This is a genomic window from Nodosilinea sp. AN01ver1, assembly GCF_050565655.1.
In the GTDB taxonomy this organism is placed as follows: Bacteria; Cyanobacteriota; Cyanobacteriia; order Phormidesmidales; family Phormidesmidaceae; genus Nodosilinea.
In genome coordinates this window covers 1-55,440 of record NZ_JBNXVS010000019.1, presented here as the reverse complement: position 1 = coordinate 55,440, position 55,440 = coordinate 1, and the positions used below count along the sequence as shown (strand labels likewise).

Annotated in this window: 54 protein-coding genes (1 of these 54 only partly in view); 30 read left to right on the top strand and 24 right to left on the bottom strand. The window is 58.6% G+C overall.

Annotated features, from left to right (window positions below):
- The 3 genes from ACQ4N7_RS15720 to ACQ4N7_RS15710 form a co-directional block, all read right to left on the bottom strand.
- Window positions 1-682, bottom strand: partial view of a hypothetical protein gene (locus ACQ4N7_RS15720; RefSeq protein WP_430712450.1) — the 5' portion only. It extends 353 nt beyond the left edge of the window; only the first 682 of its 1,035 coding nucleotides appear in the window; its start codon is at window positions 680-682; its stop codon lies beyond the left edge, outside the window.
- A gap of 406 nt (window positions 683-1,088) precedes the next feature.
- Window positions 1,089-1,667 (bottom strand): CAP domain-containing protein, encoded by a 579-nt coding sequence (locus ACQ4N7_RS15715; protein ID WP_430712449.1) that lies wholly within the window; start codon window positions 1,665-1,667, stop codon window positions 1,089-1,091.
- Between the two features lie 114 nt (window positions 1,668-1,781).
- The gene (locus ACQ4N7_RS15710) at window positions 1,782-2,303 is read right to left on the bottom strand and encodes a DUF4168 domain-containing protein (RefSeq protein ID WP_430712448.1); all 522 of its coding nucleotides are present in this window, start codon (window positions 2,301-2,303) and stop codon (window positions 1,782-1,784) included.
- Window positions 2,304-2,982: 679 nt separating this feature from the next.
- Here ACQ4N7_RS15710 and ACQ4N7_RS15705 point away from each other — a divergent pair.
- From ACQ4N7_RS15705 to ACQ4N7_RS15695, 3 genes are all read left to right on the top strand, one after another.
- The gene (locus ACQ4N7_RS15705; RefSeq protein ID WP_106873072.1) at window positions 2,983-3,168 is read left to right on the top strand and encodes an NAD(P)H dehydrogenase subunit NdhS; all 186 of its coding nucleotides are present in this window, start codon (window positions 2,983-2,985) and stop codon (window positions 3,166-3,168) included.
- Window position 3,169: 1 nt separating this feature from the next.
- Window positions 3,170-3,826, top strand: coding sequence for an HAS-barrel domain-containing protein (locus ACQ4N7_RS15700; RefSeq protein ID WP_430712447.1), 657 nt, complete (start codon window positions 3,170-3,172; stop codon window positions 3,824-3,826).
- Window positions 3,827-3,922: 96 nt separating this feature from the next.
- Window positions 3,923-5,128 (top strand): NAD(P)/FAD-dependent oxidoreductase, encoded by a 1,206-nt coding sequence (locus ACQ4N7_RS15695; protein WP_430712446.1) that lies wholly within the window; start codon window positions 3,923-3,925, stop codon window positions 5,126-5,128.
- Window positions 5,129-5,215: 87 nt separating this feature from the next.
- On the opposite strand, the gene murB is transcribed toward ACQ4N7_RS15695, so the two are convergent.
- Entirely contained in the window at window positions 5,216-6,127 is a 912-nt protein-coding gene (gene murB / locus ACQ4N7_RS15690; protein WP_430712445.1) for a UDP-N-acetylmuramate dehydrogenase, read from the bottom strand.
- 84 nt (window positions 6,128-6,211) lie between these two features.
- Entirely contained in the window at window positions 6,212-7,756 is a 1,545-nt protein-coding gene (gene murC / locus ACQ4N7_RS15685) for a UDP-N-acetylmuramate--L-alanine ligase (protein ID WP_430712444.1), read from the bottom strand.
- Window positions 7,757-8,283: 527 nt separating this feature from the next.
- On the opposite strand from murC, the gene ACQ4N7_RS15680 reads away from it, so the two are divergent.
- Entirely contained in the window at window positions 8,284-9,297 is a 1,014-nt protein-coding gene (locus tag ACQ4N7_RS15680) for a type I glyceraldehyde-3-phosphate dehydrogenase (RefSeq protein WP_430712443.1), read from the top strand.
- A 137-nt stretch (window positions 9,298-9,434) separates the two neighbouring features.
- Here ACQ4N7_RS15680 and ACQ4N7_RS15675 read toward each other — a convergent pair whose 3' ends face one another.
- Window positions 9,435-10,391 carry a tetratricopeptide repeat protein gene (locus tag ACQ4N7_RS15675; RefSeq protein ID WP_430712442.1) on the bottom strand — a complete coding sequence of 319 codons (957 nt, stop codon included), beginning with the start codon at window positions 10,389-10,391 and terminating at the stop codon, window positions 9,435-9,437.
- Window positions 10,392-10,808: 417 nt separating this feature from the next.
- Here ACQ4N7_RS15675 and ACQ4N7_RS15670 point away from each other — a divergent pair, with 417 nt between their 5' ends.
- Complete coding sequence (locus tag ACQ4N7_RS15670; protein WP_430712441.1) at window positions 10,809-12,428, top strand: B12-binding domain-containing radical SAM protein; 1,620 nt, start codon at window positions 10,809-10,811, stop codon at window positions 12,426-12,428.
- 109 nt (window positions 12,429-12,537) lie between these two features.
- Here the strand turns inward: ACQ4N7_RS15670 and ACQ4N7_RS15665 are convergent, their stop codons facing one another.
- From ACQ4N7_RS15665 to ACQ4N7_RS15655, 3 genes are all read right to left on the bottom strand, one after another.
- Complete coding sequence (locus tag ACQ4N7_RS15665; RefSeq protein WP_430712440.1) at window positions 12,538-12,894, bottom strand: hypothetical protein; 357 nt, start codon at window positions 12,892-12,894, stop codon at window positions 12,538-12,540.
- A gap of 277 nt (window positions 12,895-13,171) precedes the next feature.
- Window positions 13,172-13,627: a pentapeptide repeat-containing protein gene (locus ACQ4N7_RS15660; protein ID WP_430712495.1), complete on the bottom strand. Its 456-nt coding sequence runs from the start codon at window positions 13,625-13,627 to the stop codon at window positions 13,172-13,174.
- A gap of 206 nt (window positions 13,628-13,833) precedes the next feature.
- Complete coding sequence (locus tag ACQ4N7_RS15655; protein ID WP_430712439.1) at window positions 13,834-14,289, bottom strand: acyl-CoA thioesterase; 456 nt, start codon at window positions 14,287-14,289, stop codon at window positions 13,834-13,836.
- Window positions 14,290-14,471: 182 nt separating this feature from the next.
- Between ACQ4N7_RS15655 and ACQ4N7_RS15650 the strand changes: the two genes are divergently transcribed.
- The 3 genes from ACQ4N7_RS15650 to lnt all read left to right on the top strand — a co-directional run bounded on the left by ACQ4N7_RS15650 (window position 14,472) and on the right by lnt (window position 18,453).
- A complete protein-coding gene (locus ACQ4N7_RS15650; RefSeq protein ID WP_430712438.1) occupies window positions 14,472-15,326 on the top strand; it encodes a universal stress protein in 855 nt (284 codons plus the stop codon).
- Between the two features lie 357 nt (window positions 15,327-15,683).
- The gene (locus ACQ4N7_RS15645) at window positions 15,684-16,400 is read left to right on the top strand and encodes a heme oxygenase (biliverdin-producing) (RefSeq protein WP_430712437.1); all 717 of its coding nucleotides are present in this window, start codon (window positions 15,684-15,686) and stop codon (window positions 16,398-16,400) included.
- 418 nt (window positions 16,401-16,818) lie between these two features.
- Window positions 16,819-18,453, top strand: coding sequence for an apolipoprotein N-acyltransferase (gene lnt, locus ACQ4N7_RS15640; RefSeq protein WP_430712436.1), 1,635 nt, complete (start codon window positions 16,819-16,821; stop codon window positions 18,451-18,453).
- Between the two features lie 5 nt (window positions 18,454-18,458).
- On the opposite strand, the gene yddG is transcribed toward lnt, so the two are convergent.
- Window positions 18,459-19,358, bottom strand: a complete 900-nt coding sequence (gene yddG / locus ACQ4N7_RS15635) for an aromatic amino acid exporter YddG (protein ID WP_430712435.1) — start codon at window positions 19,356-19,358, stop codon at window positions 18,459-18,461.
- A gap of 71 nt (window positions 19,359-19,429) precedes the next feature.
- Between yddG and ACQ4N7_RS15630 the strand changes: the two genes are divergently transcribed.
- Together ACQ4N7_RS15630 and ACQ4N7_RS15625 are read left to right on the top strand one after the other, a co-directional pair.
- Complete coding sequence (locus ACQ4N7_RS15630) at window positions 19,430-20,119, top strand: ABC transporter ATP-binding protein (RefSeq protein WP_430712434.1); 690 nt, start codon at window positions 19,430-19,432, stop codon at window positions 20,117-20,119.
- Window positions 20,119-20,922 (top strand): ABC transporter permease, encoded by an 804-nt coding sequence (locus ACQ4N7_RS15625; protein WP_430712433.1) that lies wholly within the window; start codon window positions 20,119-20,121, stop codon window positions 20,920-20,922. The genes ACQ4N7_RS15630 and ACQ4N7_RS15625 overlap by 1 nt, the downstream gene beginning before the upstream one ends.
- Before the next feature lie 130 nt (window positions 20,923-21,052).
- Here ACQ4N7_RS15625 and ACQ4N7_RS15620 read toward each other — a convergent pair whose 3' ends face one another.
- Entirely contained in the window at window positions 21,053-22,270 is a 1,218-nt protein-coding gene (locus ACQ4N7_RS15620; protein WP_430712432.1) for an S-layer homology domain-containing protein, read from the bottom strand.
- A gap of 596 nt (window positions 22,271-22,866) precedes the next feature.
- Between ACQ4N7_RS15620 and ACQ4N7_RS15615 the strand changes: the two genes are divergently transcribed.
- From ACQ4N7_RS15615 to ACQ4N7_RS15590, 6 genes are all read left to right on the top strand, one after another.
- Window positions 22,867-23,127, top strand: a complete 261-nt coding sequence (locus tag ACQ4N7_RS15615; protein WP_430712431.1) for a hypothetical protein — start codon at window positions 22,867-22,869, stop codon at window positions 23,125-23,127.
- Between the two features lie 135 nt (window positions 23,128-23,262).
- Entirely contained in the window at window positions 23,263-23,853 is a 591-nt protein-coding gene (locus ACQ4N7_RS15610; protein WP_430712430.1) for a thioredoxin family protein, read from the top strand.
- A 5-nt stretch (window positions 23,854-23,858) separates the two neighbouring features.
- Window positions 23,859-24,548 (top strand): cytochrome c biogenesis CcdA family protein, encoded by a 690-nt coding sequence (locus ACQ4N7_RS15605; protein ID WP_430712429.1) that lies wholly within the window; start codon window positions 23,859-23,861, stop codon window positions 24,546-24,548.
- 127 nt (window positions 24,549-24,675) lie between these two features.
- On the top strand, window positions 24,676-25,275 hold the full coding sequence (locus tag ACQ4N7_RS15600; protein ID WP_430712428.1) for a cytochrome b/b6 domain-containing protein: 600 nt from the start codon (window positions 24,676-24,678) through the stop codon (window positions 25,273-25,275).
- A 22-nt stretch (window positions 25,276-25,297) separates the two neighbouring features.
- A complete protein-coding gene (locus ACQ4N7_RS15595) occupies window positions 25,298-26,011 on the top strand; it encodes a molybdopterin-dependent oxidoreductase (RefSeq protein ID WP_430712427.1) in 714 nt (237 codons plus the stop codon).
- Window positions 26,012-26,690: 679 nt separating this feature from the next.
- Window positions 26,691-27,707, top strand: coding sequence for a zinc-binding alcohol dehydrogenase family protein (locus tag ACQ4N7_RS15590; RefSeq protein WP_430712426.1), 1,017 nt, complete (start codon window positions 26,691-26,693; stop codon window positions 27,705-27,707).
- 41 nt (window positions 27,708-27,748) lie between these two features.
- On the opposite strand, the gene ACQ4N7_RS15585 is transcribed toward ACQ4N7_RS15590, so the two are convergent.
- The gene (locus ACQ4N7_RS15585) at window positions 27,749-28,183 is read right to left on the bottom strand and encodes a hypothetical protein (protein ID WP_430712425.1); all 435 of its coding nucleotides are present in this window, start codon (window positions 28,181-28,183) and stop codon (window positions 27,749-27,751) included.
- Between the two features lie 138 nt (window positions 28,184-28,321).
- Between ACQ4N7_RS15585 and ACQ4N7_RS15580 the strand changes: the two genes are divergently transcribed.
- Both ACQ4N7_RS15580 and ACQ4N7_RS15575 read left to right on the top strand, forming a co-directional pair.
- A complete protein-coding gene (locus tag ACQ4N7_RS15580; protein WP_430712424.1) occupies window positions 28,322-28,576 on the top strand; it encodes a YlcI/YnfO family protein in 255 nt (84 codons plus the stop codon).
- The gene (locus tag ACQ4N7_RS15575; RefSeq protein ID WP_430712423.1) at window positions 28,569-28,994 is read left to right on the top strand and encodes a type II toxin-antitoxin system VapC family toxin; all 426 of its coding nucleotides are present in this window, start codon (window positions 28,569-28,571) and stop codon (window positions 28,992-28,994) included. Before ACQ4N7_RS15580 ends, ACQ4N7_RS15575 begins: the two co-directional genes overlap by 8 nt.
- 121 nt (window positions 28,995-29,115) lie before the next feature.
- Here ACQ4N7_RS15575 and ACQ4N7_RS15570 read toward each other — a convergent pair whose 3' ends face one another.
- Window positions 29,116-31,299 carry an NACHT domain-containing protein gene (locus tag ACQ4N7_RS15570; protein ID WP_430712422.1) on the bottom strand — a complete coding sequence of 728 codons (2,184 nt, stop codon included), beginning with the start codon at window positions 31,297-31,299 and terminating at the stop codon, window positions 29,116-29,118.
- A gap of 80 nt (window positions 31,300-31,379) precedes the next feature.
- Here ACQ4N7_RS15570 and ACQ4N7_RS15565 point away from each other — a divergent pair, with 80 nt between their 5' ends.
- From ACQ4N7_RS15565 to ACQ4N7_RS15535, 7 genes are all read left to right on the top strand, one after another.
- Window positions 31,380-31,640 carry a hypothetical protein gene (locus ACQ4N7_RS15565; RefSeq protein WP_430712421.1) on the top strand — a complete coding sequence of 87 codons (261 nt, stop codon included), beginning with the start codon at window positions 31,380-31,382 and terminating at the stop codon, window positions 31,638-31,640.
- The gene (locus ACQ4N7_RS15560) at window positions 31,637-31,882 is read left to right on the top strand and encodes a DUF2283 domain-containing protein (protein ID WP_430712420.1); all 246 of its coding nucleotides are present in this window, start codon (window positions 31,637-31,639) and stop codon (window positions 31,880-31,882) included. The genes ACQ4N7_RS15565 and ACQ4N7_RS15560 overlap by 4 nt, the downstream gene beginning before the upstream one ends.
- 80 nt (window positions 31,883-31,962) lie before the next feature.
- On the top strand, window positions 31,963-33,171 hold the full coding sequence (locus ACQ4N7_RS15555; protein WP_430712419.1) for a 4-hydroxy-3-methylbut-2-enyl diphosphate reductase: 1,209 nt from the start codon (window positions 31,963-31,965) through the stop codon (window positions 33,169-33,171).
- A gap of 117 nt (window positions 33,172-33,288) precedes the next feature.
- On the top strand, window positions 33,289-33,489 hold the full coding sequence (locus ACQ4N7_RS15550; RefSeq protein ID WP_430712418.1) for a DUF2281 domain-containing protein: 201 nt from the start codon (window positions 33,289-33,291) through the stop codon (window positions 33,487-33,489).
- Window positions 33,476-33,871, top strand: a complete 396-nt coding sequence (locus tag ACQ4N7_RS15545) for a type II toxin-antitoxin system death-on-curing family toxin (RefSeq protein WP_430712417.1) — start codon at window positions 33,476-33,478, stop codon at window positions 33,869-33,871. The genes ACQ4N7_RS15550 and ACQ4N7_RS15545 overlap by 14 nt, the downstream gene beginning before the upstream one ends.
- A gap of 144 nt (window positions 33,872-34,015) precedes the next feature.
- Window positions 34,016-34,624, top strand: a complete 609-nt coding sequence (locus ACQ4N7_RS15540; RefSeq protein WP_430712416.1) for a hypothetical protein — start codon at window positions 34,016-34,018, stop codon at window positions 34,622-34,624.
- Window positions 34,625-34,781: 157 nt separating this feature from the next.
- Complete coding sequence (locus ACQ4N7_RS15535; RefSeq protein WP_430712415.1) at window positions 34,782-36,086, top strand: ATP-dependent DNA helicase; 1,305 nt, start codon at window positions 34,782-34,784, stop codon at window positions 36,084-36,086.
- A 93-nt stretch (window positions 36,087-36,179) separates the two neighbouring features.
- Here ACQ4N7_RS15535 and ACQ4N7_RS15530 read toward each other — a convergent pair whose 3' ends face one another.
- Window positions 36,180-36,767, bottom strand: coding sequence for a DUF192 domain-containing protein (locus tag ACQ4N7_RS15530; protein WP_430712414.1), 588 nt, complete (start codon window positions 36,765-36,767; stop codon window positions 36,180-36,182).
- Window positions 36,768-36,927: 160 nt separating this feature from the next.
- Window positions 36,928-37,623: a response regulator transcription factor NblR gene (gene nblR / locus ACQ4N7_RS15525; RefSeq protein ID WP_430712413.1), complete on the bottom strand. Its 696-nt coding sequence runs from the start codon at window positions 37,621-37,623 to the stop codon at window positions 36,928-36,930.
- A 415-nt stretch (window positions 37,624-38,038) separates the two neighbouring features.
- Here nblR and ctpC point away from each other — a divergent pair, with 415 nt between their 5' ends.
- Entirely contained in the window at window positions 38,039-39,337 is a 1,299-nt protein-coding gene (gene ctpC / locus ACQ4N7_RS15520) for a carboxyl-terminal processing protease CtpC (RefSeq protein WP_430712412.1), read from the top strand.
- A gap of 48 nt (window positions 39,338-39,385) precedes the next feature.
- On the opposite strand, the gene ACQ4N7_RS15515 is transcribed toward ctpC, so the two are convergent.
- A complete protein-coding gene (locus tag ACQ4N7_RS15515) occupies window positions 39,386-39,625 on the bottom strand; it encodes a lipopolysaccharide assembly protein LapA domain-containing protein (RefSeq protein WP_430712411.1) in 240 nt (79 codons plus the stop codon).
- 90 nt (window positions 39,626-39,715) lie between these two features.
- Between ACQ4N7_RS15515 and rplI the strand changes: the two genes are divergently transcribed.
- The 3 genes from rplI (at window position 39,716) to ACQ4N7_RS15500 (ending at window position 44,089) form a co-directional block, all read left to right on the top strand.
- Window positions 39,716-40,174, top strand: coding sequence for a 50S ribosomal protein L9 (gene rplI, locus ACQ4N7_RS15510; protein WP_430712410.1), 459 nt, complete (start codon window positions 39,716-39,718; stop codon window positions 40,172-40,174).
- A 276-nt stretch (window positions 40,175-40,450) separates the two neighbouring features.
- Window positions 40,451-42,394, top strand: coding sequence for a DNA primase (dnaG, locus tag ACQ4N7_RS15505; RefSeq protein WP_430712409.1), 1,944 nt, complete (start codon window positions 40,451-40,453; stop codon window positions 42,392-42,394).
- Window positions 42,395-42,865: 471 nt separating this feature from the next.
- Complete coding sequence (locus tag ACQ4N7_RS15500) at window positions 42,866-44,089, top strand: FAD-dependent oxidoreductase (protein WP_430712408.1); 1,224 nt, start codon at window positions 42,866-42,868, stop codon at window positions 44,087-44,089.
- Window positions 44,090-44,099: 10 nt separating this feature from the next.
- On the opposite strand, the gene ACQ4N7_RS15495 is transcribed toward ACQ4N7_RS15500, so the two are convergent.
- The 8 genes from ACQ4N7_RS15495 to ACQ4N7_RS15460 form a co-directional block, all read right to left on the bottom strand.
- Window positions 44,100-45,530, bottom strand: a complete 1,431-nt coding sequence (locus ACQ4N7_RS15495; RefSeq protein WP_430712407.1) for an Nramp family divalent metal transporter — start codon at window positions 45,528-45,530, stop codon at window positions 44,100-44,102.
- 136 nt (window positions 45,531-45,666) lie between these two features.
- Window positions 45,667-46,431: a hypothetical protein gene (locus ACQ4N7_RS15490; protein WP_430712406.1), complete on the bottom strand. Its 765-nt coding sequence runs from the start codon at window positions 46,429-46,431 to the stop codon at window positions 45,667-45,669.
- A gap of 453 nt (window positions 46,432-46,884) precedes the next feature.
- Window positions 46,885-48,243 (bottom strand): DUF2254 domain-containing protein, encoded by a 1,359-nt coding sequence (locus ACQ4N7_RS15485; RefSeq protein ID WP_430712405.1) that lies wholly within the window; start codon window positions 48,241-48,243, stop codon window positions 46,885-46,887.
- Window positions 48,244-48,264: 21 nt separating this feature from the next.
- Entirely contained in the window at window positions 48,265-49,251 is a 987-nt protein-coding gene (locus ACQ4N7_RS15480) for a mechanosensitive ion channel family protein (RefSeq protein WP_430712404.1), read from the bottom strand.
- Window positions 49,252-49,320: 69 nt separating this feature from the next.
- Window positions 49,321-50,604 carry a DUF389 domain-containing protein gene (locus tag ACQ4N7_RS15475; protein ID WP_430712403.1) on the bottom strand — a complete coding sequence of 428 codons (1,284 nt, stop codon included), beginning with the start codon at window positions 50,602-50,604 and terminating at the stop codon, window positions 49,321-49,323.
- A gap of 113 nt (window positions 50,605-50,717) precedes the next feature.
- Window positions 50,718-51,959 carry a cation:proton antiporter gene (locus ACQ4N7_RS15470; protein ID WP_430712402.1) on the bottom strand — a complete coding sequence of 414 codons (1,242 nt, stop codon included), beginning with the start codon at window positions 51,957-51,959 and terminating at the stop codon, window positions 50,718-50,720.
- 358 nt (window positions 51,960-52,317) lie between these two features.
- Window positions 52,318-52,842 (bottom strand): HPP family protein, encoded by a 525-nt coding sequence (locus ACQ4N7_RS15465; protein WP_430712401.1) that lies wholly within the window; start codon window positions 52,840-52,842, stop codon window positions 52,318-52,320.
- 45 nt (window positions 52,843-52,887) lie between these two features.
- Window positions 52,888-53,874: a GntR family transcriptional regulator gene (locus tag ACQ4N7_RS15460; protein WP_430712400.1), complete on the bottom strand. Its 987-nt coding sequence runs from the start codon at window positions 53,872-53,874 to the stop codon at window positions 52,888-52,890.
- A 352-nt stretch (window positions 53,875-54,226) separates the two neighbouring features.
- Here ACQ4N7_RS15460 and ACQ4N7_RS15455 point away from each other — a divergent pair, with 352 nt between their 5' ends.
- Window positions 54,227-54,979: a dienelactone hydrolase family protein gene (locus tag ACQ4N7_RS15455; RefSeq protein WP_430712494.1), complete on the top strand. Its 753-nt coding sequence runs from the start codon at window positions 54,227-54,229 to the stop codon at window positions 54,977-54,979.
- Window positions 54,980-55,440: the final 461 nt, after the last annotated feature.

Here is a 55,440-nt window from a genome sequence, read left to right as displayed (position 1 = left end):
AGAGGTAGCGGGCTTCTGCGGTGACCTGTTTAAGGGTGTCAAGGTCAGGGTTGAGCTCGACCTCGGTTTTGAGGGTGCTCTGGTGGACCGGGGGCAGCTTCTCCATCTCCTTGACCAACGGCGCGATGTAGCGGGTGGGGATGGTGTTGTTGGCGGCTTTTTCCCGCAGGGTTTCGGGAATCAAGTCTGAAGTCATGGCGGCCCACTCGTTGGCTACCTGGCGCACTTCGCGGCGGGTGATGTGGTCGCCCTTGCGAGCCGAGTCGCTAACGAGCTGCTGCACCTCGGGAGCCGATTTAGCGGTTTCGACGAAGGCGCGCTTGCTGAACTGGTTTACCTCTTTGGGGGTGAGCATGCCGGCGTCGAGCAGCTGGTCGGCGCTCTCAGCTAATTCAATCAGGTTGTAGGCGTGGCTTTTGGTGATTTCGCGGTCTTTGAGCCAGTTGAGAAAGCCGGTGCCGCGCCCGTCGCCGCCGCGCTTTTCGCGATCGCGCACCGTCCTGAGAATTCTTCCCCGCCAGATATCGGTTTGCAGATCGAAGCGATCGCACACCTGCCAGGCGGCCTCCATCTGCTGGTTAAACTCGTAGTCTGAGAGGTTTTCGTCGTTGGGGTCGGGCAGGGCGAGGGGCAGCTCTCCCGCCTGCATTGCTGACTCAATTGCCTCAGAAGAATAGGGCATTGCCGCCGTCATACCGTTGATACCACACGCACAGGTTGCCTATTCTCCCACGTCTGCCCCCGCTAAGGGTGCGATCGCCCGCCAGCGAATTTTGCCCGCCAGCGAATATTGCCAGAGAGATCATAGCCTCCAGAGCCCTGGTCTTGCCAACATTCACCGGATGACGACAGGTTCACCGTAGGTGCATTGCACTGCAATGCGCCCCACCAAAGGATTTCGTCTGCCTAGCAGGTGGGTCTGATTATCTATAGGCTGCATTTCGACTCCGCTCAATGCTCGCTCTACGGCTGGACAGAGGGCTGAGCGAAGTTGTTGGCGAAGGGCCGCTGAAGGGAGAAAACCCGGAAACTTAAGCCGGGTTTAATGGGGCCAGCCTACATAAAGATCGATATATTCAAACAGCCTTCTACAGCGGGCGCATAAATAACTGAGTGAAGTAATACGTGCCGCCCCGCTGCCAGACGCCCACCCCCGTTTCGGTAAAGCCCGATCGCAGAATGTTCTCCCGGTGCCCGGGGCTCTCCATCCAGCCCTGCACGGCCAGGGGAGCCGGGTCGGGGGCGTTGGTGCTGGTGAATAGGTTTTCGCCCACCATAGCGTAGAGAAAGTTGGCCTCAGACACTCGCTGGGCTGGCCCATCCCCGGCTGGGCTGATGTGGCCGAAAAAGTTTTCGGCTGCCATCCGCTGGCTGTACTGGCGCGCCACCTGGGCCAGTGGTCCGTTGGGCTGTAGCGGATTGAGACCTTCTTCCTGGCGAATCTCATTGATGCGCGCGTAGACCAGGGTTTCCATTTCGGCTGCTGCCGCTGACTGCGCGGCTTCGGCGGCGGGCTCGGGGGGCGGCTCTCGCCCAATGCGGGTAATCGGAGGAATGCGATCGACTAGCGGCTCGAGATCGGTAGGCTCACAACCGACCAGCGCCAGGGCGACAGCGACCAATCCAACGGCTTGACAAATAGCGGTGGAAGGTTTGGCAAAAGGCATCGGTAGCAGTCTCAAACGCGTCAGCCCTGGCTACACCCTAGCGCGACGTGCTCGTCTTGCCGGGTATGACCAGGGCTGGATTTTAAGAGTCCAATTGGCTCAGAGGGGGTGGCGCTATCCCTCGCTGTTGAGCCGCTCGACAATGGCCTGTTGCAGGGCGGGGTCTTGCTGGGCCTGGGCCAAAATTTGCTCAAACTCTTCGACGGTCAACTCTTCAGCCACGATCGCGGCCTGCATTTCTTCGCGGGCTCCTTCTCTCAGGGTGGCGACCTGCTGGGCGGCGGCGGCAAACTGCTCAGCCTGCTCGGCGGGCACTTCGGCAGCGGCTTCGGGCGACTGCTGCGACTCAGCGATCGCGTTGTAGTCATCTACCGTGAGCCCCTCGGCCTCAACGGCGGCCACCAGTTCGGCCTGGACAGCCTGCTGAATGGTTTGAATCGCTTGATAGGCGCTGACAAAACGGTCGATCTGGCCCTCAGAGACCTCCATCGCGGGGGCGGGCTGTTCAGACTGAGCGGGGGCGGGGGCCTCTTGCTCCTGGGTGGGGGCCTCTTGGCCCTGGGCGATCGCAGCCGCTGGAACACCAAGCATCAGGGTGGCGGCCAGCAGGCTTTTGAGCAGGGTTGACGGTTTCATAGCGATTGTCCTCGCATATCATCAGCCGTGAACGTCGCGGCGGAAGTTCACAGCAGGGGCTGGCGGAATAGCGCCCATGGGTTGACACCCTATGGGGCAATCATGGCTGAGCTATGACGACCGTATGACGATGATGTGACAACGGTGCGACCCGCCGCCCTTCAAGATCCCTTGCTCTAGGGCGTGTCATCAATTGTGGCCAAAAGCTCAAGATATCAAGCCTTGCCACGCCCGACCCCAAAGACAAGGTAAGGGCTGTAACCCTTGATTCCTGAACGTTTAGCAGCTACTTGATAACAGCCCCTAGTGCAGCATCAATACTAAAAATTAGGGTTCTCGTAGGCTGGGCGAAACGAAGTGGAACCCAACAGCAGTTAACCTTGTGGGGTTTTGCTGGCGTGTCACCCAATCTGCAAATTTAGTTTTGATGGACCACTAGCCTGTTCTCTGGTCGGGCGTGGTAATGCAGATGGCACAAGGATTCTAGCCAGAATGGATGACACGCCCTTTAGTACTAGGGTCGGGCGTGGTAATGCAGATGGTACAAGGATTCTAGCCAGAATGGATGACACGCCCTTTAGTACTAGGGTCGGGCGTGGCAACGCTGATGGCGTAAGGATTCTAGCCAGAATGGATGACACGCCCTAAACTGTAGAAGCACATAAAAGCATTAGTAACCATGATTTTTCCTGGGGCTCCGGTTACGGTCGTTAACGTCAACGATACCTACTACGGTTTTCAGGGCCTGGTGCAGCGCATTACCGACGGTAAGGTAGCGGTGCTGTTTGAGGGTGGCAACTGGGACAAACTGGTCACCTTTAATATGTCAGAGCTGGAGCCAGTCAGCTCCGGCAAGCGGCGCTAGCATGCGGTTACCCCTGCCCCAGTCTGTCGCCCAGGCGCGTCAGCCCGACCACATTGCTGAAGTGATCGAGACGGCGACCACCGAGTTTTTGGCTCAGTGCCTCGAGCCAGAGGCGCTGGCATTTTCGGCCATGCCCCCCTTTGGCAGCTGGGTCACCGCTGTCGATGAAGAGTCGGGCAACACGGTTTATGGTGTGGTCTACTATGCCACCACCAGCCCCATCGACTCGGTGCACCGGGCCAGGGCGCTGGGGCTGTCGCTCGAAGATCTGCGTCAGCAGCAGCCGCAGATTTTTGCCATGCTCAAGACCGAGTTCAAGGCCGCGATCGTAGGGTTTCGCGCCCCTGACCTGGCCGGACAGCCGCTGGGGCCTCTGTTTCAGCACCTGCCGCCGCGCCCGCCCCAGGTACATCAGGCGGTGTACCGCTGCACCCCCGAGGCGGTGATTGAGTTTACCGAACAGCTCGACTTTTTAAGAACGCTGCTGGCCATGGGCAGCGCCCCGGTGGATAGCCTGGTAGCGGCGGTGCTGCGCCAGGGCTACCAACTGCGCAAGCTCGATCGCCCCTGGCTGGTAGCCGCAGGCCGCACCCTGAGCATTTTCTTAAAAGATGACTACGATCGCCTGCGAATTATTTTGGGGCAGGTCTACGCGTGAGGCGTAAGGTTCACGGTATAAGGTTTAGGGTTGCAGACGAGGAACCTGCTTTTTCCTTAAACCCTAGACCCGATACCCTAACCCTTTATCGTTCTTATGCAAACCTTTGACTGGATTGTGGTCGGCAACGGCCTGGTAGGGGCCGCGATGAGCTACGAGCTGGCCCGGTGCGGGCTCTCGGTGCTGCTGCTCGATTCAGGCACCCATAGCACCCTCGAACCTGGCAACGCCACCCGCTACAGCTACGGCGGCATTCCCTACTGGTCGGGCAGTACGGCGCTCACCCAGCAGCTTTGCCGCGAAGGCATTGCCAAGCACCGCCAGCTGAGCGACGAGCTGGACGGCGACACCGAGTTTCGCGAGCTAGACCTGGTGCTCACCCTGGCCGCAGGTGAGGATCCCGACGCTGCCGCAGAACCTTACGCTAAATGCGCCACGCCGCCGCAGTTCATATCCGCCGCCGAGGCCAAAGCCCTAGAGCCCTTGCTGAATGAGGATGCGATCGCGGGTGCCTTTACCGTTCGCCACGGCCATGTCTCCCCCCAGGCCCTGGTTAATGCCTACAACCAGGCCTTTCGACGACTGGGCGGCACCCAGATCGTCGCCACCGCCGTCGATCTGGTGCGCATCAAAGACCGGGTCACGGGCCTTCTCACCGCCGAGCAGGCGTATCCGGCCAAGCATGTTTTGGTGGCGGCGGGGGCCTTTAGCCGCGCCCTACTGCGTCAGATTCAGCTCACCGTACCGCTCTACTATTCCTATGCCGAACTGATCGAAACGCCGCCCTTAGATCTCACCCTGCGGGCGCTGATCATGCCTGCGCAGACCGAGCGCTTTGCTATGGAGGCTAAGGCCAGCCAGCCCGACACCGATGCTCAGTGGGATGAACCGGGCCACGAGCTAACCCCTGCCATCCTCGACAGCGGCGCGATTCAGTTCTTGGATGGCCACCTTCGTCTGGGCCAGATTAGCCGCACCCTCACCGACCTGGAGGCAAAACTAGACGCGGTGGAGAGCGAGCGCAGGCTGCGAGCCGCGATCGCGGCCCAAATTCCGGCCCTGGCCGATGTTCCCGGCACCTGGCGCTACTGCCGGGTCAGCTTTAGCCGCGACGGGCTGCCCCTGGTGGGCAGCATCCCTGGAGTCGAAGGGCTGCACCTGATGGCCGGATTTAGCGCTCCCTTTGTTTACCTGCCGCCCGTTGCGCAGCGGTTTGCCCAGGCGGTGGTGGGTGAGGCTGACCCCACAGTTACTGCGATGGCGATCGATCGCTTTGGTGACAACGCCCGTAAAAACGCCTAAATGGCTGCTTTTAGCCAATCACGACGCGGACGGTTTTGACGTTGTCTTCCACAGAAACCTCCATAAACTGGGTAGAGAACTGTGAGATTACGCGATCGAGAACTCGCCGATGAACTTGACCTCTGGCTGTAGCCGCACGGCCCAGCGAGCGTCTACTTCAGTCTGTACGTGACGGATCAGGCGCTGAATGTCGGCGGCGCTGGCTCCGCCCAGGTTGACGATAAAGTTGGCGTGGCGCTCGGATATCTGGGCGTTGCCGATGCGGTAGCCCTTCAGCCCGCTCTGCTCAATCAGAGATCCGGCGGTATGGGGGTAGGGGTTGCGAAATACGCTGCCGCAGTTGGGCAGATCGTAGGGCTGGGTGGCCCGCCGCTGGTTGAGCCCAGCCAGGGTATCGGCCATTACCACAGCGGGGTCGTGACCCGGCTCTAGCTGAAACGTGGCCTCTAGAACGACCCAATTCCCTCCCTGCAACACCGAGGTGCGGTAGCGAAAGCCCAGATCGGCGGGGGTGAGCGATCGCATACTGCTGGCCGAGTCGAGCACGGTCGCCGAGGTCAGCACGTCGGCGGTGCAGCCGCCGTGGGCTCCGGCATTCATCACCACCGCACCCCCCACGGTACCCGGAATGCCCACCGCCCACTCCAGACCGCGACAGCCGTGCTTGGCCGCTTTCCAGGCCAGGGTCGGCAGCGGTTCGCCAGCGGCGACAGTGACCCGCCCGGCGTTGTCAAACTGGGTGCTGCGCCAGCGGCGGGTGCAGAGCACCAGGCCCGCAATGCCGCGATCGCTGATCAGCAGATTCGACCCTGCCCCCAGCGGGGTAATGGGAATGCTGGCGGCGATCGCCCAGTCTAAGACCTGCTGAAATTCGCCCTGGTGGCGCGGCATCGCCAGCCACTCCGCCGGACCTCCCACCCGAAAGGTGGTCAGCGGCTGTAGCGACACCTGTGGTTTCAGACAGGCCAGGTTTGGTGCCACCCCGAGGGTTTGGTTCATGTCCCCAGTGCTCAACGGTCGTTCCCCATGCTAGCCAAATGTTTAGGGCCAAATGTTTAGGGCCAAATGTGTAGGGGCCGCCGTTCAACAGGCCTCCTGGAGCGATGGTACCTCTGCCTCAGCATAGTAGGCCATCACCTGAGGAATAATTTGGTTGAGGTTGCCGGCTCCCATAAATAGCACCAGGTCGCCTGGGCGCAGGCTGTGGGCCAGGGCCGCCTGAATGTCATCTAGAGTGTGGCCGTAGATCACGCGAGGGTGCGAGTGGGCAACGGCATCGGCCAGCTGCCGCCCCGAAACCCCAAAGGTATTGCTCTCGCCCGCGCTGTAGATGTCGGCCATGATCACCTGGTCGGCGTCGCTAAAGGCATCGGTAAAGTCGCTGAGCAAAGCGGCTGTACGGCTAAAGCGATGGGGCTGAAATACCGCTACCACGCGGCGACCCTCGTGGCCGTGGCGACTGTCTAGCGCTGCGGGCAGCGTTTGATCGGCCTTGATGCGAGCCGCCGCCAGCGTCGCCCGAATCTCGCTGGGGTGGTGGGCGTAGTCGTCAAAAAACTGAATGCCGTTGTAGCTGCCCCGGTGCTCAAAGCGGCGGCGGGCTCCGCAAAAATTCTCGAGGCTATCGGCGATGTCGCCAAAGGCCACGCCCAGATGACGCCCTACTGCTACCGCAGCCAGCGCGTTGCTGAGGTTGTGGCAGCCCAGCACTCGCAGGTGCAGCAGGCCCAGGGGCTGCCCCTCTTCCCATACCAGGGCAGAGGTGCCATCGGCCCCAAACTGAACGTCGGTGACGTAGTAGGTCGCACCAGTGGTGGGGTCAAGGCTGTAGGTGACGTCTGGCTTGAGGCTGGTGCGCACCACGGCGCAGTCAGCGCTGGCGACCAGCAGCCCGCACTGGCGCTGAAAGGTTTGGAAGGTGGCAACGACCTGCTCTAAATCGGTGTAGTGGTCGGTGTGGTCAAGCTCAATATTGGTGACCACGCCGATGCTGGCCGACAGCTTGGCCAGGGTGCCGTCCGATTCGTCGGCCTCGGCCACCAGGTACGGCCCCTGACCCAGGCGAGCATTGCCGCCCCAGCTTGACACTTCGCCACCGACCACGATGGTGGGATCGAGATTGGCGGTGAGCAGCAGGTGGCCAATCATGCTGCTGGTGGTGGTTTTACCGTGGGTACCGGCCACCGCGATACTGTTATATTCTTGGATCAGCGCCGCCAGGAGATCGGAGCGGTGCAGAATTGGGCAGCCCAGCTCCAGGGCCGCCTGGTATTCGGGGTTACGGACGTCGATGGCGGTGGAACAAACCACTTGAGGGGTGGCGTCTGAAACCAGGACGGCAGGCTTGGGCTCTACCACGAGGCTAGGCCCGGTGCTGGCCCACTCGGCGGCGGTCGCTAGCGTTGGCCGATCGGCGTTGAGAAAATAGCTCAGGTTGGCGGCCTCTTGCTGCCAGAAAATGTGGGCTCCGGCCTCTTGCAGACGACGGGTAATGTGGCTAAGGCGCAGGTCAGACCCCGATACTGGCAGGTTGCGCTTGGTCAGGATGTAGGCCAGTGCCGACATGCCAATGCCCCCTATCCCAATAAAATGAAAGGGCCTGCCGGTAAAATCTACGGAAATCGGCATCGTTACACTCCTTAGAACACCACACCACACCAAGTGTCAGGCGTAATCATAGCAAGAATTGCCGAATTGGCCTAAACATCGGCATTAGCCTGCCCAGATGGCCGCAGCTCTTTCTCCAAACGCCTCAGCGGCGCTGAGAGAACATGCGATCGCCCCTAGGGGTAGCGCCTCAGTGCTTGCTAGGCCTGAGGTCTACCTATTCCCAGGCTGGGCTTTTATCTATACACAGTGCACGACAGCCGTCCCTGAGAAATCTAGATATATATAGAGACTGTAAGAACTACATATCAATTTTCTATGAAATCCAAATAAACAGAGTAGAAATGCTTATGCCACTTTCTGGGCTTGATCCCCGAGGGCTGCTGTTGCTGGGCATGAGCACCTGTCCATAGAGTTTCTGGGGCTGTTTTGTATAATGAATAGATTCAGTTCAATGGCTAGCCCCTATAAAGTGGATCATGCTTTGCGATATTATGGTGTCGTCTAAGAATAGATACCTAGTCGACTACAACAGAGGGTTAAACGCAGTGGTTAGAGTAGCAATTAATGGTTTTGGCCGCATTGGTCGTAATTTTCTGCGCTGCTGGTTGACGCGCGAAAACAGCCAGCTCGAGGTGGTGGCTATCAACGACACGTCTGATCCCAAGACTAACTCCCACCTGCTGAAATACGACTCTATGCTGGGTCGCCTCGACGCTGACATCAGCGCTGGAGAAGACACGCTGATCGTCAATGGTAAGACGATTAAGTGCTACTCCGATCGCAACCCCAACAACCTGCCCTGGGCAGCCTGGGACATTGATCTGGTGATCGAGTCTACCGGGGTGTTTGTGAGCGAAGAGGGTGCCTCTCGCCACATCGAAGCTGGAGCCAAGAAGGTGTTGATTACGGCTCCTGGCAAGGGCGGCGGTATTGGCACCTATGTGATGGGCGTCAACCACGAAGACTACAGCCACGACAAGTACAACGTGGTGAGCAACGCCAGCTGTACCACCAACTGTTTGGCTCCGGTCGTCAAGGTGCTCAACGACAACTTTGGCATCATCAAAGGCACCATGACCACCACCCACAGCTACACGGGCGACCAGCGTCTGCTCGATGCTAGCCATCGCGACCTGCGCCGGGCTCGGGCAGCCGCGCTAAACATTGTGCCCACCACCACTGGTGCCGCTAAGGCTGTGGCCCTGGTCATTCCTGAAATGGAGGGCAAGCTGAACGGGATTGCCCTGCGGGTGCCCACCCCCAACGTGTCGGTGGTTGATCTGGTAGTTCAGGTCGAGAAGCCCGCGATCGCAGACCAGGTCAATCAGGTGCTGAAGTCGGCCTCTGAGGGCGCGATGAAGGGTATTTTGGCCTACAGCGACCTGCCCCTGGTCTCTATTGACTACCGCAAGACCGATGAGTCTTCAATTGTCGACTCTAGCCTGACCATGGTGATGGGCGGCGACATGGTGAAAGTGGTGGCCTGGTACGACAACGAGTGGGGCTATAGCCAGCGGGTAGTTGACCTGGCTGAGCTAGTGGCTTCTAAGTGGCAGTAGACAGCAAGGGCAGCGTCGTAACCAACCGACGCTGCTCTGATTAAGCCATATCCCCGAATGACATCCATGAGCAAGGGGGACGCAGCCGCGTCCCCCTTTTTGTTTGCCCATACAAAGTTGTGTTGGACGACTTTTCGCTACATCGAGGGCAGCTCTGGCCGCAGTACCGCTACCCGCGCTTCGCTTAGCGCTACATAGCTGCGCTTAAGGTCGTCGATGAGACTAGCCGCGCCCTTGGTATCGCCCAGGGCGCAGGCGATCGACAGGTGGTGCTGAAGATGCACGATCGCCCGGTTGTGATCGCCCATGGCAATGCTGGCCAGAGTGAGCTGGGTGAGCACGCGACGGGTGGTGCGGTTGTCGATCGCGCCCTCGCCGTTTTCGCTGACGGTTAGCAGGCGTTCGTAGCAGTCGATCGCCTGGGCATACTCGCGCAGGGTGAGGTAAGTATTGCCCAGGTTTTGCAGAATTTGCAGCTTGGTGGTGTGGTCGCCCAGGGTGGTGGCCATCATCAGGCTAGCCTCGTAGAGGGTGGCGGCCTGACGGGTGAGCCCTTTGGCGCGGTAGACCATCGCTAGATTGTTGAGCGATCGCATTTCGCCGGGGCGATCGCCAGTTTTTTTCGCCATGGTCAGGCTTTGGCCCATGTATTCTAAGGCCCGCTGCAGGTTGCCCAGGTGGCGATAGCTGTTGCCCAGGTGGCCCAGGGTCTGCTGCATCAGGGCATCATCGCCCAGCTCGCGGGCCACGCGCAGGCACTGCCGACCGTAGTCGGCGGCCCACAGATAGTCGGCCACCCGGTAGTAGAGGTGAGCCAGGGTGAGCAATACCTTGGCCTGACGCGCTTTGTCGCCCAAATTGCGGTAGCTCTGCAGCGCCTGCTGCAGGAGGGCCAGGGCCGGAGTATACTGCCCCTTGCGCAGATGGGCCAGACCCTGCTTGAGCCACTGGGAGGCCTCTGCGGCCTGACACTGTTGATAGCCCTGGGCAATGCGCTCGGCCTGAGCGAGTAGAGACGGGTCGCGAGGAATCCGTACGGTGGCCTCGTCGGCAAGAATATAGGTGGGGCGCATGGGAGGAGTTGGGGAAGTCATAGGCCGAATCCGCAGGATTACTACGGTTGCATCTAAAGGGTTGTCATCACAGGCAGGTCGCTAGGTAGATCGCGTTGTCTTAATCGTAGGTTTATGCTCTTCAGGTCAACACCGTGCTTTTACGACATATTCTCTGGTCCAGCTTCGGCCTCCTGCGCAAATTAACTGATATTTTCCCAACTTATGTGAGCAAAAATGTCGCTGTTCAGAAAACTGAATGAGTTTGAGGTGGGCTAGCCCCTGGTCTTTGTAAAGCCTGTTAGCCTAGCCCGTAGTTTCACAGACCATCATTCTAGAACTTAGGGTCAGAACTTTGAGTCGCGCTACCGCCGCCTCTGCCCTAGGCTGAAGGTCACGGCTACTGATTGCGCTGGCACTGATTACACTGGAGAGGCTGCATCGTTTTAGCGCTACCCCTTGGCCCCCCTCCCCCTCCACGACGAAATCCTGCTGTTTGAACCCGCCGTTCCTCAAGACGATGCGCTGGCGGTGGTGTTCGCCTTCCCCAACGAATACACCGTGGGCATTACCAGCCTGGGCTACCAGGTGGTGTGGGCCACTCTAGCCCGCCGGGCCGATATCAGCGTCAGCCGCCTGTTTACCGATGGCCACGAGCCGCTGCCAGCCACCATTGACGTGCTGGGCTTTTCGCTGTCCTGGGAGCTCGACTACGCCAACTTGCTCACCCAGCTCGAAAACCTCGGTATTCCGCTTTTTGCCAGCGATCGCACCGACGACCATCCCCTGGTCTTTGGCGGTGGCCCGGTGCTGACCGCCAACCCCGAGCCCTTTGCCGACTTTTTTGACGTCATTTTGCTGGGGGATGGCGAGACCCTGCTCGACGATTTTTTTGACGCACTGGTGGATCTCAAATCGGCCAGCCGTACAGAAACCCTGCGTCGTCTAGCGGCGGTGCCTGGGGTGTATGTGCCGTCGTTGTATGGCGTTACCTACGAGGGGTCGACTGGGGGAGTGCGGGCGATCGCCCCGATAGATGCCGATATGCCCGCCACCGTGCAAAAGCAGACCTACCGGGGCAACGTGCTCTCGGCCTCCACCGTCGTCACTCCCCGTGCCGCCTGGGAAAATATCTTTATGGTGGAGGTGGTGCGCAGCTGCCCAGAAATGTGCCGCTTTTGTCTAGCCAGCTACCTGACCCTGCCGTTTCGCCCCGCCAGTCTGGACGCATCCCTCATCCCCGCGATTGAACGGGGGCTTGCCGTTACCAGCCGACTGGGCTTGCTGGGGGCGTCTGTGACTCAGCACCCCGAATTTGACAGGCTGCTTGACTATTTAAATCAGCCCCAGTTTGACGATGTGCGCGTCAGTCTTTCTTCGGTGCGCACCAACACCGTCACCCCGAAGCTAGCCGAAACCCTGACCCGCCATGACAGCCGCTCGATTACGATCGCGATCGAGAGCGGCTCGGAGCGGGTGCGCCAGATCGTCAACAAAAAGCTCGAAACCGACGACATTGAGCGGGCCGCCGTCAACGCCAAAGCGGGCGGCCTCAGCGCTATGAAGCTCTACGGTATGGCGGGGGTGCCGGGCGAAACCATGGCCGACCTAGAGCAAACCGTAGCCCTGATGCTGCGGCTCAAAAAGGCCGCTCCGGGGCTGCGCCTCACCTTTGGGTGCAGCACCTTTGTGCCCAAGGCCCACACCCCTTTTCAGTGGTACGGCGTCAACAAAGAGGCCGAGAAGCGGCTCAAATACCTGCAAAAGCACCTGCGCTCCAAGGGCATCGACTTTCGGCCCGAGAGCTACAACTGGTCGGTGATTCAGGCGCTGATCTCGCGGGGCGATCGCCGCCTGGCCCCCGTACTCGAACGGGTGCGCCACTACGGCGATAGCTTGGGCAGCTACCGCCGCGCCTTCAAAGACTTTCAGGGGCAAATTCCACCGCTAGACTACTACGTCCACGCAGACTGGGATTTGAACCAGCCGCTGCCGTGGGATCACCTGCTGGGGCCGCTGCCTAAAGCTACCCTGCAAAAGCATTTTGACTCAGCAGGGGTAGAGGCTGTGCCAGCATAACCAATAGGATGCCTGGCGAATCTAGCTATCTCTATGCTGGGGCCGGGTTAGAAACTGATGACCTCATCCAAGGTTTGCTCGTATTCTTCCAGGGCCGCTAGCACGGCTTCTAGCTCTCGACGCTGGGGTTCGCTGGGGTCGATTTGGTAGTGGAGCTGGGCTTTTCGATAGCGTATTTCCTGTCGATCGCGTCGAGTTTCCTGTCGATCTCTGCGAGCGTCCTCTCTCTCGCGTCGAGCCTCGCGTTCTGCTCTCTCAGCTTCGCGTTCTGCTCTCTCAGCTTCGCGTTTTGCAGCCTCAGCTGCGCGGTCTCGTGCTTCAGCCTCGCGGTCTCCTTCTCGATTTCGACGGTTCCACTCAACGCCGAAATTAGCCAGTGCAGCCAGGAGGGCTGCCACAGTGAGTCGGTTGCTCCAGAGCTGGGGCTGGGCGACGGCGCTGAGGAATTGGAAGTCTTGTTGGTCATAAAACCGCAGGAAGGCAACGGCAATGGCTAGAACAGTAACCAGACTGCCAGGCAGCAGGCCTAGAAAATTAATCCAAACCTGACGACGGAACAATTCCATTTTACGCCATCTCACCTTGGCCCTAGGGCGGCCAGCGTCAGTCTTGTTCAGGGTTCCCCACTAGAGGACCGACGGCGCACAGGTGTTTAAGCAGTTGCAGTTATAGTAGACCCCGCAGGGCAAACGGTTGTTTGTCCTTACCCATCCACCCATCTACCCATCCACCCATCCACCCATCTATCGGCACCCGAGGCTATCCCGTGTCGCGACCCCGGTGACTTCATTCACCCCGTCGGCGTACTTGCACATCTGGGCGACCTGAAAGCGATCGATAATTGCCCCGGAGAAATCGGCCCCGGTGATGTTGGCGTCGCCAAAGCTGCTGCTGGTGAGCAGGGCGTCGGTAAAGATGGCGTTGGATAGATCAGCACCGTCGAAAATGACGCGATCGGCGAAGGTGCCCGACAGGTCGGCAAACGACAGATTGGCCCGCAAAAACGAGGCCTTAGTCAAAATAGTTTTGCTCAGGTTGGCCTTTCTAAAGTTGGCCTCTCGCATTTCGGCGGCAGCAAAGGAGGTGCCCGAGAGCTGCTTACCCGAAAAGTCGCGAAAGCTGAGGTCGGTGAGGGTGTAGTCAACGGTGTTTTCCTGGGCGTAGGCGGCGGGGGCAGAGCCGCACCAGCCAGCGACCATGATGACCAGCGTGCACACTACAGCGAGGGCTTGGGTGAGGGTGAAGAGCATAGTTGGGGCAACCGTAGAATGGGCAAGGGGGCTAGACCGCGCCCGTTCAGCTAGAGCGCAGTGGGCACGCTTTGCTCATCCTACAAAGTTTTAGGCCAAGTTTTGAGACCAAGGTTGGAGGCCAGGATTCGGTTAGCGCAGGGGGAATTACCGCCTCAGAGCACGGTTTCTAATGCCGCTTGCAGGTAGTCGGGCAGGCGGCGCAGCACCCGCCGGGTTTTCACATCGACCGGAGCCAGCGTTACGCTGCCCTCGATACAGGTTTCCTGGGTATCAGCGTTTTGAATGTCGTAGTGCCACACGAAGCGCACCCCTTTGGTAGGCCCGAGGCGAGCTTTGACCAGCGCTGTGTCGCCCAGGGTGAGCGATCGCCGGTACTTCAGCCCCAAATCCACTACCGGTAGATCAACACCAGCCCTGATCCAGTCGGCAAAGGTCAGCCCGCAGTTGCTGAGGTAGTTAACCCGCGCTTCTTCCATCCAGGCGATGTAGGTGCCGTGCCAGACAATGCCGGCGTAATCGGTGTGGTGAGGCTGCACCACGACCCGGTGCTCATACCAGTGAAAGGGGTTGATCAAAGCTTTCCACGCATCGCCCCGACGGTTGGGCAAACTCTACTACAAATTATGAATCGCGCCAAAATAGGCTCAAAACCAGTGCCTATGATGATTGAGAACACATTAACTCACTTTTACATCCCGTTGATGCGATGGTCTTAAACGGGTGATACGAGGCATGGCCTGGCGATGCCCGTACAGACCCTTGCCGTCGAGCGCAACCCTACGAGGACATCATGATAGAAAAAATTCTTTTAGCCGATTCTGGCACTGGCAATACCGAAGCCATGATGAAGGCGCTGATGGATATTCCCCTGGTGCAGCGGGCCTCGATCACGGTGCTGCACGTCGTGCCCTCTCAGGTGTCTGCCGAAACTATGGCCGAGCGCTGGGAAGCGGGGGGGCGCACCCTGGCTACAGCCATCACCAATCTCAACCTCGACCCCAGCCGAGTCAATGCGGTGCTGCGGGAGGGCGACCCCAAAGATGTGGTGATTCGGGTGGCTGAGGAAGTCGATGCCGACCTGATTGTTATGGGGTCGCGGGGGCTGCAGGGGCTGAAGGCGATTCTCGAAAATTCGGTCAGCCAGTATGTGTTCCAGCTGTCGTCGCGGCCTATGCTGCTGGTCAAAGACGATCTCTACAGCATTCGCCCGATCAAGCGGGTGATGGTAGCGATGGATAAGTCGGACTCGGCCAAGGAAGGTTTGAACATAGCCGTTTCGCTGCTGCGCGATGTCAAGGGCGGCGAGATCACGCTGGTGCACACTGTATCGAGCCTCAAGACCAAGCCCTTTGATGTCGCTAGCGCTGACCCTAGCAAAGACCCCATCTTGACCGATGCCCTGGCTGAGGTGAAGCGGTATGGCATTGACTACAAGCTCGCCGCCCCCGAGGGCAAGCCCGGTCGCCGCATTTGCCAGCTGGCCGAAGAGCGCAATATGGATTTGATCATCCTGGGATCGCCCGATCGCCGTCCCACGATTGCCAAAGGCCTGCCCGACTTGGATAAGGTGCTGGGCGAGTCGCTGACCGACTTTGTGCGGGTGTATGCCCCCTGCCCGGTGCTGCTCACCAGAATGGCGGCCTAGGGCGCGTCGCTGGTTTTGGCTTCAAGACTAGCGCGATCGCTTTGCTATTCCTCATCCGTCAACAGGCCAGGGGCTGAAATTCGCCAGGCTCAATCGGTTAACCGAAAGCTGATGACAGCCCCCAAACCTTGTGGCGGTCAAATTGTTTCCTTAGAAAAGCAGGGTTTCGGTAACGGCCTGTAAAAAATCGTAATGGAAACAGTGATCAAATCGGTCTAACTTAAACAAATGTGCCCGTTGTAATGGCAAGTTAAGGCGCTCTCATTTTTGGCGCTAAGCCGGTCGGGGCAGGTATTGGCAACTCGAAACTCCGTTTAAACCACACCTTTTAATTCACCCTAGAGCGAGACAGTCAGCATGAGCAGTAACCTATCCACTGAGCTGCGTGAAGGCACCAAGAAGGCCCACACCATGGCCGAAAATATGGGCTTTGTGCGCTGCTTTTTGCGGGGCGTGGTTGAGAAGAACTCCTACCGCAAGCTGGTGGCCAATTTTTACTACGCCTACGCGGCTATGGAAGAAGAGCTGGAGCGCCACAAAGATCATCCCGTTGTCTCCAAAATTTACTTTCCTGAGCTGCACCGCAAGGCCTCTTTGGAGTCTGACCTGGCCTACTACTATGGCCCCAACTGGGCGAATGAAATTTCGATGACGCCTGGTGGTCAGCGCTATGTAGATCGCATTCGTGAGGTGGCCAGCACCCAGCCTGAGCTGCTAGTGAGCCATTCTTACACGCGCTACATTGGCGACCTGTCGGGTGGCCAAATTCTCAAGGGGATTGCTCAGCGGGCGATGAACCTCTCTGAGGGTGAGGGAACGGCGTTTTATGAGTTTCCTGAGATCTCGGATGAGAAGGCGTTTAAGGCGAAGTATCGCGAGTCGATGGATGCGGCCCCGGTGGATGAGGCCATGGTGGCCAACATTGTGGAAGAGGCCAACGATGCTTTTGGCTTGAACATGGAGATGTTCAAGGAGCTGGAGGGGAATTTGATCAAGGCGATTGGTCAGATGCTGTTCAATACGCTAACCAGCCGTCGGCGTCGGGGCAGCACTGAGCTGGCGACTGCTGAGTAGAATCTCCGGCTGATTCCAGACCATTGGTTCTTGCTTTTCAATTACCGTATTGAGGAAGTGACTTGCCGTCGCTTCCTCAATTTTTTGGCCGTAGGGTGCATTAGCGCAGCAATGCACCGCTAACTTTGGCGGGGAGCAATGGGTTTCAAAGCCAGATCTACCGCTGGGGGCGTTTCGATTGCCCCCAGACCCCCGCTCCGCGCGTCCTTCGGCCTACGACCAGGGCTGTGCCGCCACCCTGGACCCAACGGAAAGGATTGACCTGCCATCGGTTTAAACCTCTGTCCTGCAAATTAGCTAGTCGGTGGCTCTGGTGGGCTAACACAGAGCACCGTAGGGTGGGCATTGCCCACCACCTGAGCTGGGAAACTGTCAAAGCACTACCCTGATAAGGTGAGCGATTTAGCTAGATTTGGGCATGAAAGCAGCGGCGACTTGGTTACGAAAACTCATCTACGGCTGGGGCTGGCGGCAGGCTAGTTTGGTCGCTCTCAGCGGGGTGCTGATGGTTTTAGCGCTGCCGCCGTGGAGTTTGTGGCCGCTGGCCTGGGTGGGGCTGGTACCGCTGTGGTGGGTGGTGCGGGCGACATCCTCGATCGCGCTGGCGGCGGTCTATGGGCTGCTGTGGGGGCTGGTGTACTACGGCATTTCGCTGGCCTGGATTACGCACTTGCATCCGCTGATGTGGATGGGGGTACCGTGGCCGAGCAGCGTGGCGATCGCTCTTTCAGCCTGGATCTTCATTGTCCTCTGGGGCTCGGTTTGCATTGCGGTGTGGGGTGGGGCGATCGCGTGGCTGACCCGGCGCTGGCCAGGTCGAACGGTCTGGATTGTGCTGGCGGGCACGGCGCTGTGGTGCCTGCTGGAGACCCTGCGCAACTACAGTCCCCTCGACTGGTCACCCCTTAGCCTCACCCAAAGCCCCAACAATTTGTGGATCCTTCACCTCACCCGCCTATCCGGGCCGCAAATTATTTCTGCTATTCTGGTCGCCACCAACGGTCTGCTGGCTGTTGCCTTCACCCCCCACCCGGTAGAAAGCCGCCCCGCCTCCACCTTCCCCTCACCCCCTCACCTTCCTCATCCACCCATCCACCCATCCACCCGCCGATCCCTGGCCCTCACCGCCATAGCGCTGGTCCTGGCAGGGCACGCCCTCGGAGCTATCCTCACCGCTCGCACTGGAGCTATCACCAATGGCCAAGCCCTAACCCTGGGCCTGGTGCAGGGCAACGTGCCGACTCGCGAAAAGCTGACGCCGCAGGGTGTGCGTCGGGCGCTAGAGGGCTATACCGAGGGTTACAGGGCCTTGGTCGAGCAGGGAGTGGAAGCGGTGGTGACGCCAGAAGGGGCGCTGCCACAGCTGTGGAACCTCAATTCGCCTCAGATTGCGGCTATTTTGCAAACGGTGAGCCAGGCGGGGGTGCCGCTGTGGCTGGGCACCTTTGCGCCAGTGCCGGGGGAGGGGCGGCCACAGTACACCCAGAGCATTCTGGAACTGCGGACCGATGGCCAGTACCACGGGCGCTATAACAAGGTGCAGCTGGTGCCTCTGGGCGAGTACATTCCCTTTGAGGCGCTGCTGGGCAGACTGATCAGCCGCCTCTCGCCGCTGGATAGCTACCTGGTGCCGGGTCGGCCCGGGCAGCACTTTGAGACTTCGGTGGGTACGGCCACGGTGGGAATTTGCTACGAGTCGGCCTACAGCCGCCTGTTTCGCCGTCAGACCCAGGCGGGGGGCGAATTTATCGTTACCGCTTCAAACAACGACCCCTACCCGGTATGGATGATGGTGCAGCACCACGGGTTTGACGTGCTGCGGGCGGTGGAGAGCGATCGCTGGGCGCTGCGGGTCACTAATACCGGCCTCTCGGGCCTGGTCGATAACCACGGTCGTACCCTCTGGCTGGGGGAGCCGCAGACTTACCTGATTCACCGGGCCGAACTGGAACGCCGCCAGACCCTCACTCCCTACGTGCGCTGGGGTGACTGGCTGACGCCTTTACTGCTGGCGGTGGCGGTCGCCTGGGGCTGGTGGGGCGATCGCCGCTGATTGTTTCAGCCTGAATTTTTGACGGCTCCAGGCCGAAAGAAATCGAGCGTGGCCAACACCGCTCCGCCGACAATTAACCCGCAGGCCAGCCCCACCGACCAGGTGGCCTCTGCCCGTCCAGAAACAATCAGCAGCAGGGTCGAGAGCAGCGGGGCTGCGTAGGAGAGCGCCCCCAGCACGCGAATATTGCCCTGCTTGACGCCGTAATCCCAGGTGAAGAAAGCGAGTCCGACCGGCCCCAGGCCCAGCCCCAGAATGGCGATCCATTCCCACCCGGATGGCACTACCGTCGTTTCAAACAGAGCGTGACAGACCCAGGCCAGCACCGCTGTCGCGCCGCAAAAGCCCCCCACCGCACTGGTGGGAATTGCGCCAAACCGTCGCGAGAGAATCGAATAGCCCGACCAGGTGAGGGCGCAGACCAGCGCTGCCAGGTACCCGGTGGTGTACTGGACCTCAAAGCTAAACCCCTGGCCTCGGGTGACGAGTAGGCCCGCGCCCAGAAAGCCCGCGATCGCCCCCGCCCCGTGAAACCACCGCAGCCGCTCCCCCGGCAGCAGGGCCGAAAGAAACACGATCAGCAGCGGCCACAGGTAGGCAATCAAGCTCGCCTCCACCGCCGGGGCGTGGCGCAGGGCCATGAAGTAGAAGAAGTGGTAGCCAAATAGGCCCACAATGCCGATCGCCCAAACTTGCCAGGGCAGCCTCAGGTGTCGCAGCACGTTACCCCCCGCTCGCAGCCATGCTGCTATGCCGATGCCAAAGGCGATCGTAAAGGCCATCGCCGTAAGCTGAAACGGCGGCACCGTGCCGCTGAGATCGGTTAGCAGGGCCAGGGTGGCCCACATCAGCACCGCCGAAAATCCGACGATGGTGGCCTGTCGCTGGTTTTGGCTAGGTTCCACAGCTTTGCCTCTGAGACGACACTGCTGTGTATTGTAGAGATTCGTCCGGTAAACATTCCCGCATGGCAGAAATGGGTGATCCAGGGGCTGGTCAAACTCTGCTGTCTGTTGAGAATCTGGGCTGTCAGCTGGGCGATCGCTGGCTCTGGCGCGGGGTGAGCTTTGATCTATTTTCGGGCGACTGCCTGGGCCTGGTAGCTCCCTCGGGCGCGGGCAAAACGCTGCTCATGCGCAACCTGGTCATGCTCGACCCCGTTCAGCAGGGAATGGTGAAGTTTGAGGGCAAAACCCCGAGCGAGTGGGGGTTACCCGCCTACCGCAGTCGGGTGATGTACGTGCCCCAGCGGGCGGTTTCCATTGAGAATGCTGCGGGAAACGCCCTTGAGGGCACCGTGCAAGACAACCTCATGCAGGTGTTTGAGCTGGGGGTTTACAGTCAGCGCCAGTTTGATCCCACGATCATTCACACCTGGCTAGATCAGCTGGGTCGATGGCCGGAGTTCTTGCATTTGCAGGGTGCGCGGCTGTCGGGCGGTGAGGCCCAAATTTTGGCGCTGCTGCGGGCCTTGCAGCTCAACCCGCAGGTACTCTTGCTCGATGAACCGACCGCCTCTCTCGATGCCGCCACCACAGCCCGAGTCGAAGCCCTGCTGCTCGACTGGCTCCGGCACCCCCACCGGGCCTGTGTGCTAACCAGCCACGACACTGAGCAAATCCACCGCTTCACCCATCGCCAGCTCAACCTGGGGGAATTTGTCTGATGGAGAGCAACTACATTGTCATTGGCTATGGGCAGCTAGCCCTGGCGGCGCTGCTGATTTTGGTGAATGTGGCGCTATCGGCCGTGCTGCAGCTGGGCCTGGGCAAATCGCTGCTGATTGCCGCCCTGCGCATGGTGGTGCAGCTAATGCTGATTGGCTTTGTGCTGGAGTGGCTGTTTACGCAAGACAACGCTCTGATTATTCTGGCGATCGCGCTGATGATGACCGCGATCGCCGGAGTGTCTGCGGTCAACCGCACCCAGCGCCGCTTTGCGGGCATCTACTGGCACAGCCTGCTGTCTGTGCTGACGGCCTTCGCCCTGGTCACGGGCTTTGCGATGGTTGGCATTATTCGGGTGCAGCCCTGGTACGACCCGCAGTACCTGATTCCGATGCTGGGCATGGTGCTGGGCAACACCCTCAACGGCATTTCCCTGGGGCTCGATCGCTTTGTGGAAGGGCTAGTTGCCCAGCGCGACCAGGTCGAAACCCTGCTGGCGCTGGGGGCGACTCGCTGGGAGGCGGCCCACGCCCAGGTGCGCAACGCCATTCGCGTCGGCATGATTCCCACCATTAACTCAATGATGGTGATGGGGCTGGTCAGCCTGCCGGGCATGATGACCGGGCAAATTTTGGCCGGGGCCGACCCCATCGACGCCGTGCGCTACCAGATTGTGATTTTGTTTATGATTGCCGCCGGGGCCGCCCTGGGGATTTTTGGCGTGGTGCTGCTGGCCTACCGCCGTCTGCTCAGCCCCGACCACCAGCTGCGGCTCGACTACCTGGAGAAAGCCAGGCGGTAATGAATTTCGGCAGGTTTAAGCCAAAAAAACGGGATTCTCGCCAACGAGAACCCCGAATCCAAACAGGTATCCTGCAGGGGCAAGCGGCCGCTTGCCCTTATCGATCGGCGTGGGCAATCAGGATGCCGTATTAGTTGTTGGCGATCGCATCAACCGTGAGGTCAGAGCGCAGGGTCAAGTCGAGATCGCTGGGACGAATCACTACAACCGCGCTGTTCGAGGTGGGCTGATTTTCCCCAGTAATAACAGTGCCAATCACGCTGCCCAGGTTTCTGTTGCCGGTAATAGTGGCCAAAATCGACTCGGCTGCCCCCGTAATCAGCGCCCCTTGCAGGGTGGTGTTGTTGACGCTAGTGGTCGCGGCGATCGCGCTCGACTCGGCGTTGATATTGTAGGTGCGCCCGTTGACGGTGAGGGTGTCGGCCACAAACTTGGCTGCCGTCACATTGGCCCCGCGAATTTCGACGGGCACAATCCGCCCCTGAACGCTGCTGCCCGCCGGAATCAGCACCTGGTTTTGGCTATTGCGAATGGGCTGGGCAATCTCCAGGTTGGTGGCGACCGACTGGCCGGGGGCGACCACAATATCCACATCAGCATTGGGGTAGCGCACATCTAGCTCAGTGCCGTTGGGCACCAGGCGGGGCGAACTAGTGTTAGTGCCGGTATTGTTGCCGGTATTGTTGCCGGTGTTAGTGCCGGGGGTATAGCCCACGATATAGTTGCTGGCGCTCAACCCAGCCTGTAGGGCAGGCATGCGGCCCTGGGCCACCAGAGCCTGGTAAATAAAGGCGGCGACATCAGCGCGGGTAGCGGTGCGCTGGGGGCCTAGCACATCGACGTTGGGGTAGTTGACCACCAAACGGTTTTGGGTGGCGGCGGCGACAGGGGCCCGGCCATACTCAGGAATTTGGCCCGCATCGCGGTAGGTATTCAGGACCTCATTCACCGAGCCGCTGGCGCTGTAGTCGAGGCCGTTGGCTAGCGCTACCAGCACCTGTACCCGAGGAATCTGGGTTTCGGGCTGAAACGCGCCGTTGGGGTAGCCAGAGAGAAAGCCCTGGCTGTAGGCATCGGCGATCGCGGCGCTGGCCCAGTAGCTGCTGGGCACGTCGCTAAAGCGGGGCGCGGTGCGATCGAGGGGCTGCTTAAAAGCGTTGCGCACAATGGCGGCAAACTGAGCCCGGGTTACCGGCTGGTCGGGCCGAAAGGTGCCATCGGGGAAGCCAGCGATAATCTCGTCTTCGGCCAGGCTCTCAATGAAGGGGCGAGCCCAGTAGCTGTTGCCAACGTCTTCAAATTCGGTGGTTTGTGCGATCGCGGGTAGAGCTAGCGTAGCTCCTGCCACAGCCCCTAGGGTTGCCAAAGTTGCGGTTTTAGCAGATCGGTTCAATACGGTGCTCATCATAAACGGGTTCCTTAAAAGGGTAGTTTTAATGCGAAGGCGAAAAAATATTGCCAATCGCAGAAAATTGGCTCCAGAACAAGTCAAAGAGCCAGGCCGGAGGCAGTGATGTTGAAGAACAACCAAATTTGTCGAGATTTTATGCAGGCTTAGCAGAAAGAGGCACTGCAGACGGTTAACCCCTAGGACAAGGCTAGGGCCTGATCGGGGCAGACGGGTAAATGCACCGAAAACCTGATCACTGGGTTTGTTCTTTTAATTACAAGACTGCCAGCCTGGTGCTAATGTTCCCATCCTTCAAAAGACTGACTTCAAAAGGCTGAAATTAGGGCTAATTGCGACGGCAGCTCTGTTCCCTCGCCTAACCCTGTCACGCTGGCAGCGCTCCGATTACTTACGCTGCTTTGGGCGCTATCTCAGGAAAATTTCAGCTTTGTCTGACATGCTCTACCCAACGTCTTGAAAAGCGAGCCGTCAGGCCCTGGTCTTGCCGAAGGCCAGGATCAATCTCAAACAACTATTGAGGATAGATAGCGACAATGAAATGGAAATTTTTAGTTTTAGCGGCCAGTTTGACGTTGACCACTGCCCTGGCCGCCTGTGGCGGATCTACCGGCACCACTGAAACAGCCCCCGCTGGCGATGCGATGGAAGAGGGTGGCGCGATGGAGGGTGATGCGATGGAAGAGGGCGGCGCCATGGAAGAAGGCGACGCCATGAAGGAAGAGGGTGACGCCATGGAAGAAGGTGACGCCATGAAGGAAGAGGGCGACGCCATGGAAGAAGAGGGGGCAAACTAGCCACCCAGTCAGGATTTGGTGCCGGGCCAAATCCTGACGACTCCACCGCTGGATCGGGCGCGATCGCGATCATCACACCATCTACCAGAACTCACCCACGCTCTGAAGACCGACGCAGCATTTGGACACAAGACCATGGATAAACCCCTATGGCAAAGACGGCGGCTTCTCTACACCGGGTTAGGTGTGGCTGGGGCTGGGGCCGCGATCGCCGTTGGTTTGGGTCGCCAATCATCTGTACCCAGCAGCCCCGGCGCTGGTGCTGAGACCGATACCGCTGCCACGACCCCCAGCGGCGACCCCATGCCAGAACTGCGCGGCATCAGTCAGTGGCTCAACTCCGACCCGCTGACCCTGGCCAGCCTCAGGGGCAATGTGGTCTTGCTCCAGTTCTGGACCTTTGGCTGCATCAACTGCCAGCGCACTTTGCCCTCGCTGGTGGGCTGGCACCAGCGCTACGCCGACCAGGGCTTGAGAATCATTGGCGTCCACACTCCAGAGTTTGCCTACGAGCGCGATGTCAACAACATCCGTCGGGCGCTTGAGCAGTACAACATCACCTACCCGGTGCCTTTAGACAACGACTTTCAGACCTGGCGGGCCTACAGCAACCGCTACTGGCCCCACCTGTTTCTGGCCGATCGCGACGGGTTTTTGCGCTACGACCACATCGGCGAAGGGGCCTACGACACCACCGAGCAAACCATTCGTACGCTGCTGGGGTAAAGGCTATGGCGGCAGGGGCATCGCTGGGATTGGCGTGGCTGGGCGGGCTGTTGACCGTGCTGTCGCCCTGCATTTTGCCGGTGCTGCCAATTGTGGTGGGGCGATCGCTGCAATCGCACCGTCTTGGCCCGGTGGCGCTGGTGGCGGGGCTAGCCGGGGGCTTTGCGGCGGCGGGCAGCCTGCTGGGCCTCACCGCCAGCTGGTTTACGGGTTTGGCTAATGGGCTGCGCTATGGCGCGATCGCCATTCTGCTCGGCCTGGGCATCGCCGCTCTGTTTCCCACCCTCAGCCACCGCGCCCTCAGCTACCTGCCCCTGGGCCAAGCCTTGAAAGAACCTCCTCGCCTGGGTCTACAGGGCGAATTTTGGCTCGGCACCCAGCTCGGCCTGCTCTGGACCCCCTGCGCCGGGCCGGTGCTGGGCAGCATTCTGGTGCTGGCGGCGGTCGAGCGTCAGGTGGCCGGTGCCTTTGGGCTATTGGTAGCCTATGGACTGGGGGCCGCCCTGCCTCTGCTTGCGATCGCCTACGGCGGACGGTCTATCAGCCAGCGATTGCTGGGGCTGCGCTGCCACAGCGCCCGGCTCCAGCGCCTGGGCGGCGGGCTGGTGGTGGGCACCGCGATCGCCATTCTGCTCGGCTGGGACATCAAAATTCAGCTCTGGCTGGCCCCGATCTTCCCTACCCTGCCCCTTTAGAAAATTTGGGTGCTTAATTTTGAACTTTGAATTTTGAACTCAAACTTCCACCACACCAACTGCTCAATATTTAAGACTCAACCCCTCCCCAACCCTGCTTCCCAATGCCTCACCCCAGGTAATTTCCATGACGGCAACTCCAGCAAAACGAAAAGCCAAACTCCCCAGCCAGGCCCTGCTGGCCAAAACCTTTCACTGGGTCAACATCATCGCCCTGCTGCTCATGATGGCCAGCGGCCTGCAAATCTACAACGCCAACCCCGTGTTTGGTGGTCGGGCCGGGTGGGATTTCCCGGAGCTGGTGCTGCTGGGCGGCTGGCTGGCCGGGGGGCGGGCCTGGCACTTTGCCACCATGTGGGTGTACTCGCTCAACCTGCTGGCCTACGGCGTTTTTGTTTTTGTCACCCGGCGCTGGCAGCACCGCTTTGCTAGCAGCGGCGACCTCAAAGCCCTGCGCGCCAGCCAAAACGAAAAGCGCAAAAACTTTGCCAAGCATCGGCTGGTGTACACCGCCATTGTGCCCGTGCTGCTGCTGGCGATCGCCAGCGGCCTGGCCATGTACAAACCGGCTCAGCTCCACTGGCTGGCGGCCTTGTTTGGCGACTGGCAAACCCTGCGCACCGTCCACTTTTTGACCGTGCCCATTGTGCTGGCCTTCACCCTAATTCACTCGCTGCTGGCGCTCAAGGTCGGCAACCTGCGCCTGATCAAGTCAATGTTCGTTTAGCTATTACCCTAAAAGCTTTCCTATGGGCCTCATTCTTCCGCCATCGATCTCGCGCCGCCGCCTGCTGATTGGAGCTGGCCTGTCGGGGGCTGGCCTGCTGCTCAACGGCTGCGGCACCAGCCTGGGGTCGCGCTGGGTAGGTCAGCTCACCGAGCCCCTGAACCAGGCGATCGAGCAGCTGCTGCTGTCGCAGAGTCCGGTGCCTGAGTTTCCGATCAGCGCCATTCAGCCCGACCAGCTGCTGATCAATACCTTCGACGAAACGCCTCAGCTCGTCCCCGAGCAGTTTCGCCTGGTGGTCGATGGCGAGGTCAACCAGCCGATGCAGTTTTCGTTGGCCGACTTGCAGTCTCTGCCGCGCAAGGATATGGTGATTCGTCACGTCTGCGTGGAGGGCTGGGCGGCGATCGTGCAGTGGGGCGGCGTGCAGCTGCAAACCCTGGCCCAGCTGGTGCAGCCCAAACCGGAGGCCCGCTACGTTTTCTTTACCTCCGCCGACGGCTACTACGAAAGCTGGGACTTGGCCTCGTCGCTGCATCCTCAAACCCTGATGGTCTACCAAAAAAACGGTCAGCCCCTCTCGGTGGATAACGGTGCCCCCCTGCGGCTGGCCTCGCCGATTAAGCTGGGCTACAAGCAGAGCAAGTGGGTGACCCAAATTACCTTTATGAATGAGCTGACGCCCCGCCTGGGCTACTGGGAAGACCGAGGCTACGAGTGGTTCGCTGGGCTTTAGGTTAGCTAATACTGCATCCGTCTCGGCTACCCCCATTGGACTGGGCAAACACCGTTTGCCCCTGCGCAAGCCACCTGTTTAGAATCTGAGTTATGCGTTTCAGATTTGGTACAAAACGCGAGAATAAGGAGACTGTATCGGCACTTCCTAGGGAGATTGCTGCGTGAAACGCTGATTTTCTCCTGAAACCGGAATTAGCTCTGATTCATAACCTGCTATTGTGAGACTGTCAGCGCCCTGTTTGCCAGCGCTCGACCCGTGTGCAGCCCTCAAGAAGATTCGCAAAAATTTAGTCTCAGCTTTTGGCTATCGTTTGTGGTCTGGTAATTCAGCCAGACTTCTCTACCAGAGGCGAAGAGGATGCAAATACCGATAGATAATTCGGAACTGTTGGTGGGTCTACTCTTGGTAGTTACCTCCATCGTTGGTTTGGTGGGCGGAAACGTTGCCCTTGGTGCCCTGTCGCTCAACCTTGGTACGGCTAAAGGATTGGCCTACGCGTTTATTCTGGCGGTTGGGGTCTTTGGCCTCGCTATGATAACCAGAGAGCTATTTGGTAGTTAATAACCAATAGCCGCATCTGTCTCTGCCGTAGTTTTGCAGATACTCAGATTTGGTCAGGGCATCAGCCGATGTCTTGGTTGCTTTTGCGGTTGCTCCATTGATCTGAAGATTGCCTATGAAAGCTGTTGCCCTCACCCACTATTTGCCCATTAGCGACCCAGAATCCCTCTTTGACGCTCGCTTGCCCAAGCCCAGCCCCACGGGTCGAGATCTGATGGTGCGGGTCGAAGCCGTCTCGGTGAACCCGGTCGATACCAAAGTGCGTGCCCCCAAAGATAAAGTCGAAGACACCCCCAAAGTGCTGGGCTACGATGCCGCTGGCGTGGTCGAAAGCGTGGGCGACGGGGTGACGCGGTTTCAGCCGGGGGATGCGGTCTACTACGCAGGCGATATGACCCGCCCCGGCTCCAATGCCGAGTTTCAGCTGGTGGATGAGCGAATTGTGGGCCACAAGCCCGAAACCCTCTCCTTTGCTGAAGCCGCCGCCCTGCCCCTGACCACAATCACCGCTTGGGAGGCTCTATTTACCCGACTGGGTATTAACCGGGCCGGGGGCAATCGGGGCGATTCGATTCTGATTATTGGCGGGGCTGGCGGAGTAGGGTCGATCGCAATTCAGCTGGCCAAATTGGCTGGACTGGTTGCGATCGCCACCGCATCGCGGCCTCAGTCCCAGGCCTGGGCCACCCAGATGGGGGCCGACCACACCGTTGACTACAGCGACGCCCTGATCGAAGAAATGGCCCAGCTTGGCCACCGCGAGGTTGATTTTATTGCCAATTTCAACAACACCGACGACTACTGGGGCGTGATGGCCGAGCTGATTCGTCCCCAGGGCAAAATTGTCGGCATCGTCGGCAACCGCGACCCGCTCGACCTGAATTTGCTCAAGAACAAAAGCGCCACCTTCGCCTGGGAATTTATGTTCACCCGCTCGATGTACCAAACTGCCGATATGGCCGACCAGGGCCATTTGCTAGATGAGGTAGCGGCCCTGGTGGATGCGGGCAAGCTGCGCTCTACTCTGGGGCAAACGCTCTCACCCATCAACGCCGCCAACCTGCGCCAGGCCCACGCTCAGGTTGAGTCGGGGCGGACGATCGGCAAGCTGGTGCTGGCAGGCTGGAGCTAGATGTCTCAAACGTTTGTATCGGCAAACGTTTAGGACATCCATTACTTCACTGTGACGCGGCCATCGGCCTCGATGGTGATGCTGCGATCGCTCGGTTCGGCGGGTGCATCGTAGACTTCTACCCGCAGCGTGTTGGGGCCGGGGCGGTTTAGCCTTGCCCGCACGGGCAGCCGCTCCTGCGACCAGAAAAATACCGATGGATGAGGCTGCGCCGTCCAGCCCACGTGGGTTTCGATGGTGCTGCCGGTGTAGAGCAGGCGGGGGCCAAGCAGGGGCGGCTGCTCTAGGCTGAGGGGGCGGCTGCCCACGTTGACGACCTGGATGGTGATGCGATCGCCCGGCGTAAACTGAATCTGCCCCGACTTGCAGTTCACAGTGCAAGGAGCTGCCAGAGCCGCGGGCACGCTCAGCATCCAGGCCGCCAGGCCAAGCAAACATCCCCCAATGACCAAACCAGACGGCAACAGCTTCTTCACAGCAACGACCCTCACACAGCAAAACCGATCTTTTGTTGTAATCGCTACCGGGGCACCCTGGAGCCCCGTCTACACATCTTGTATGAATTCGTGGTTACACTGAGTGACATCATGCAGCGATGCCAAAGGAGCAGGGCCATGGAACGTCAGGCGGTAACGGTACGGCTGCCGACAGATCTTCTTGAGCAGATCAAACGGTTTCAAGAAAACCGCGAATCGTTTAATGAATTGGTGATTGAGGCAGTTACCCGTGAAGTACAGCGGCGGCAAGCATTAGCGGCCCATCAGCGTATTGTCGCTCGCAGCGCTGAGGTGGAAAGTCAAACAGGCGTTCAACCCAGCTCTGTGGAACTGATTCGACAACTGAGAGAGGGCGAAGGGCGACGTGCCTAAGTGTATTGATACCAGCCTTTGGATTCCGTATCTTTTACCTGAACCGTTGCAGCCGCAGGCTAGGGCGCTGATCACACCCTGGCTGGCAGCTGGTGAATCTCTGGTAGCGCCAGCGTTTGCCTGGGCTGAGGTTGGCTCAGTGCTGCGAAAGAAGGTAAGGCTGGGATTGATTACAACTTCCCAAGCAACGGGTTTCTATAATGATTTCTGCCAGATGCCAATTCAGTATCTGGATAATAACTCTGTTAGAGCCAGAACCTGGGAAATAGCCGAAAAATTTGTCTTAGCCACTCTCTATGATGCGGCGTTTCTAGCTGTCGCCGAGCTTGGGTCTGCCGAGTTTTGGACGGCGGATCAGTCTTTGCTCAACACACTGAATCCTTGCCCCGCCTATGTTCACAGCCTAAGCATGCCGTAATTGTTAGGGATAGCCGGCGATCTAACTTCGCGTATGTGTAACGCCATCAAGACATGCTAGCTAGCCCAGAAACCCAATTACTTCACGCAATCCAAAATCGCAAATCTAAAATCTAAAATTGTCACTCGGGTACTGTGACCATACGCGACTCAATGCCTTCCCACACCTGCGGCGACACCCGCACCGCTGCCTCTTTGCAGCGAATCATGAGTTCTAAGGTGTAGAAGTAGTCAACAAACTGGCGAGTTTCTTGCGCAGAGAAAACTGGCTGTTTAAAAGGAAAATTTAGATTGCAAGAAAAGCATTCAAGAGTATTATCCAAAAAATACCTGCGTTTCTTATGATATGACCCTGAATCATGAAATTCCTTGTTCAAACTGCTTATAACTATCATAGAGGAGAGGACTGAGTCAATTGCATCTTTCTGGAAAACCTGCAGCTTTTCATATTTTCGGACGATCTCAACGGAGTGATCTAACTTGAGTGCATGATCGCGGATGCGGATTCGAGCAAGATCAAGTATATGGCTAAGATAATGAGAGAATCGCATGTCGACGGCAAGGGCAAGAGCGAGAACAGAAGCGAGATCAAGGGCAAGATCAAGATCCAAGTCAATGTTGATGTCTCGAGCCAGAATTCGAGCAAGAAAGACAGCTAAAGCCCTTTTCTCAAATGCTTTAATATTTCTCGATAAATCGACATTGGTTTCAGCCCAAGTGAACAATAAGCGAAGATTTTTGCTTTTAATATAAGTTTGTGCTTTTTGCTCTATAGCTAATAAGAATTCATCAGCTCCTCGTTTCCCTGGCGCTAGCCCTGCAACAAGTATAAATATCTCTCGCCAATGCTTATCGGTTGCATGATCGCGTACGAGTTGATTGATTTTTTGATTGTCAACGATACATTTGGCAGCCAAGTATTCCTGGAAGGTTAAGTGCGAAAAAGAGTAGGCATTTCTAGCTCTCTCTACCAAGATTCCCTGTTGAACTTCAATTTCCTTTAGTACAGTTTCCGTGTCTAAATGACTCGGTGCGTTTAGGTTTTCTACCAAAAATTCTCGAATTTGCTCGACTAGTCTTTCCTTGGCGAAAAAGAATTGGTCGTCAGCAAAGCTAGTGTAGGCAATCTCAGCTAGCATGTCGAGTTCCAATTCAGCGCTCAGCTCTTGATAAATCGGGTTACGCTGTATCCGCTTTTCAGAGGCCCATTTTCTCAACAGCACATCCAAGGCTTCGCCATAGAGTGCATGGCGCTTTTTAGGGAAATTTTGAAATTCGTCATAGACCACGCAGAGCAGAGTTAGCAACAGCGGGGTTTGGGCGAGTTCCTTGGCTGCTCGATAATCGCTGCTGTTTAGCATTTTCCAGCAGCGTTCGGCGGTTTTAGTTTCGGTATCCCATTCTTTCTGGAACCAGTTTTCGATGAACTGCTCAATCTGCTCATCCTCAAAGGCAGCCATTGCTACATCTTTGAATTGTTGAAAGCCACCGAAGGTATAGGCAGCAACTCGGCAAGAGGCGATATAGCGGTTGTCACTGTAGCGGTCTACTAGGTTTCCGATTTCAGTAATGGCGTGGTTGAGTGTGGCGCTGGGTACTTCGTCCAGGCCATCCAGTAGCACCAGCAGTTGGCCATTGTTCAGAAATAGCTCTGTCAGTGCCTCTGTTTCTGGAAAGCCACAGGTCTCCAGTTCCTCAGCAATCACTGTTTTGATGCTGCGGTCCAGACTATTAAATTGACGCAGCTCTAGCATCACCGGAATGCAGGGGTGTTGGTAAGCCATATCCTGGGACGCACGCAGGTTGCCAGGAGGGGAGCCCGTAACGTTTCGACGGCTCAGGGTTTGCAGGGCTTCTAAGCCCACCTTGCGCAAAAAGGTGGATTTGCCCACTCCTGGCCCGCCTAGCACCATCAAGTATTGCTGTTCGTTGGCAACTTGCAGACCGGGCTTTTTAACAGCTTGTGTAACGTTAAATCCCCGACTGCCGCTTTGGCGGTATTGCTCTTGTAGGGCATCTTCCGATTCAAAATACCGCAGGGCTGAGCGATCTAACAGTTGCACGGCAGTGTAGATTTTATCCAGGCGCACAGGGTTGTCCATGCGCACACAGGCTACTTTTAGGGTGCCGTGGCGCTTAATGTAACGGCTCACATACTCTTTCAGGGCTTTGCGCAGGGCCAGGTTGCGGCCAATGTCCCAATCCAGCTTTTTGAGGGTCTCGGTCCCCTTGTCTTTAACTAATCCTGTAATCAGGCCACCCAGGCCAGCGGCGGCGGCTCCGATCAGGGGTTCAAATCCGGTCATGGTGGGGGCGGGGGTGGCGATTGCCCATTACTATAGCCTGGTGAAAAATGTTACTGCGGTCGATTGGCGGTCATACAGACGTGAAAAGCACCGACTACTTTCGCAACGTCGTACCCCGCAAGCATCCTGAGGTGAGGCTAGAGTGGGTACAGCGAGTGTTAGCCAACCCGATCAAACGAGCTACCCAAGCCAATGGGCGGATTGTTTATTGGGGCAACATCGCTGAGAAAGAGGGCCGGGCCTTGAGGGTTGTTACTCTAGAGGATGGAGAAACCGTTCATAACGCATTCTTCGATCGCAGCTTTTACCGTCGCCAACTTAGGGGAGAAGAACCTCAATGAAGCTGACCTACTTCCCCGATACCGACACTCTATATATTGACCTGGCCGATCGCCCCAGTACTGAGTCAGAGGTGCTGAACGAGAACCTGATTATCGACTTCGACGATGAAGGTCGCCCGGTAGGCATCACGGTGGAGCACTACAGTCAGACCGTAACTACCCCTGCCATAGAAGTGAGTCTGCCAGGGGAACTGCTACCGACATCGGCAGTAAACCAGACCGTCGCTAGGGGCAACGATTAAAATTTACTGGGCGATCGCACCCCAAACCCCCACCCACAACCCGCTATCCTAGATAACGTGCTGCACCCGCTGAGGATTCGATGGATACTAAGGCTTTTAAGCGATCGCTCAACCACTCCGACAAGTACTTTCGCCAGGGGTTTGGCCACGGGGAAGATGTCGCTGGCCAGATGAAGACCGAGTACAACAGCGGGCTGATTCAGGAAATTCGCGACCATAGCTACACCCTCACTCGCGGCGATGTCACCATCAAGCTGGCCGAGTCCTTTGGCTTTTGCTGGGGGGTCGAGCGAGCGGTGGCGATGGCCTACGAAACCCGCCAGCACTTCCCCACCGAGCGCATCTGGATCACCAACGAAATTATCCACAACCCCAGCGTCAACCAGCGCCTCAAAGAGATGGCGGTGGAGTTCATTGAAGTCATCGATGGCGACAAAGATTTTTCGGTCGTCGGCCAGGGCGATGTGGTGATTTTGCCCGCCTTCGGGGCCAGCGTGCAGGAAATGCAGCTGCTCAACGACAAGGGCTGCACCATTGTCGATACCACCTGCCCCTGGGTGTCAAAGGTGTGGAACACGGTCGAAAAGCACAAAAAACGCGACCACACCTCGATCATCCACGGCAAGTACAACCACGAAGAAACTGTCGCCACCAGCTCCTTTGCGGGCAAGTACCTGGTGGTGCTCAATCTAGACCAGGCCCAGTACGTGGCCGACTACATTCTGGGCGGCGGCGACAAGGCCGAGTTTATGGCCAAATTTGGCAAGGCCTGCTCCGCCGGGTTTGACCCCGATACCGACCTCGATCGCATCGGCGTTGCCAACCAAACCACCATGCTCAAGGGCGAAACCGAGCAAATCGGCAAACTCTTTGAGCACACTATCTTGAAGAAGTTTGGCCCCCAGGCCCTCAACGACCATTTCCTCAGCTTTAACACCATCTGCGACGCCACCCAGGAGCGCCAGGATGCCATGTTTGAGCTGGTGGATGAAAAGCTCGACCTCATGGTGGTGATCGGCGGTTACAACTCGTCAAACACGACCCACCTGCAAGAGATTGCGATCGATCGCAGCATTCCTTCGTACCATATCGACAGCGCCAGCCGCATTGGCCCCGGCAACCGCATCGAGCACAAGCTGCTGCACAGCGACCTGACGGTGACTGAGAACTGGCTGCCCGATGGCCCCATCACTGTCGGCGTTACCTCTGGCGCGTCAACCCCCGATCGCTCAGTCGAAGACGCGATCGAGCGCATCTTTGTAATCAAAGCCGCCACGGCGATGGTCTAGGCCAGGTGGGGGCTGGCTCCGGGCTACGGCGCGAACCCTTGCGTGTCAGCGCAACCTCATGACTATTGGAGCATTACTATTGATAGAAGTACTCAACCGATGTCTACGGCTGGCGCTATGACCACCACCGCTACTCTCAAAGACAAAATTTTAGAAGAGCTAGACGACCTGTCTGCGGAAACCCTGACAGAGATTTTGGCTTACGTCAAATCTCGTAAACCATCAGTTGAAACCGCCAAAGACTCCGCAATTTGGCAAGCCTATCAGCGGTCTAAGCAAAAGCGTGCTGAGGTTTATCGTCGTCTTGCTGACTCCTAATTTTCTCAACCGAGACGATGTTTTACTGCTTCATGTCGACCAAATCGAGAGTTTTGGCGGTACTCCTGGAGTGCGCGATGAGGGACTGCTCGATTCTGCTCTGGCTCAACCAAAGGCTACCTTTGGCGGTGAGCTGCTGCACCCAACCTTAGCGGAGCAGGCCGCGGCATACCTGTACCATTTGTCGCGAAATCATCCTTTTGTTGATGGCAACAAGCGGACAGCCTTTGCGGTAATGGATACATTTTTAGAGGCCAATTGTTACAGCCTGACCCTTAGCGATAACGAAGCCTACGACCTGGTGATGCGGGTGGCGCAGGGGCAGGTGGATAAGGCAACTCTGGCAGCAATCCTGACGGATGCTTTAGCATCGCAACCCTGAGCGGCATCGGCGACGTGGCTCGGCTTTGGCGCTTCGGTAAGCTTCGTTACGCCTCGGCTGGGGCTAATTTTGAGGATGGTAGGATAGCGGGGGCAAACGCCACATTACCCTCAAAATCCTCCAGATTAGCCTCCAGGAGCACCCATGCCACCGAAAATGCTGCGCAATTTCTCGTTTGGGGCGATCGCCCTCGTTTCAGCCAGCACGCTGGCGGTTGCCCCAGCCCTGGCTCAGGAGACTCGCCCCCTAACCGAAAACCCCACCCTCATTCGAGGCTGTCGGCAGCTCAACCAGGCGGCTGAAGTGTTCGACAACTCTACTCTGGGGCCAACCGCTAACCGCCTTGGTACTTTGGCGGCGGGTACGCGGGTTACGCTAACCGGGGTCATCAGTACGGGGCGGGCGCAGGTCTTTTTGGGCGGCGGCACGCTGTCTCCCATCCAGCCGGTGGGCTGGCTCAACGCGTCTAATCTCGGCCCCTGTGGCGGCAATCCGCCGCCGCCCACGGGAGCCTGCTTCAGGGCCGATACGGCTCTGGTGGTCAGGTCTGGGCCTTCGACCGGGTCGGCTACGGTGGCGGGCTACAACCAAAACGATCTGGTCAGGGCCAGCACCAACCCACCCACCCAGCAAACCACCAGCGACGGTCGTCGCTGGATGCAGGTGCGGATCTACGACGGCAGCCTGGGCTGGATTGCCCGCACCGGCCCCAGTGGGCTGGGCAGCAACGTGACTCCCACCAACTGTCCTTAACGAGAGACTGCGCCCAGGTTTGAGGAGTACGCAAGCAAACGGCTGTTTGTCCTGGAGCAATGCGCCCGGCGATCGCGCCGCCACTGCATTCCCTCACCGCGACTTCGGTAAGGGAATGAATCAGGCTACTCTGGAATAGAACACCTGTTCCGCGTCCATGGCCCCACCTCAGCCTAAATCGATTGCCTCTGGCATGGCCCTGACCGCCGAACAACAGGCAGCGTTGGCGGCGCTAAATGCCTTTGTGCAGGGCACCGAAAAGCTCTACCTGCTGACGGGCTACGCGGGCACGGGCAAAACCACGCTGCTGCAGGTGTTTGTGAACGGGCTGCGCGATCGCGGCGACGATCGCCCCATTGTGCTGAGCGCCTTTAGCAACAAGGCCACCAAGGTACTGGCGACGATGGCGGCTCAGTGGCGGCTCGATATCGACGCTATGACCTGCTGCAAACTGCTGGGCCTGCGCCCGGTGATCGACGAAGAAAACGGCAAGCAGGTGTTTGCCATCGATCGCCAGCAGGCCAGCCAGATCGATCGCTACCGGCTGGTGATTGTCGATGAGTGTTCGATGATCAACCAGGAGCTGTGGGAGCTGCTAATCAATGCCGTGTCGAATTTGTACCGGGGCACCCAAATTTTGTTTGTGGGCGACCCGGCTCAGCTGCCCCCGGTGAATGAGCCCGAGTCGGCCTGCTTTCGCCAGATTATTCACAAATCGCAGCTCACCGAGGTGGTGCGCTACGGCGGCGCGATCGCGGTGATTGCCGAAGACATTCGCCGCCACCTGGAGCGCGACTCGCTGCCCCGCTTTACCAGCGACACCAACGCTGACAAGACCGAAGGCTGCTTTGTGCTGCCCCGCCGCGCCTGGCACGACCTGCTAATTCGCGCTTTTACGAGCCCCGCCTACCAGCAAAACCCCGATCAGGTGCGGGCGCTGGCCTACACCAATCGCCGCGTCGCCCAGCTCAACCACATCATTCGCAGCGCCATCTACGGCCCCAATGCCAGCCGCTTTGTGCCGGGCGAGCGGCTAATCGCCGTCAACCCCTGCCTTCAGGAAGAGACTATCGTATTACCCACCTCTGCCGAGTGCGAGGTGATCCACATTGCCCGAGGTCGCGAAGGCGAGTGGCCCCTGTGGATTTTGGAAGTCGAAACTGAGGCGGGAGACTTTAAAGCGCTGCGGGTGCTGCACGAGTCGGGCCAGGCCGAGTTCAAAGCCAGGCTCGACTTTTTAGCCAAAGAAAAGCGCTGGATGGAATTTTGGGACTTGCAGCAGCGCTTCCACACCGTTGACTACGCCTACAGCCTCACCATCCACAAAAGCCAGGGATCCACCTTTCAGGACGTGTTTGTGGATGTGCCCTCGATGGCGGCCAACCGCAACGTAATTGAGCGCAACCAGCTCTGCTACGTCGCCTTCACCCGTGCCGCTAAGCGGCTGTTTTTGTACCAGTGATTGCCCTAAAAGATGCCCTGTAGACGGTGCATCGCTGCGCGGATGCACCCTACCCACTACCCATCTACCCACCTACCCATCCACTCACCTACCCTACTCCCCCAAATCCCGAATTACCACCTCATCCCCCACGGCTAGGCCCAGCTCAGCGGCGCGCCCGGCCCGTAGCTCAATCACATGATCGACGAGTTGACGGCCGGGGCCATAGGTAGGGCAGGGGTCAGCGGTGCAGGGAGGAGCCTCCGCCAAACCCACGATTTGCCCCTGGTACACAAACACCATATCTAGCGCTACGGGCACGTTTTTCATCCAAAAGCTGACCGGACGAGGCCGCCCCATGGGAAACAGCATGCCGCGATCGCCGGGCAGAGCGCCGCGGTACATCAGCCCCATCGCCTGCTGCTGAGGGGTAGTAGCCACTTCCAGAAAAATGTCTTCACCGCCCAGGGTTGTCACCGCCGTGACGGCGAGCTGCTGGCCGCGAGGATCAGCCATAGGAACCTCGGTCGTGGTGGGCGTAGAGGAGGTAGTTTCAGCGGGAGAGGCCGGAGCCGTAGTCGAAGGCGCTGGCCCGCATCCGGTCCCCAGCACCAGGGCGCTTAGCACCAGGCTCCACATCACGCCTGGCTTGATGCGAGAAGACCGATGTAGAGCCACCAAACCAGCAAAACGATAGGCCATAGAGAAACCAAGAGAAATCAACGGCGAATACACAGCCAGAGCGATACTATTCTAGTCGCTCGCTAGGCGGATGTTTTCCTTACCCATCCACCCATGCACCCATCCACCCCTTCGACTTCGCTCAGGGACCATCCCCCATCCACCCATTCACACCTACCCACTAACTCTCCCGCAGCACATACCCCACCCCCCGCACCGTCTGAATCAGCCGCTTGTCGTCTTCGCCATCAATTTTGAGGCGCAGGTAGCGCACATACACTTCGATCACGTTTGACTCGCCGACAAAGTCGTAGCCCCACACGTTTTCGAGAATTTGCTCGCGGGGCAGCACCTCGCGGGGGTGCTCCATCAGGTATTTCAGCAGCTCAAACTCTTTCATGGTTAGCTCGATCAGGCGATCGCCCCGCAGGGCATGGCGGTTCTCTACATCCAGCGTCAGGTCGCCAAAGCGCAGGTTTTCGCTGTCGCCGGGAGTAGACTGCAGGTAGAGCTGCACCATTCTTAAGAACGCATCGGCCCGGTAGGGCTTGAGAAAGTAGTCGTCGGCCCCGCACTCCAGGCAGGCCACCCGATCTTCGAGGCTCTCTTTGGCCATCAGCAGCACAATCGGCGCTTTGATGCCCTGGCTGCGCAGGGTCTGGCACAGCACCAGCCCCGACTCGCCCCCCAGCAGGCGATCGACTACCACCAGGGCCGGGGTGCTCTCGGTGGCCAGGGCGAGGCCAGCTTTCGCACTACTGGCCACCACCGGATGGTATCCGGCCTCCTGCAGGTCAAACTCCATCTGGCGAGTTTGGCCTTCATTGGTGCCAATCAGTAGAATATAGGTGCCTTTGTCGGTAGTACTTGTGCCCATAGAGGTGTCTCAGCGTCCTAAAGCGATTCGTGCAACGGTTCGCAGAGTTTAGATTGCCGACCCGCTCGACAAAGTAAGGCGATTATAGCGTGACACCCGGCCAGATTCGGCCCTGGGGGCTGTCACCTACTGTGGGCGACTGGCTGCTGACTGGCTCAGCCATGACGAAGCCAGTTTCTCAAGCGTTTAGGCCCCAACCATCACGTGCCCCAAGGTGTGCCAGAGCGCGCCACAATAGGCCGATGTTTCTAACTGAAAGCAGGTCTTTTGGAGGCGCATTTTGCCCTAGGGTAAACAGGCCGTGTGTCTATTGTTACTGTTGTTAACACAGACAAAATCCCTCACGAAATCTTCCCTTTGCATCTCAGTTTGGTGTGTTAGATTGGGCATAATTTGCTGCTAGAACCTATATCACATGACACTTGCAAAGCGCGGACTAATCCTGGGTGCAACCGCTGTCGCGGTGGCTGCGGTAACTGTAACTGGCGCCGGGATTCACCTGTCCCAGAGCAAGGCCTTCTTTGAAGAAAGCCCCAAAGAATTGATTGATCAAGTTTGGCAGCTGATTGATCGCAACTTTGTCGATGCCACGTTCAATCAGGTCGACTGGGATGCGGTGCGTACCGACTACCTGGGGCGTAACTACACTAGCCAGGAAGAGGCTTACGGCGCTATTCGCGAGATGCTGGAGAAGCTCGAAGATCCCTATACTCGCTTCATGGATCCAGAAGAGTTTCGCAGCATGCAGATTGACACCTCCGGCGAACTGACCGGGGTTGGTATTCAAATTTCCCAGGATGAGGAGACCAAAGACATCGTCGTGGTCGCGCCCATCGAAGATACCCCCGCCTTCGATGCGGGTATTCGCCCCCAAGACGTAATTTTGGCCATTGACGGCGAATCGACTGAGGGCATGGAGCTCAACGACGCTGTCAGCCGGATTCGCGGCACTGTTGGCTCGGAGGTAACCCTCACCATTCGTCGGGGTGAGCAAGAGTTAGAGGTACCTCTTGTCCGCGCCCGTATTGAGATTCATCCGGTGCGCTACAACGTTCAGGCTGGCCCCGAGGGAGAGGTGGGCTACATTCGCCTGACCCAGTTCAGCGCCAACGCCGCCGAAGAAATGAGCGAAGCCATTGAAGATCTCGAAAGCCAGGGGGTAACGGGCTACATTCTCGATCTGCGCTCTAACCCCGGTGGACTGCTGTACTCCAGCATCGACATTGCTCGCATGTGGCTCGACGGCGGCACCATTGTCTCAACGGTAAACCGTCAGGGCGTGGTGGACGAAGAGACTGCCAACAGTCGTGCGCTCACCGATAAGCCACTGGTGGTCATGGTTGACGGTGGATCGGCCAGCGCCAGCGAAATTTTGTCGGGGGCGCTACGCGACAACGAGCGAGCTCTGCTGGTGGGCACGCGCACCTTTGGTAAGGGGCTGGTGCAGTCGGTGCGCAGCCTGGGCGATGGGTCTGGGGTCGCCATTACGGTAGCTAAGTACCTCACCCCCAACGGCACCGACATCAACAAGCACGGTATTGATCCCGATATTTCGGTTGAGCTAACTGAAGAGCAGCAGGAAGAACTCTCGACTAATCGGGAGGCGATCGGTACCGAAGCCGATCCTCAGTTTGCTGAGGCTTTGCGGGCGCTGGGCACCGAAATTCAGGAGGCCCGCGCTGGCGACAATGTCACGACTGCCCCAGGCAACTAGCCGAACTGTCGGTCAATAATCAGTCAAAATCATCTGCGAAGGTCTGAGCTACGGCTCGGGCCTTCGTTTTTGGCTGGCTCGCAGCGGGTTGCCCCCCAGCACCAGCAGCACCAGGGCCGCCAGCAGCATACCGGCCGCGACGCAAAAGGCCAGCAGCACCCCAAAGGGCATCTCTATCGACTGCAGATTGAGCAGCCGAAAGGAGACGGAGGTGGCATTTTGAACGGCGATGATGGCGATCGCAACTATCCAGATAGCGGGCACTAGAGCCAGTAAAAGTCGAATCATGGAACAGTCTCGCTGGGCGCGGGGTGATCAGGGTTGCCAAGACCCAAGGGCGTTGGGTAGTATAGTCAACTGGGCTATACGAGAAAAATCATGGCAAAACGGGTACAGGTAGTTCTCACAGAAGATATTCGCAAGCTGGGCTATAACGGCGACCTGGTAGAGGTGGCTCCTGGCTACGCACGTAATTATCTTATCCCCAACGGGAAGGCAGTGCGCACCACCCCCGGTGTGCTGAAGCAGGTAGAGCGTCGGCGCGAGGCGCAAAAGCAGCGGCTGCTCGAGATTAAGCAGGAGGCTGAAGCCACCAAGACAGCCCTCGACACCATCGGTATGTTCACCATTCAAAAGCCGGTGGGCGAGAACGAGGCCATTTTTGGTACCGTCACCTCTGCCGACGTGGCCGATGTGATCAAGTCGCTGTCGGGCAAAGAAGTCGATCGCCGCGATATTTCGGTGCCCGACATCAACAAGCTGGGCGAGTACCAGGCCGAGGTGAAGCTGCACCCCGAAGTGACCGCCATGGTGAACCTGCGCGTGATTGCCGAGTAGGTCTCTAGCCCTAGCGTCTCGCTACCCATCTATTCTCGCTGAAAACCTCTGAGGCAGGCCCTACGCCAGGGCACCTGCCTCAGAGGTTTTCAGCTTTAATCAATCCCCCCGCCTCTATACCTCCTCACCCCCTCATCTACCCCACCCCATTACCCGTCCACTCGCCTACCCATCTACCCACCCACTCCCCTCCCCCCAGATCGACTACAATCAACCCATCCCCAACATCTAGCGCTTTATCCGATCAAAAGGTTCAGCCCTAGCGCCCCCAGCACCATGGATACCCCTCGACTCCATCCCGACACGATTGAAGCGGTGCGCGATCGCGCCGATATTGTCGATGTGGTCTCCCAACACGTGGTGCTCAAGAAGCAGGGCAAAGATTTTGTCGGCCTGTGCCCCTTCCACGAAGACAAGTCGCCCAGCTTTAGCGTCAGCCCCAGCAAGCAGTTTTACTACTGCTTTTCCTGCGGGGCGGGGGGCAACGCCTTTAAGTTTTTGATGGAGCTGAACAAGCGCTCGTTTGCTGATGTGGTGCTCGATCTGGCTCAGCGCTACCAGGTGCCGGTGACAACGCTAGAGCCCGCTAAGCGCCAGGAACTGCAGCGGCAGCTCACCCTGCGGGAGCAGCTCTACGAAATTCTGGCGCTGACGGCAAAATTCTACGAGCACGCCCTGCAGCAGATCGACGGAGCCCCGGCCCTGGCCTACCTGTACGAGCGCGGGCTGAGCGACGCCACCATTCAGCAGTTTCAGCTGGGGTTTGCGCCGGGGGGGTGGCAGACCCTCTACGGCTACCTGGTCGAGCAAAAGCATTACCCGGTGGGTCTGGTCGAGCAGGCGGGGCTGATTGTGCCTCGGCAAAAGGGCGATGGGTTTTACGACAGGTTTCGCGATCGCCTGATGATTCCCATTCGCGACGGGCAGAGCCGGGTGATTGGCTTTGGCGGCCGCGCTCTGGGCGACGAAAAGCCCAAGTACCTCAACTCTCCCGACACCGAGCTGTTCGACAAGGGCAAAACCCTCTACGGGCTGGACCTGGCCCGAGCGGCGATCGCCAAAGACGACCGGGCAATTGTGGTCGAAGGCTACTTCGACGTAATTGCTCTCCACGCCGCTGGTTTAGAAAACGCCGTCGCCGCTCTGGGTACGGCCCTGAACGCTGCTCAGGTGCGTCAGCTGCTGCGCTACACCGAATCGAAGCAGATTTTGCTCAACTTCGATGCCGATGCCGCCGGAGTAAAAGCTGCCCAGCGGGCGATCGGCGAAGTCGAAGAGATGGCCTACCGGGGCGACGTGCAGCTGCGGGTGCTGAACATTCCCGACGGCAAAGACCCCGATGAGTTTTTGCGGCAGCACAGCGCCGCCGACTATCGCGCCCTGATCGAGGCCGCCCCCCTCTGGATTGACTGGCAAATTCACAACCTGATCAGCGGCAAAGACCTGCGCCAGGCCGACCAGTTTCAGCAGACCAGCCAGGCGGTGGTCAAGCTGCTCAGCGACATTGCCAACGCCGACACCCGTACCCACTACGTGCGCTACTGCGCCGAAATTTTCAGCAACGGCGACAGCCGCCTGGTGCCGCTGCTAGCCGAAAACCTGGTCACCCAGGTGCGTCGCCAGCGCCGCACCACCTCCTCAGACGCTCCCCAGCGATTGGCTCCGGCAACCACCCCCAGCGCCAGTTCCCTAGAGCAGGCCGAAGCCTCCCTGCTGCGAATTTTTCTACACGCCGCCGACCACCGCGACGAAATTCGCCAGGTGCTTGAAGACCGCGACCTGCAGTTTAGCTACTCCCACCACCGCGCCCTGTGGCGGCAGATGCAGCGGCTGCTGACCGAAAACGAAGGCCCCCGCGTCGATTTAGTCGGCCTGCTGCGCAACCAGCTGGCCGACTCTGGCCTGGCGACAACGCCCCTACAAACCCTCATGCACCTGAGCGAAAAGACCAAGCGCGACGTGCTCCGCGCCCCGCTGATTATCCGCGCCGCCGCCGCCTGTATGGAAAAGAACCTCTGCGAAAAGCGCTACCGCCACTTTCTCGCCCTCTGGGAAAAGACCGACTGCACCACCGCCCCCGACCAGCTTGCCGAATACCAGCGCCAGATCTACGCCGAAAAGCGCCGCATCGAAGCCCTCGAAAAAGATCGCCAGGTCACCTTCGAAGACCTGGCCACCATGCCCTGGGTTGGTGAGCAGTACGACTCCCTCGATCGGTAGGGCGATTTTAGATTTGCGATTTTGGATTTTGGGTGTTGCTGGTTTGAGGTATGAGATGGTTCAGGGCAAACGACCGTTTGCCCCGACAGGCGGTGTTGAAACAGGCAGAAACATGCCCCAAACCCCAGGGTTTACAGTTGCCAAAAGCCCAATTTGCAGCACAGAGGTTTAAACCGATGCTCGATCGCTCCTTTCCGTGAGGTGCAGGACGACGGAACGTCCTGCTCGACGGGGGTCTGGGGCCAGCGAAATGGCCCCAGCAGCAGATTTGGCTTTAACCTCAATTGTGCGCCGCGATCGCCTTTACTTTTGTCTAGGTAAGGGTGGGCAATGCCTACCCTACGATCTACAGCCATGAAGTGGTGCACTGCTTCGCGAGTGCACCCTACGATTTTCTGCCCAAGTTGAGGGTGAGCATTGCCCACCCTACCGAGCGCTATCCTGAACGAAGTTTCTGACAAAAGCACACCCATGCCCAAAGTGGTTATCGTTGGCGCTGGCCCCACCGGGGCCACCCTGGCCCTGCTGCTAGCCCAGCGCGGCGTCCCCGTCACCCTGATCGAAGCCGCCCGCGACTTTAAGCGCCAGTTTCGCGGCGAAGCGCTAATGCCCAGCGGCCTCGACGCCCTGCACCAGATGGGGCTAGATGCCCTGCTGCAAAACGTCCCCCACCGCCCCCTGAGCGCCTGGGAATTTTGGCTCAGCGATCGCCGCCTCTTCCGCGCCGACGAGCCCTTCGGTTCAGCCCGTCCCTGCACCCTGGTTTCTCAACCGCCGCTGCTAGAAGCCCTGGTGCAAGCCGCCCAGCACCAACCCAACTTTGAGTGGATAGCCGGAACGGCCGTGAAAGAGCTGCTGTGGCAGAGCGATCGCGAAGCCTGCCAAGACGATAACCGCGTCGCAGGAATTCACCTCACCGACGGTCGCACCCTCAAGGCTGACCTGGTGATTGGGGCGGACGGTCGCGCCTCCGCGATTCGCCAAAAAGCCGGGCTCACCCTAACAACCCAGCCCAAGAGTATTGACGTGCTGTGGTTTAAGCTGCCTGCGCCCCCCAGCTATGAGGCCGACAATCGCTTTTGTACTGTAGTCAAGGGCGGGCGAGTATTCAGCCTCTTCCACGGCGCAGAGGAAGGTAAGCTGCATCTGGCCTGGGCCATCTCGCCAGATGAACCCACCGAGCAAAAAGACTGGGCCACCACCTTTGCCGCCCTGGTGCCGCCGGAGCTGGTTGAGCATTTTCGGGCCGTAGGGGATCAGATTTCATCGCCCCTGCGGCTTTCGGTGTTGGTGGGTCGCTGCGATCGCTGGTACTGCCCCGGTCTGCTGCTGCTGGGCGATGCCGCCCACCCCATGTCGCCCGTGCGCGCCCAGGGCATCAACCTGGCCCTGCGCGACGTGATCGCTGCCGTCAACCACCTGGTGCCCGTGCTACAGCAGTCTGAAGATTCGGCTACAGCGGCGATCGATCGCGCCCTGGCCCGCATCCAGGCCGAGCGCGAGCCTGAAATTGTTCAGGCCCAAAAACTACAGGCCCACGAAGCCAGTCGGGGAGAACTGCTGCGCCGGTTTGGGGTTTTGCGCCAGGGGCTGAGTGCGTTTGCGCCCCTGGTTGGCCCTCTGGTGCAGCGGGTCTGGACCCAGCAGCAGCAGCCCCTGCGCGAGGGCATCACCCCGGTGCAGCTGGAGGTTTAAGGAAACTCCCCTAGGCACCGCCGCTGCTGATTACACCGACGAGCTGAAGCAGATAGATCGAGGCAAAGACCGCAAAGAAGCCGCCTGCCAGCACCGTTGCCCAAAAGGTAAACGCTGAGGGTTTAAGGCCGTCGGGCAGCATGCGGTGGTTGAGATAGAGAGTAAGCCCCGTCACGATGGGAATGTGGGCTGCTTCGATGCCACCCGCCGTTTTAAGCAACGCGACGGGTTCGCCAAACCGCAGGTAAACGGCAATGGGGAGACCGGCCAGCAGCGTCACAATGTAGAACTTGCGCAGAAAATTTTCGTTCGTCCAGCGGCCACCGCCGCCAAACCCCTGCACCAGAATCTGGGTGCCATCGGCAAACATGCGGCCAAAGCCATCCTGCACCGACATCGCTGTGCTGCAAAAGGTGACAAAGACAATCGCCACCATAAACCAAAAGCCAAACGGTCCCCACAGGTCGCCCAGCAGGCTGCCCAGGGTTTCGGCAACCTGGTTTTCCTGAGGTACTAGCCCCTGGGGCTGTAGCAGCTCGGCCCCTAAAATTAAGAAGGCCAGCGCGGCCAGCAGGGCCCCAATCACGGCCAGCGTGTTGGAAAACGTCATGAGCTTGAGCCAGCCCCGCAGCCGCCGCCGCTGGTCGTCGTCGATTTGATCAAAGTATACCGGGGTTTCTCGCTGGGCGGTGGCAGCGCCGTAGCCCCTGGCCCCTACCCAGTAGGAGTACCACATCAGCCCGGCGGCCCCAGCTAACATAAACCCCAGCCAGGGCAGCACTTCCTGGTACTTCACATCAGTGGGAATCTGCGGCACTAGCCCGCTGCTGAGACTGCCCAGATTGGGGAAGACAAAAATAGCGGCTGCCACAACGGCCAGCGTGCGGCCAATGCCAATGTAAGACGATACGGTTTCAACGCCGTCGTACTGCCCCAAAAATACAATCGCAGCCGTAACCAGAATAATAATTACCGTCCACATTTGAACGGTGCCGCCGGTACCTAAAATTAGGGCCGTGGCTGCCGCGCCCGCCATGCCCGCTACGGTTGAAATAGCCACCACAAATTGGGGCACCAGAATGAGCCAAATAGCCCAGTTTTTAGGGCCGGGCAGTCGCTTAAAGCCTTCTAAAATAGTGATGCCGGTGCAGACGGTAAACCGCCCAATTTCGCGGTTGATAAACCATTTGAGCACGACCGCTGCTACCAGTGCCCACAGCAGAGCGTAGCCGTAGAGAGCCGCAATGCGTGGGGTAAAGAGCAGTTCTCCTGAACCCGCTGCCGACAGCATCCAGATGAAGCTGGGGCCAAGCCATTTGAGCCAGTCTTTGCCCTCCGGCGGCTGAGGTATGTTTTGCGACTGATCAGCGCTGGTCTGGCTGGCGCTGGTGGGGGTGGTGCTGGTCTGGTCAGGCGATCGCAAAGGTTGAGAACCACTCATTTTAAATGTTGCTCTTGGGGGTGCTCTTGGGGAATCGATAATGGATAGGGCAGAAAAAATGCGACGGACTCAGACTGGGTGACAGCCAGAGACCATCGCATCTTGCTTAAGCTGGCTGAAGTGCTGCGGTCTGCCGCTAGTCTTCGGGAATGGCCGAAGGATAGATGCCTGTGGCTACCAGAACCGGCTTGTTGCTGTATTCAGCTTCTAGCTGTTCCTGCAGTTCTAGATCCCAGCCCAGGTCGTAGTCGCGCTCAAAGTCGGTGACCACAAAAGGACGCAGCGTGCCGGTGACGGCTACTTCTTCACCGTCTGCGATCGTAGGTAGCTCGGCCGCAGGCTGGTCAGCCCCGTCTCTAGGTGTGGCGTAGATGACCAGCAAGTCTTCCGCACCTAAGAGCTGATCTTCATCCAGTGTGAAGGCGGCCCCACTCTGGATATCTTCCACTTCGCCAGTTACGGCTAGCGTTTCGCCGTAGTATTGCTCAGGATCGCTGGTGATTTCGCCCGGTTCAGGAGCCAGCGCAATTGATTCGGCAATGATGGCAGGTTGCTCTTCGTACTCTGTGTAAAGGGCAGGATCCAGGGTTAGATCAAACTCTCGTTCGACATCTGCAATTACGAAGTTACGCACTTCCCCAGTGACCTGCACTTCAACGTCGTCTTCTGGCAGCAGCAGGGGCTCGCCTGAGGCGTTGATGACCAGGATGGGCTCACTGCCAAAGAACTGCTCATCGCTGACGGTGAAGGAGTTATCGCCTACTTTCTCAACCGGCTCACTCCTGACGGTGACGGTTTGACCGATGTAGCCTTCGGTATTTTCGGTGATTTCCTCGGTTTGCACATTGGTTGTGCCGTCAGAGGTTTCGGTTTGGGGGGCATTTTCGGCACAGGCACCCATCAGTCCAGCAATTAGACCGAGAGCAAGGGTGCTCCGAACAAATCTCTGCTTTTTAAAAGAACCATTGGATGGCTTGTCGTTACCGAAACCAATTTCTTTGCTAGTTGGCCGAACCATAATTGTCTACTCCAAATTTCAACACGACTATCGCTGAAAAGTTGCCCTGTAAAATACCTTGTTGGCGATTTTAGAGGCAGAGTTTTTAGCGCATTGCATTCACTGCTTGTGTCGATAGTCGATACGTTACTGCTATCGCCTAATCACTCTTTTAGTTCAACACCGTTATAGTTGAATATAGGGGTATATGCCGTCCGTCAAAAAGGTAGGAATGGGGTCTGTCTTTAGATAGAAAAACGTGCATCTGTATTGTCGTTGCTAACTCAACTCAAGCCCAACAATGACGTTCTGGCCGTAGAAAAATGTCAGGCCCAATCGGGACTGACCAATTGAAATCTACAGAATAGTTTTGGCGGTTGACCGGGGCTGTTGCAGGGCCGCCAGGGCTGTTTGGTACTGCTTTTCTACGGTTTCTATGTCTTGTTGGTGATTGAGGTTTTGCTGGCTGCTCTGCCAGATGGCCTCAAGATGCTGCTGCAGCACATAGCGCTGTTTGAAGTGGTGGGTAAACGGGGCGATCGCCGCGATCGCCGCGATCAGCCGACCCATCACCACGCTGTCGGCGCTGCCGTACTGACGAATTTGGCTAAAGGCGGTGTCGGCCAGGGTCTCAAACTTGACCGGAGCGGCAATCACCCGCAGGGTGTGCGACTGGTCGTAGCGGTAGGGCGACGGCAGCTCGCGTCCGGCCAGCCGCGCCAGCCCCTCGGCCAGGCGATCGATACAGCGAATGGCGGTAAATGGGTCATTGACGGCGGGAGACAGCGCCCGCAGGGCAATTTCGACCAGCTGCTCGATCGGAAAGGCTACATTCTGCTGCTTGGTCAGTTCGCGGCCCATGACAAAGGCTCGATTAATTTGCTTTGCGGTGGCCGGGGTGATGCGATCGGCTGGATAGGCCATCACCAGAGGGCTATTCGTCATGACAAAATCACCCGGAAAGGCCTGTACTCGCAGCACCAGGTCTTCAGCGCAGGCCACCTGCATCAGGGTTTCGGTCTCAATGGCCTGCATGTAGCCGGTTTGCTCAGACCGCACGGGGCAGGCCACGGCTTCAAAATCGGTCGGAACATCCTTGGCCCCCTCGTCCTGCTGGTCGAAATTGCGGCCCAGGGTTTCTGGAAACAGGCGGTCGGTGACCTGCTCTAGGTCGTGGCTGACATCGACAATTACGTGGGACGCCTGAATGATGGTGGAGGCGTGGTGAATAAAGTAAATCAGCACCGCAATACTGATCATGGCTAGCAGAACCCCCACCGTCACCGACAGGTGGGGCACAAAGAGCTGATAGTCTTCGCCTCGAATAGTGCGCAGCACCAGCAGGCAATAGATAAAGGTGGCAATAAAGGTGCCCAGCACGATCTGGTTGCCCTGATCCTGCATGAAGTTGCGCAGCAGTCGCGGCCCAAAATGGGATGAGGCCAGCTGCAGCGCCACGATGGTAATCGAAAATGCGGTGACAGCCACCGTGACCATTGACCCCGCGATCACCGACAGCACGGCCCGTGCCCCCTCGGCCCCTCCCTGGTAGATCCAGCCGAAGGCGCTGGTGTTGCTAATGTCAATGGCGCTGGAGCGATCGATGGCCAGCAGGGTAAAAGCCAGGGCGATCGCCCCAGCGGCCATCAGCGACGGCAAAAACCAGTAGCTCGATCGCAGGTTATCCCAAAATTTACTGAGCTTAAGGTGTTTCATTGCAGCCTGGTTGCCAAGCCATCACGACTCCTTAGCGGCTTGGCCGTTGCGAGTAGAGCGGGCCAGCTGGCGCAGCGAACCGCCGATGCTGCGCGGCTTTGGGGCCTTGCCTCGACCGGCGGGCCAGCCTTCGCGCTGACGGGTGCGATCGCCGTCGGTTTCCTCGGTCTGGTCGTGGAACAAAATTTGCTGGGTGGGGAAGGGCATGTCAATGCCGCTGGCCGTCAGCTTATTTTTAATGTTGATCAGCACCTGGTCTTGCAGGTCGAGCACCTCAGCTCGGCGGGGCGGCTGCACCCACCAGCGGGCGCGCAGGTTGACCGTGCTGGCGGCCAAATCGACCACGATTACGTCGGGAGCGGGGTGGGCCAGCACGCCGTCGGTGTCGTGCACGGCTTCTAAAATTAAATCTTTAGCGGTTTCAATATCGTCGCCGTAGCCGATGCCGACGTCATACTCCAGACGGCGGTTTTCAAAGGCTGTGTTGACCAGCACCGAGTTGGTAAACAACTCCGAATTGGGAATCACAATCCGGCGACCGTCGTAGGTTCTAATGGTAGTGGCGCGGGTTTCAATGTTCTCAACCGTGCCTTCAAAGTCTTTAAAAATAATTTGATCGTCGATTTGAAATGGCTCGGTCAGCAAAATTAAAATACCGGCCAGAAAATTTTGCAAAATATCGCGAAAAGCGAAGCCAATAGCCACTCCGCTAATGCCCAGGAGCTGAACTAAGTCTCCGGCTTTCAGGGAAGGAATAATAATTGATAGGGCGATAAAAAGACCAATGAGAACAGTAGTACCCTGGGCCAAACGCCCCAGAACCAGGCCTACATTGCGAGTTCGCCGCTGCCGCTGAGTTAGTCGTCTAACCGTTGTGCGGATGCCTTTGGCAACAAAGAAGAAAATTAAGAAAACAAGGATAGCCAGGACGACATTGGGCAACAGAGCCAAAAAACCATTGGCCATCGACTGAATTTTTTCCCAAACGGCAGAGTAGTCTAAATTCATGAAAATTGATCACTAGTCTCTCCGCCAGCTTATAGAGAGATCACGGGCTTGACCTCTATCCACAGCGGGTTAATTGGCTGAACGGGGCGCTTCTAAGACGTTGATGCTGACCAGAGGTGTCACATCAAACCCCTGATCGAGCAGATGAGCCTGAATTGCCTGGGTCAACTCAGCCTGAATTGTCTCGGCGGAATCACGATTGCCGGACTGGCGCTGCACGTAGATCTCCGACAGCAGCGTGTTTTGGCCCGCAATGTTGGCACGAGTAAACCGCGCTGTTGACTCCACTAGCTCGACCTGGGGAAATTGTTGAATGACGGTTTGCACTTCGGCATTGGCCCGCTGGGCGCGACTGGAGCGCTGCAAGCTAGGTGGGTTTGTCAACTGCCAGGTAAGCAGGGCGGCGATCGCGATCGCACTCATGCCCAGCGCCGTCGGAAACACCCCGCGCTTGCCCCGCTGGTAGCGTGCGCCCTGGGTGGAGAGCCCAAAGGTGCGAAACAAAATCGCCGCCGCCAGGTTGATGCCGCCCAGCTGCAGCAGCAGTAAAAACACCCCGTTGACGACCATATCCCAGCGGCCAATGGCCATCGACATGCCGATAATGCCCGCCGGGGGGGCCAGCGAGGCCGCCACCAGCATGCCGGTGGCCGTGCCCGACACCAGACTGCTGCGCTCCGACTGCACCAGGTTGACGGCCCCCGCTGCCCCCGCCGCCAGCGGCAGCAGCACCGCCACCGCCGAAATCTGGCTGTTCTCGATCATCAGCGGGGTGGCAATCTGCTGCTGAAACACCAGGCTGAGCAGGGCGGCCACCACAATGGTGACCAGCAGGGCGGCAAAGTAGCGCAGCACGCTGCGACCAACCAGGTGGCGATCGCCCCGAGCCGAGGCGATCGCTGTGTTCATGGCGGGTCCGGCGAAGGGGGCGATTAGCATGGCCGCTACCAGCAGGTAGTTGGTATTCGTGTATAGTCCAATCCAGACGACCACGCCCGCGATCGCGGCGTAGCTCAAAAATCCTTTCCACGAGCCCACGCTCTGCAGCCCGGCCAGAAAAATCTCGATCGGGCTGCGTTCCTCCACCTGAGTGACCTGCTCCGCCGCCTGATCGGCGGGGGGGTGCAGCGCCATGACCCCCCGCGGCAACAGGGTAACGTTGAGGTCAGGCAGGTCTTGAAGCGCCCCCAGTAGCGGCTCCACCCGCTGATTGGAGACATGCACCAGCACAATGTCCTGAGGGGCATCGCCCATGGTCTGCCACTGGGCCAGGTTAGTGCCCTGGCAGGCCTGGGCCTTTTGCAGCACGGTTTTGCCGCAGCCGCTAGGCACTTGAATTAGCAGTTGGCGCATGGTAGGTACTGGGTTAGAAATAGCTCAATCACGTTTTCATCCTGCTGATGAGTGGCTGGTGTGGCATCGCCTGTGGGGCTGGCCTGCAGGAAAAATATTTGCTGCGGCGCAATCTACTGACTGTGCTGACGCCCGTAGAGCTTAGTCAGCGGAACAGCCGTGATGCCGTGAACCAAAATCGACAGGCAAACCACTAGGCTGCCGACGGTCCAGGCTTGCTCTAGACCAGTTTCTTTAAGCGCCACAAATGCGTAGAAGACAGCGGCGGCCCCCAGCGGCCCAAACCAGCCCACAAAAAGAGCATCCTGAAGCGGCTGCAGCTGGCCCAGCAGGGGACGCACCAGCAGCACCGCTGGCAGCCGTCGGAACGCTAAGATGGCGATCGCGAGGCCAACCCCTTGCCAGCCCAGGGCTAGCCAGCTTTGCCAGGGCAGAGACAACCCCAGCAGCACAAAAATGTACAGGGTAAAAAAGCGATCGATCACTTCCTGAACGTTTTCTTCTTCGGCGCGCTCCTGGGCTCCCACCGCCCAGTCCAGCCCTAGTCCAGCCGCAAAAACGGCCAGGATGCCGTTGCTCCCGGCCAGGGATACTCCGGCTAAAACCAGCAGCGTCAGCCCCAGGGTGAAGGTCAAAAAAGAAGCCTTATCGGCGGTAGCCTTGACCTCTGACCAAACCAATAATTTACCGGCTCCGTAGCCCAGCAGGGTACCGATGACAACGGCACCCCCAACTTCCCACAGCAGCGTGGTAAAAACCCAGTGGCTCAAGGCGTCGCCCAGGGGGCGATTTAGCAGCAAAATCGTCAGCATGACAAAGGGCAGAGCCATGCCGTCGTTGATGGCCGACTCAGTAGCCAGGGCGTGGCGAATGCGCGGGGGCAAATGCCGCTCAGCGATGACGCCAGTGACGACCGCCGTAGAGACAACCGGGTCGGTGGGGGTCAAAACCGCCCCTATCAGCATGGCCACTCCAAACGGCACTCCTAAGATCCAGTAGACCAGTAGGCCGCTGGTCAGCCACATCAGGGGCATGACCAGTCCTAGCAAGATCGCCAGAGTGCGCCATTGCTTAAAGGGGTATCGGCGCGGAATGCGCAGGGCGACAGCCATCAGCTGAATGGCGATCGCCAACCGTGCCCCCTGTTCTAAAATGCCGTCTGGGTTACCCCAGTGGGCGAGATCGATCCAGCCGAGCACCGCCGGGCTCAGCAGCACCCCGACGGCCAGGGCCACAATCGGTTCTGTCAGGTACAGTCGCTGTTTGAGAACGGTCGAAAACAGGCCTAACGACGTCACCAAAAGGCCCACGGCAAGGAAGGCAATGTCAATCTCACTGGCACTGAGATAGTCCATGGGCGATAAGAATTTAAGCAACGGGCGATCGCCCCAAAGGCTTGAGAGCTAGGGCGAATTTGGCTACAGTCCAGTCGAGAGCGCTGGTCTAAGACGCCTGTCTGGGAAGGGTAACGCACCCTTTGCCTCTGCCGGATGGGATTTTGAGCCGAAGCGTTTGAACGGGGATGGTTGACTTCAGCTCAGCTATCAAAAGACAACGACCGACACTGCTAGCCTGAGCCTATTTTGAGCCATTCACTCAAGCGTGGCCTCTTTCAAGGGGAATGCGTCTATCCCCTTAGCAGGAGGGAGATTGGCAGGAGGGAGATTGGCAGGAGGGAGATTGGCAGGAGGGAGATTGCCTGCGGTCAGCACCTCACCGGAGCTGGCGACTGTGGCGGGCCAGCACCCACAGCGACAGTCGCTCTAGCAAAACCAGCGTGGCGGTAATGCCTACCGCTAAGCCAAACAGCACCAGATTGCTCTGGTTGCCGCTCCGCAGCGCAAAGCTCAGCGACGTCGCCACCGCAGGCGGGTGAACCACATCCAGCACAATCATCAGCACAATGGTCGCCACCATGGCCAGCCCGCCCGACGGGTAGCCAGACCCCAGCATGGTGTAAGTGACAAAGCCCAGACCCGCCGCCATCAGCTGCGAGACCAGCAGGGTGCGCACCGAGTTGGTGCCGTGCTGCGGGTCAAGGTAGATCAAAAAGGCGCTGGAGGCCAACGATGCAAACAGCAGCCGCTGCTGGCTGAGCGCCTCGACCAGGGCCAAAACCGCTAAAACTACCGCCGTTGGGGCGATCGCCAGGGCAAATTCTCCCCTCAGGTCGAGCCGTCGGCGCAGGGCGCGATTGGCACCCTTGATGGGCTTCAGGCTCTCGCGGTCTTGGCTCATGGCTATTTTTCAGGCTGGTGACGGCAGGCTCCGCACATCGATCGTTTAGTCAAGGCCCAGCTCGCGCTTGAGCAGGTTGATCGACTTTTCGCCAATGTAGTTGTCGCACACCACCAGCTTGGGCGGCCGAATCAGGTCTTCGCGGGCTTCGGCGATCGCCTCTTTGACCGCTGGCAGGCTGGCCTCGTCAAACACCACAATGGTCTGGGCGCTGTGGATGACCGAGTTGAGCTTGTAGGTGTCGTCGGTTTGGGCCGACATCAGCAAAATTTCGTCGCCCCGCAGGCTGTAGCTAATTACCTCCGCCGCCCGCAAAATGCCGGTGCTGACGCTGACCATGCCCAGACAGGTGCCCTTGGGCAGATCCTTCAGCAGGCCCAGCTCTTTTTTGTAGTCGTAGATATCGACCGGAATCACCCGCACCGACTTGGGTGCGGCGATCGCCTCCGCCTCGCTAATGAAGTAGCGACTGGTGACCACCGTGCCCGAGCGGGTCTGGGCCAGAATGGTGTCGAGTTCTTCCAGCGGCACCAGCTGCACCGGAATGTGCAGCGCGCTCTCTAGCTCGCGCACCATCAGCTGCCCGGCACCGATGTCTTGACCGGGGGCGGTGACCAGCACCCGAGCGCTACAGCGCAGCCGCCAGTCGATTTCGGCCAAAAATAATTCTCGCGCCTGGTTGAGCGAGCAGCCCTGGCGCAGCAGCTCGTCTAGCCCGGTTTCAACCACGTCGCGAGCCTGGGGAAACTCGGCCCACAGCAGCGTTTGGGGCCGGGCGCTGTCGGTGCTGTTTTGCTCGCGCACGTAGATGCCGGAGCCGGGCATGGCCTCGACTACGCCGGCGTCTTCAAGCTGGCGGTAGACCTTGCTAATGGTGTTGCGGTGCAGCCCCGTCTGCATAGCCAGCTGACGGGTGCTGGGCAGGCGGTAGCCGGGCGGGTACTGTCGCGATGCGATCGCAAACCAAATCTGGTCGTAAAGCTGGGTTGACGCCGGAATCTCGCTGTCGGGCTGAATGTGAAACTGCACCACCAAACTACCTCCCGGCTGTCGCTAGACAACACGATTTCAATAATCTCAGTCTATATACACCGGCCATACTGCTAATTTAGGACGAATTTTAGAAAAGTCGCCGGGTTCTGGCCCCTCCGCGGCGGCAGCCGCAATGATTTTTGACAATTTGCTGACAATTAATATTGTGACGATTGTAGATCGCCTCATCCAGGTTGGGGGATTCGGACGTGGAGGTATCTATTTGCGAGACAGCCCGTTTGGCAGGACAGCCCGTTGGGTGGAATCGCTGCCTCGGCGGCCCCACCAGCCCAGGCAGAATGCCTCCCCCACCAGCGCTAAAGTAAACGTGACGACTATGGGCAGCCTGGCCATGACATCTCTAGTGCGTACCGAAACCATCACCATCTCTAGCGGTGATACCGACATTTTGGCCTACCTGGCCGCCCCCTCGCGCCCCGGCCGATTTGCAGCCGTGGTGGTGCTTCAGGAAGTATTTGGCGTCAACAGCCACATTCGCGAGGTGGCCGAGAGAATGGCTGGGGCGGGCTACGTGGCGATCGCGCCCCACATCTACCACCGCCAGGCCCCCGGCTTTGAGGTGGGCTATGGCGAAGAAGACTTAGCCCTGGGCCGCCAGTACAAGCAGGGCACCAAGGCAGACGAGCTATTGATGGATGTGCGGGGCGCGATCGCCTACCTCTACAGCCAGGGCAACGTGATCCCTGACGGGGTGGGCTGCATTGGCTTTTGCTTTGGCGGCCACGTCGCCTACCTGGCCGCCACCCTGCCGGAGGTAAAGGCCACCGCTTCTTTCTACGGTGCAGGCATTGCCACCCTGACCCCCGGCGGCGGCGAGCCCACCCTCAGCCGCACCCCTGAGATCATCGGCACCCTCTACGGCTTCTTTGGCGAAAACGACGGGCTGATTCCGGCCCAGGAGGTCGACCAGATTGAGGCGGCGCTGAGCGAGCACGGCGTTCCCCACAAAATTTTCCGCTACCCCGGTGCCAGCCACGGCTTTTTCTGCGACCAGCGATCCAGCTACAACCCCGAGGCCGCCCGCGACGCCTGGGAGCAGGTGCTGGAACTGTTTAAGAGCACGCTGCCTGCTGCTCACCCATAGCTGCTACACCATCAGTAACAGAATCCTGGCGCTGCTCTATCAGCGGACTGAGGTTGTCCTTCAGCGGCTCAGGCTGAAGCTGGCTGCGGTTTATTTTTCGTAACTATTGCCTCTGTAAGCGATGTCATAAATAAAAATCTCATCCGTGTCTGTTCTAATTTGAAAGATAACGCGAACCTTGCCGACGCGAATTCTAGAAAACTGTTTCAGCTCTCCCTTGAGCTTTTTGATGTCTAGTTCTTCGGGCGGATAGATCTTCTGGGTCTCAAGGCAGGTCTTAAGAATCCCTATTTTTGCCAAAATAGAGCCGCGAAGCTTGGGTTCTAGTTGTTTTATACTAAATCCGGATAACATACCCCCGAAAGGATCGGGCTCTTCATGCGGGCCACCAGTGATAGTTGGTCAAGGCTTTAATCTCGGATTGCATTGACAGCAAGGTGCGGCAGCGAGCCTCAAGGACA

Excerpts from the sequence above, each read along its gene's own strand:
- ACQ4N7_RS15590 (WP_430712426.1), top strand. The coding sequence starts at position 26,691 with ATGAAAGCTGTTGCCCTCACCCACTATTTGCCCATTAGCGACCCAGAA.
- ACQ4N7_RS15480 (WP_430712404.1), bottom strand. The coding sequence starts at position 49,251 with ATGAATTTAGACTACTCTGCCGTTTGGGAAAAAATTCAGTCGATGGCC.
- ACQ4N7_RS15570 (WP_430712422.1), bottom strand. The coding sequence starts at position 31,299 with ATGACCGGATTTGAACCCCTGATCGGAGCCGCCGCCGCTGGCCTGGGT.
- ctpC (WP_430712412.1), top strand. The coding sequence starts at position 38,039 with ATGACACTTGCAAAGCGCGGACTAATCCTGGGTGCAACCGCTGTCGCG.
- ACQ4N7_RS15615 (WP_430712431.1), top strand. The coding sequence starts at position 22,867 with ATGAAATGGAAATTTTTAGTTTTAGCGGCCAGTTTGACGTTGACCACT.
- ACQ4N7_RS15560 (WP_430712420.1), top strand. The coding sequence starts at position 31,637 with ATGAAGCTGACCTACTTCCCCGATACCGACACTCTATATATTGACCTG.
- ACQ4N7_RS15455 (WP_430712494.1), top strand. The coding sequence starts at position 54,227 with ATGACATCTCTAGTGCGTACCGAAACCATCACCATCTCTAGCGGTGAT.
- dnaG (WP_430712409.1), top strand. The coding sequence starts at position 40,451 with ATGGATACCCCTCGACTCCATCCCGACACGATTGAAGCGGTGCGCGAT.
- ACQ4N7_RS15495 (WP_430712407.1), bottom strand. The coding sequence starts at position 45,530 with ATGAGTGGTTCTCAACCTTTGCGATCGCCTGACCAGACCAGCACCACC.
- ACQ4N7_RS15710 (WP_430712448.1), bottom strand. The coding sequence starts at position 2,303 with ATGAAACCGTCAACCCTGCTCAAAAGCCTGCTGGCCGCCACCCTGATG.
- ACQ4N7_RS15500 (WP_430712408.1), top strand. The coding sequence starts at position 42,866 with ATGCCCAAAGTGGTTATCGTTGGCGCTGGCCCCACCGGGGCCACCCTG.
- rplI (WP_430712410.1), top strand. The coding sequence starts at position 39,716 with ATGGCAAAACGGGTACAGGTAGTTCTCACAGAAGATATTCGCAAGCTG.
- ACQ4N7_RS15660 (WP_430712495.1), bottom strand. The coding sequence starts at position 13,627 with ATGGTCGCTGGCTGGTGCGGCTCTGCCCCCGCCGCCTACGCCCAGGAA.
- ACQ4N7_RS15650 (WP_430712438.1), top strand. The coding sequence starts at position 14,472 with ATGATAGAAAAAATTCTTTTAGCCGATTCTGGCACTGGCAATACCGAA.
- ACQ4N7_RS15645 (WP_430712437.1), top strand. The coding sequence starts at position 15,684 with ATGAGCAGTAACCTATCCACTGAGCTGCGTGAAGGCACCAAGAAGGCC.
- ACQ4N7_RS15595 (WP_430712427.1), top strand. The coding sequence starts at position 25,298 with ATGGGCCTCATTCTTCCGCCATCGATCTCGCGCCGCCGCCTGCTGATT.
- ACQ4N7_RS15580 (WP_430712424.1), top strand. The coding sequence starts at position 28,322 with ATGGAACGTCAGGCGGTAACGGTACGGCTGCCGACAGATCTTCTTGAG.
- ACQ4N7_RS15550 (WP_430712418.1), top strand. The coding sequence starts at position 33,289 with ATGACCACCACCGCTACTCTCAAAGACAAAATTTTAGAAGAGCTAGAC.
- murB (WP_430712445.1), bottom strand. The coding sequence starts at position 6,127 with ATGAACCAAACCCTCGGGGTGGCACCAAACCTGGCCTGTCTGAAACCA.
- ACQ4N7_RS15475 (WP_430712403.1), bottom strand. The coding sequence starts at position 50,604 with ATGCGCCAACTGCTAATTCAAGTGCCTAGCGGCTGCGGCAAAACCGTG.
- ACQ4N7_RS15470 (WP_430712402.1), bottom strand. The coding sequence starts at position 51,959 with ATGGACTATCTCAGTGCCAGTGAGATTGACATTGCCTTCCTTGCCGTG.
- ACQ4N7_RS15605 (WP_430712429.1), top strand. The coding sequence starts at position 23,859 with ATGGCGGCAGGGGCATCGCTGGGATTGGCGTGGCTGGGCGGGCTGTTG.
- ACQ4N7_RS15700 (WP_430712447.1), top strand. The coding sequence starts at position 3,170 with ATGCGGTTACCCCTGCCCCAGTCTGTCGCCCAGGCGCGTCAGCCCGAC.
- ACQ4N7_RS15485 (WP_430712405.1), bottom strand. The coding sequence starts at position 48,243 with ATGAAACACCTTAAGCTCAGTAAATTTTGGGATAACCTGCGATCGAGC.
- ACQ4N7_RS15610 (WP_430712430.1), top strand. The coding sequence starts at position 23,263 with ATGGATAAACCCCTATGGCAAAGACGGCGGCTTCTCTACACCGGGTTA.
- ACQ4N7_RS15490 (WP_430712406.1), bottom strand. The coding sequence starts at position 46,431 with ATGGGTGCCTGTGCCGAAAATGCCCCCCAAACCGAAACCTCTGACGGC.
- ACQ4N7_RS15715 (WP_430712449.1), bottom strand. The coding sequence starts at position 1,667 with ATGCCTTTTGCCAAACCTTCCACCGCTATTTGTCAAGCCGTTGGATTG.
- ACQ4N7_RS15530 (WP_430712414.1), bottom strand. The coding sequence starts at position 36,767 with ATGGCCTATCGTTTTGCTGGTTTGGTGGCTCTACATCGGTCTTCTCGC.
- ACQ4N7_RS15600 (WP_430712428.1), top strand. The coding sequence starts at position 24,676 with ATGACGGCAACTCCAGCAAAACGAAAAGCCAAACTCCCCAGCCAGGCC.
- murC (WP_430712444.1), bottom strand. The coding sequence starts at position 7,756 with ATGCCGATTTCCGTAGATTTTACCGGCAGGCCCTTTCATTTTATTGGG.
- ACQ4N7_RS15515 (WP_430712411.1), bottom strand. The coding sequence starts at position 39,625 with ATGATTCGACTTTTACTGGCTCTAGTGCCCGCTATCTGGATAGTTGCG.
- ACQ4N7_RS15555 (WP_430712419.1), top strand. The coding sequence starts at position 31,963 with ATGGATACTAAGGCTTTTAAGCGATCGCTCAACCACTCCGACAAGTAC.
- ACQ4N7_RS15540 (WP_430712416.1), top strand. The coding sequence starts at position 34,016 with ATGCCACCGAAAATGCTGCGCAATTTCTCGTTTGGGGCGATCGCCCTC.
- ACQ4N7_RS15630 (WP_430712434.1), top strand. The coding sequence starts at position 19,430 with ATGGGTGATCCAGGGGCTGGTCAAACTCTGCTGTCTGTTGAGAATCTG.
- ACQ4N7_RS15465 (WP_430712401.1), bottom strand. The coding sequence starts at position 52,842 with ATGAGCCAAGACCGCGAGAGCCTGAAGCCCATCAAGGGTGCCAATCGC.
- ACQ4N7_RS15695 (WP_430712446.1), top strand. The coding sequence starts at position 3,923 with ATGCAAACCTTTGACTGGATTGTGGTCGGCAACGGCCTGGTAGGGGCC.
- ACQ4N7_RS15535 (WP_430712415.1), top strand. The coding sequence starts at position 34,782 with ATGGCCCCACCTCAGCCTAAATCGATTGCCTCTGGCATGGCCCTGACC.
- lnt (WP_430712436.1), top strand. The coding sequence starts at position 16,819 with ATGAAAGCAGCGGCGACTTGGTTACGAAAACTCATCTACGGCTGGGGC.
- ACQ4N7_RS15665 (WP_430712440.1), bottom strand. The coding sequence starts at position 12,894 with ATGACCAACAAGACTTCCAATTCCTCAGCGCCGTCGCCCAGCCCCAGC.
- ACQ4N7_RS15705 (WP_106873072.1), top strand. The coding sequence starts at position 2,983 with ATGATTTTTCCTGGGGCTCCGGTTACGGTCGTTAACGTCAACGATACC.
- ACQ4N7_RS15675 (WP_430712442.1), bottom strand. The coding sequence starts at position 10,391 with ATGACTTCCCCAACTCCTCCCATGCGCCCCACCTATATTCTTGCCGAC.
- ACQ4N7_RS15625 (WP_430712433.1), top strand. The coding sequence starts at position 20,119 with ATGGAGAGCAACTACATTGTCATTGGCTATGGGCAGCTAGCCCTGGCG.
- nblR (WP_430712413.1), bottom strand. The coding sequence starts at position 37,623 with ATGGGCACAAGTACTACCGACAAAGGCACCTATATTCTACTGATTGGC.